We start from the raw sequence: 55,344 nt of genomic DNA on the forward strand, positions 1-55,344 counted from the left end.
CACGAAATGCAGAAGCGCGACGCGAAGAAGGGCCTGGCGTCGCTGTGCATCGGCGGCGGCATGGGTGTCGCGCTGGCGGTGGAGCGTCCGTAACAAGGCAACATTGGGAAGGGCAAGCGGGCGGTGTAGTTCGAGCGCCGCTCGCATAACAAAATGGAGTGAGGAATGACGAAGCGCATAGCGTATGTAACGGGCGGGATGGGCGGCATCGGCACCAGCATCTGCCAGCGCCTGCTCAAGGATGGCTTCACGGTCGTCGCGGGTTGCGGTCCGAACTCCCCGCGCCGGGTGAAATGGCTCGAAGACCAGAAAGCGCTCGGCTTCGACTTCGTCGCCTCGGAAGGCAATGTCGGCGACTGGGAGTCGACCAAGAACGCGTTCGACAAGGTCAAGGCGGAAGTCGGCGAGGTCGACGTGCTGGTCAACAATGCGGGCATCACGCGCGACGTCGTGTTCCGCAAGATGACGCACGAAGACTGGACCGCCGTCATCGACACGAACCTGACGAGCCTCTTCAACGTGACCAAGCAGGTCATCGACGGCATGGTGGAGCGCGGCTTTGGCCGTATCATCAACATTTCGTCGGTGAACGGTCAGAAGGGTCAGTTCGGCCAGACGAACTACTCGACCGCCAAGGCTGGCATCCACGGCTTCACGATGGCGCTCGCACAGGAAGTGGCGACCAAGGGCGTGACGGTCAACACCGTGTCGCCGGGCTATATCGGCACGGACATGGTGAAGGCGATCCGTCCGGAAGTGCTCGAGAAGATTGTCGCGACGATTCCCGTGCGGCGTCTGGGCACGCCCGACGAGATCGGCTCGATCTGCGCGTGGCTGGCGTCCGACGAATCGGGCTTCTCGACCGGTGCTGACTTCTCGCTGAACGGCGGCTTGCACATGGGCTGACGGGCGGCGGCTTCCCGCGACGCGCCCGAGTGCGCGCGGGAAGCCGCCACTCGCCGGTTTAATCAACGATGCGGCGAACACGCAGCAGCGCTTTTTTGCGACAACGCAAGACCTGCTTGCTGCCATCGCAGTAAAGTTTTGCGTTTAAAGGCGTTAAATGACCACTACTACTACAAAGAAAGCCGCCGAACGACTCATCAAAAAATATCCAAACCGTCGGCTATACGATACGGAGACGAGCACTTACATCACGTTGTCCGACGTGAAGCAACTCGTGCTCGATCAGGAAGACTTCAAGGTCCTCGACGCGAAGTCCAACGACGATCTCACGCGCAGTATTCTTTTGCAGATCATTCTCGAAGAGGAAAGCGGCGGGCTGCCGATGTTCTCGTCGGTGATGCTGTCGCAGATCATCCGCTTCTACGGCCATGCGATGCAGGGCATGATGGGCACGTATCTGGAAAAGAACATCCAGGCGTTCATCGACATTCAGCAGAAGCTGACCGAGCAGAGCAAGGGTATGTACGACGGCAACGCGCTCAACCCGGAGGTCTGGTCGCAGTTCATGAACATGCAGGCGCCGATGATGCAGGGCATGATGACGAGCTACATCGAGCAGTCGAAGAACATGTTCGTGCAGATGCAGGAGCAGATGCAGTCGCAGGCGAAATCGATGTTCAACACGTTTCCGTTCCCGACGCCCACGCCTTCGTCGACGGAGAAGAAGTAGCCGGTTTCACGGGCGCGGCCGGCGTCGAGGCTTCTCGTGCCTTGGCGTGAGCGCCCGCATGCCGTCCGCTCACAGTCCGCCCACCGCGCGCGCCGGGTCCTGCGCCCACGCCGCGCTGAAATCGCCGCGATACGTGAACGCGCCGTGATGGGCGAGCTTCGAGCGGGCATCCACATAGACCTTTCCGCCCAGATCGCGCCAGCGCCGGCAGAACGCGTAGTCTTCGGAAAGATAGCGTCCGGTTCCGGGCTCGACCATCACGTCGAAAAAGCGATGGCAGTAGCCGTGCAGCGGCGAGTCCGGCGGCGCGTCGGGCACGTAGCGCAGTTCGGGCATGCGCTCGATCATCGTGTCGAGCACCGCGCGGCGGATGCACATGAAGCCCGTCGGGGCTTCGCTGACTTCCATGAACCCGTCGTCGTCGATTGTCCCGCGCGCGCCGTCGTGCGAATTCACCGGATAGCGCAGGGCGCGGGCGAAAAATTGTTCCTGCGTGAGGCCGGCGGGAATTTCGCCCGCCCAGTCGATGCGCTTCAACGGATACACGCCCGCGACCACATCGCGGTCTGCGAGCAGAAGGCGCAGCGCCTGGTCCGGCGTGAAGGCGATATCCGCATCGATCCAGAAAAGATGCGTGTGCTGCTTCTGCGCCAGGAAATGCGCGACGGCTTCGTTGCGCGCACGGGTGACGAGGCTTTCGCCGGCCCGGATGCGCATCGAGCCCTGCACGCCGAGACGCCACAGTTCGTTCGTCAGCGTGAGCATGCTGGTGGCGTAGCCCGACGTGACCTGGCCGGAATAGCAGGGGGTGATGAAGAGCGGGTTGAAATGGCGGAGCGCGGAGTGGTCGAGCATAGTGCCTACGGATTGCGGAGCGAGGACGTGATAGTAGGGCGCGTCATTGCTGCAAATTGTGGAAAAGTGTGTGTTTTTCCGGTCTGCGCCACGTACATTCGCTAAAATTCGGCCATTGCCTCAGTCCCAATATGGGACTAAAGTGGAGCCGTATGCGAATCGTCGCGAGAAAATCGTTGTCTGCTTTCATCCGAAGGCATGCGCAGGCCGAGCAAGCCTTGTTGGCGTGGTACGCGGAAACATCCAAGGCGGTGTGGAGAACGCCTCAGGACATCAAGGAGCAGTATTCGTCCGCGAGTTTCGTGGGACGTAATCGCGTCGTTTTCAATATCAAAGGCAACGAGTATCGACTGATCGTGGCTGTGGCGTATCGCGTGGGCGTCGCCTATATCAAATTCGTCGGCACGCATGCGCAATACGACAAGGTCGACGCGGCAACCGTCGAGATGGAGTAAGACCATGGAGATTCATCCGATTCGCACCGAAGCCGATTACACCGCATCGCTCGCCGCCGTGGCGGTGCTCGTGGACGCCGATCCCGCTCCCGGCACGCCCGAGGGCGACGCACTCGACATCCTGACGATCCTCATTGAGCGATACGAAGCCGAGCGCTTTCCGCTGGCCGCTCCCAGCCCGATCGAGGCGATCAAATTCCGCATGGAGCAGGCGGGCCTGTCCGTGCCCGATATGCAGCCGTACATCGGGAACCCGAACCGGGTCTACGAGGTCCTCGCAGGCAAACGCGCATTGAGCCTCGCGATGATTCGCCGCCTGCATGAAGGTTTGAACATTCCGGCCGACGTGCTCATCGGCGCGGCATAGCGGTTGTGCGGTCTCCGGCGGCAATCGCAAAATCCGCCGCCCCAGCGCGCCGGGGTAAAATGATGGATTGGCCTCGTGCGACCAGAAACGACATTCTCCCCGTGAAAAACACTTTAGATTCAATCGCCAAGACGAATCCCGCGCCGAAAATCGGCATGGTTTCCCTCGGCTGCCCGAAAGCGCTCGTCGATTCCGAGCAGATCATGACCCAGTTGCGCGCCGAAGGTTACGAAATCTCCGGCACGTATGACGGCGCGGACCTCGTCGTCGTCAACACCTGCGGCTTCATCGACGAAGCCGTGCAGGAAAGCCTCGACGCCATCGGCGAAGCGCTCTCCGAAAACGGCAAGGTCATCGTGACCGGCTGTCTCGGTGCGAAAAAGAGCGCGAGCGGCACGGGTCTCATCGAAGAAGTGCATCCGAAAGTGCTCGCCGTCACCGGCCCGCACGCGACCAACGAAGTGATGAACGCGGTGCACGCGCATTTGCCGAAGCCGCACGATCCGTTCACCGATCTCGTGCCGCCCGCCGGCATCAAGCTCACGCCGCGTCACTACGCGTATCTGAAGATTTCCGAAGGCTGCAACCATCGCTGCACGTTCTGCATCATCCCGTCGATGCGCGGTGATCTCGTGTCGCGTCCCGTCGCCGACGTCATGCTCGAAGCCGAAAACCTCTTCAAGTCCGGCGTGAAGGAACTGCTCGTGATTTCGCAGGACACGAGTGCCTACGGCGTCGATGTGAAATACCGCACCGGCTTCTGGAACGGCAAGCCGCTCAAGACGCGCATGACCGATCTCGTCGGCGCGCTCGGCGAACTCGCCTCACAATACGGCGCGTGGGTGCGCCTGCATTACGTGTATCCGTATCCGAGCGTCGACGAAGTCATCCCGATGATGGCCGAAGGTCCGCTCAGGGGCCACGTGCTGCCGTATCTCGATGTGCCGTTCCAGCACGCGCACCCCGAAGTGCTCAAGCGCATGAAGCGCCCGGCCAACGCCGAAAAGGTGCTCGAACGCGTGAAGACGTGGCGCGAAATCTGTCCGGACCTGACCATCCGCAGCACGTTCATCGCGGGCTTTCCGGGCGAAACGGAAGAGCAGTTCCAGACGCTGCTGGATTTCCTGAAGGAAGCGGACCTGGACCGCGTCGGCTGCTTCGCGTATTCGCCGGTCGAAGGCGCGAGCGCGAACGAGCTCGACGGCGCCTTGCCCGACGATGTGCGCGAGGACCGCCGCGCGCGCTTCATGGAACTGGCTGAAGAGCTGTCGGCCAAGCGCATGAAGAAGAAGGTCGGCAAGACGCTGAAAGTGCTCGTCGACGAAGTGAGCACGGACGGCGGCGTCGGCCGCACGGCGGCGGATGCGCCGGAAATCGACGGCGTCGTCTACATCGCGCCGGCGACCAAGGCATCGAAGCGCTACAAGGCCGGCGACTTCGTTTCGGTGAAGATCACCGGCGCGGACGGCCACGATCTCTGGGGCGAGGTGTAAGCACATGCCAGCGATGCCGCACGTTCTCGCGCTCGGCGAGGCCATGGTCGAGTTCAATCAGTCCACGCGCGATCAGCCGAACTATCTGCAGGGCTTCGGCGGCGATGTCTCCAACTTCCTGATCGCGGCGTCGCGTCAGGGGGCGTCGACCGGTTTCGTGTCCGCCGTCGGCAACGATCATTTCGGGCAATTGCTGCTCGATCTGTGGCGCGCGGAAAACGTCGATACATCGACCGTGCGCGTCGATCATGACGCCCCCACGGGCGTCTATTTCGTGTCGCACGGCGAGAGCGGGCATCGCTTCGACTATCTGCGCGCGGGCTCGGCGGCGAGCCGCTACGCGCCGTCGCATTTGCCGCTCGATGCCATCGCGGCGGCGAAGATCATCCATCTGTCGGGCATCAGCCTCGCGATCGGCGTGGCGGCGTGCGACGCCGCGCTCGCCGCCATCGATCATGCGCGCTCGCACGGCGTGAAGGTCAGCTTCGATACGAACCTGCGCCTGAAGCTGTGGCCGCTCGCGCGCGCCCGCGCGGTGATGACCGAAGCGATCCGCGCGACCGATATCTGCCTGCCGAGCTGGGACGACGTCACCCTGCTCACGGGCCACGAGGACAAAGACGCCATCGTCGACGCATTGCTGGCGCTTGGCCCGACAATCATCGCGCTGAAGCTCGGCCGGGAAGGCGCGTATATCGCGACGCCGGACGAGCGGCGTGTCGTGCCGGGCCGCGTCGTGCAGGCGGTCGATGCAACCGGCGCGGGCGACTGCTTCGGCGGCGCGTTCATCGCGCGCATCGTCGCGGGTGACGACGCGTTCGCGGCCGCGCGCTATGCGAACGCGGCGGCGGCCCTGTCGACGCAAGGCTTTGGCGCCGTCGCGCCGATTCCGCGCAAGGACGAGGTCGAGCGCGCGCTGGCGGAATAATCGAGCGGAATACACGAACACCCAGGCAAAGGAGACGACAACATGCAGCGAGAAGTGGTGGTGGTAAGCGGCGTGCGCACGGCGATCGGCGATTTCGGCGGCGCGCTCAAGGACTTCAGCCCGACCGATCTCGGCGCGCGCGTCGTGCGCGAGGCGCTCTCGCGGGCGAACGTGAAGGGCGATGAAGTCGGTCACGTGGTCTTCGGCAACGTGGTCCATACCGAGCCGCGCGACATGTATCTCGCGCGCGTCGCGGCGCTCGACGGCGGCGTTGCGCAGCACGCGCCCGCGCTCACCGTGAACCGTCTGTGCGGCTCCGGCTTGCAGGCGATCGTCTCGGCGGCGCAAGCCATTTTGCTCGGCGATGCCGATGTCGCCATCGGCGGCGGCGCGGAAAGCATGAGCCGCGCGCCGTACATCATGCCCGCGGCGCGCTTCGGCCAGCGCATGGGCGATGCGCGCGTCATCGACATGATGGTCGGCGCGCTCAACGATCCGTTCGACAAGATTCACATGGGCGTGACGGCGGAGAACGTCGCGCAGAAGTTCGGCATCACGCGCGAGATGCAGGACGCGCTCGCGCTCGAATCGCACCGCCGCGCGGCGCACGCGACCGAAGCCGGTTACTTCAAGGAACAGATTCTGCCGATCACGATCGCGTCGAAGAAGGGCGACATTGTCTTCGACCGCGACGAGCACGTGCGCATGAACGCGACGCCGGACGACTTCACGAAGCTCAAGCCGGTCTTCGCGAAGGAAAACGGCACGGTGACGGCGGGCAACGCGTCGGGCATCAACGACGCGGCCGCGGCCGTCGTGCTGATGGAGCGCGCCGTCGCGGAGAAGCGCGGCCTGAAACCGCTCGCGCGCCTCGTCGCCTACGCGCACGCCGGCGTCGATCCGAAGATCATGGGCATCGGCCCGGTGCCGGCGACGCAGAAAGTGCTGGAGCGCGCGGGCCTTTCCGTCGGCGATCTCGACGTCATCGAGGCGAACGAGGCGTTCGCCGCGCAAGCGTGCGCCGTGTCGCAGGAACTGAAGCTCGATCCCGCGAAGGTCAATCCGAACGGCTCGGGCATTTCGCTCGGCCATCCGATCGGCGCGACCGGCGCGCTCATCACCGTGAAGGCGCTGTACGAGCTGCAGCGCATCGGCGGGCGTTACGCGCTCGTGACGATGTGCATCGGCGGCGGGCAGGGCATCGCGGCGATCTTCGAGCGCATCTGAAGGACGCAAAAGGAAGCAAGGATGACGCACAGCATGAAGGGGCCGCGGATGCTCGCGGCTTTGGCCATCGCGGTGGCGCTCGCCGCCTGCAATTCGCCGATGCCGAAAAGCTCGACCGGCGTGATTCCGCAAAACGAGCGGGAGCCCGCCGGCGCGGATGTGCACGGCGCGCAGGCCGCGATCAAGGAACTCGCGCTGCCGCCGCAAAAGCCGCTGACGCCGAATCCGGAGTTCGCGCGCTTTCCGCGCTATGTCGGCACGCTCGGCGGCAGGCAGATCGAGATGAAGCTCGGCGCGAAAACCGACGACCCTTCCGGCCTGCACGGCGAGTATCGTTTCGCCGGCAGCCCGAACGTGATTCTCGTCGCGGGCGATCGCGACGGCGACACGCTGGAGATCGAGGAATCGAACGACGGCACGCACATCACGGGCAACTGGGTTGGCAAGATCGCGGCGGACGGCAGCCTGTCGGGCGAGCGCATGGACCCGGACGATTCCAACGGGCAGCCGTTCGATCTGCGTCCGGCCGTGGCAGGTGTGAAATTGCCCGCGATGCCGCCAGCGGGTGCGGCGAAGGCGCCACCCGCGCCGCCCGCGCCGTCGCTGGAACCGGCGCCGCCTGCGCCGCCCAAGAATGCCGTGGGCGGCACGAGCAACGTCATCATCGGCGAATAGCCCGACTTGTTTTTACGCCGCCGGCCCGATCCGGCGGCTTTTCTTTTTCGCGATTCACATCGAAGCCATGACCGATTCACGCAAGAACACTAACGACCACGATCTGCAAACCCGCATCGTGCAACCGAAGGATCGCATCACGCCCGGCTTCGAGTCGTTTTCCGTGCCGGTCGCGCGCGCATCGACGGTCGTGTTTCCCGATCTCGCGACGATGCGTTCGCTCGTCTGGAGCGACGATTCGAAATGGCGCTACGGCCTGCACGGCACGCCGACGACGATCGCGCTCGCGCAGCGCCTCGCCGCGATCGAGGGCGGCGAACACGCGCTGCTGCAGCCGTCGGGGCTGGCGGCAATCTCCAACGTGTACTTCGGGCTGGTGAAGGCGGGCGACCACGTTCTCGTGCCCGACAACGCGTATTCGCCGAACCGCGAGCACGCGGACTGGCTCGCCGCGGACTTCGGTCTCGAAGTGACCTACTACGATCCGATGACAGGCGCGGGCATCGCCGATGCGATCCGCCCGAACACGAAGATCATCTGGCTCGAAGCGCCCGGCTCGGTGACGATGGAAGTGCAGGACGTGCCGGCGATCGTCGCGGTCGCGCGGGCGAAGGGCATCGTCACCGCCATCGACAACACGTTTTCGGCGGGCCTCGCGTTCAAGCCGTTCGAGCATGGCGTCGACATTTCCGTGCAGGCGCTGACGAAGTATCAGTCGGGCGGCAGCGACTTGCTGATGGGCGCAACCATCACGCGCGATATCGAGCTGCACAAGAAGCTGAAGCGAGCGCGGATGCGCATGGGCATTGGCGTGTCGGCGGACGATGCGTCGCTCGTGCTGCGCAGCCTGCCGACGATGCAAACGCGCTACGAGGCGCACGACCGCACCGCGTTTGCGCTCGCCCACTGGCTCGAGACGCGCCCGGAAGTCGCCGCGGTGCTGCATCCGGCGCTGGAAGACTGCCCGGGTCACGCCTTCTTCGAGCGCGATTTCAAGGGCGGCGCGGGCGGGCTGTTCTCGATCGTGTTCGATGGCCGCTACAGCGCCGCTCAGGTCGATGCATTCGTCGAAGCGCTCGAACTGTTTTCGATCGGCTGGAGCTGGGGCGGGTCGCACAGCCTCGCGATGCCGTACAACGTGCGCTCGATGCGCACCGCGTCGCAATGGCCGCACGAGGGCGTGCTGGTGCGCTTCTATATCGGGCTGGAAGCGGAAAGTGACTTGCGCGCGGACCTGGAAGCGGCGCTCGCAAAAGCGTTCGCCTGAACGACAAACGGCGCCGCAAGGCGCCGTTTGTCGTCAGAACAGGCGCAGCAATCCGTCCAGGCCGACGAAGTTGAACGCGACGCTCGCCGACTGCCGCACCACCGGCTTCGCGCGAAACGCCACCGACAAGCCGGCTTCGGCCATCATCTTCAGATCGTTCGAGCCGTCGCCCATGGCGATGGCGCGTTTCGGATCGATGCCGATCGCGGCGCACGTCTCGATGAGCGTGCGCGCCTTTTCATCGGCGTTCACGATATCCCCGACGACCTTGCCGGTCAGCTTGCCATCGACGATTTCGAGCGTGTTCGCGCGCGCGTAGTCGAGGCCGAGGCGCGCCTTCAGCCGCTCCGTGAAAAACGTGAAGCCGCCCGACACGAGCAGCGTTTTCAGGCCCGCCGCGCGCGCGCCTTCGAGCATGCGTTCCGCGCCCGGCGACAACTTCAGACGTTCCTCGTAGACGCGTTCCAGCGCGCTCGCCTCCAGGCCCTTGAGCAGCGCGACGCGGCGCGTGAGGCTCTCGTTGAAGTCCTTGATCTCGCCGCGCATCGACGCTTCGGTGATCGCCGCGACTTCCGCTTTCAGGCCGCAGAAATCCGCGATCTCGTCGATGCATTCGATCGTGATGAGCGTCGAATCCATGTCCATCGCGACGAGGCCGAAGTCCGCCAGCTTCGCGCCGGGCGCGACATAGGCGTAATCGAGCGCGTGCGCGCCGCAATAGGCGTCGATATCAGGGCGCTGCAATGGATCGGCGCCGATGAGACGCAGGAGCGTGTCGTCGATGCGATGCGTTTCCCGCGAGCGGGCGAGCGCCGCGAGCGGCCGCAGATGCGAATCGGAAATCGGTGCCAGGGCTTGAATGACGAGATTCATCGAAAAAAGAGCAGAAGAAGGGCGGCGAAACCGACATTGTAAAGAACCTTCAGCGCTGCACGCGCGCCGGATCGACATCCCAGTACGGCGGCTCGCCGAACTGCGCCGCCAGAAAGCCGATGAACGCGAGCGTCTTGGGCGGCACGAACGCGCGGCTCGGATACACCGCCCAGATGGCGACCTCTCGGGCGAGCGGGTAATCGTCGAGCACGGTAACGAGCTCGCCGCTCGCGATGAGCGGCGCCACGCTCCACGTCGATTTCAGGCCGATGCCGATGCCCGCCGCGAGCGCATCGCGGATCACTTCGCCGTTGTCGGTCACGAGCCGTCCCGACACGCGCACATCGAACACGCCGGTCGGCGTCACGAAGCTCCAGTCGCGCTGATCGGCGAGGATCACGCATTCGTGCTGGGCGAGATCGGCCGGATGGCGCGGCGTGCCGTGCGCTGCAAGATAGGCGGGCGAAGCGCACAGCACGCGCCGGTTGCTCGCGAGCTTTTTCGCGACGAGCGTCGAATCCTTCAGTGCGCCGATGCGAATGGCGAGATCGATGCCTTCATCGACGAGATCCACGATCTGATCGGTCATGCGCAGCTCGACCGCGACGCCGGGATACTGGCGCAGGAACGCGGGAATCAGCGGCGAGATGTGCTGGCGGCCGAGCGACGAGGGCATCGTCACGCGCAGGCGTCCGTGCGGCTGCTCGCGCGCTCGCCCGACCGATGCGCGCGCGGTCTCGGCGGCGTCGAGCAACTCGCGCGCGTGCGCCGCGAAGATCTCGCCTTCCTGCGTGACCGACACCCGCCGCGTCGTCCGGTGCAAGAGCCGCGCGCCGAGCATGCGCTCCAGCCCGGCGATGCGCGCGCTCGCGACCGCCGGCGACAGGCCGAACTCGCGCGCCGCCGCCGAGAGATTCGCGAGCGCCGCCGCGCGCATGAAAAGCCCGACGTCGAGCAGATCGAGGCGGTCGCGCGTCGTGGCATCCGCGAGAGCATCGCTCGTCATTTGATGGATTTCCAGAAGAATGTTTCAGCGATTATGACGGTTTTACAGATGGCGGTCGCGTACTAACATCGGAACCAGTTCAATCCAAAAATGGAGCCCGCCCATGAAAGCCATCGGCCTTACGCGTTACCTTCCGATCTCCAACCCCGAATCGCTCGTCGATATCGAACTCGCCAAACCGACGCCCACCGGCCGCGACCTGCTCGTGAAAATCGAGGCGATCGCCGTGAATCCCGTCGATACGAAAGTGCGCGCGCCGAAGGACAAGGTCGAGGACGCGCCGCGCGTGCTCGGCTGGGACGCGGCGGGCGTCGTCGAAGCCGTCGGTCCGGATGTCACGCTCTTCAAGGCCGGCGATCCGGTCTACTATGCCGGCGACATCACGCGGCAGGGCGCGAACAGCGAATTTCACCTGATCGACGAGCGCATCGTCGGCGCTAAACCGAAGTCGCTCGATTTCACCTGCGCCGCCGCGCTGCCGCTCACGACCATCACCGCGTGGGAAGCGCTGTTCGAGCGCCTTGGCGTGTCGGCGGAAGGCAAGGACGCGGGCAAGTCGGTGCTGATCATCGGCGGGGCGGGCGGCGTCGGCTCCATCGGCATTCAGCTTGCCAAGCGCGTCGCGAAGCTGCAGGTGATCGCGACCGCGTCGCGGCCCGAATCGGTGAAATGGGCGGAAGACCTCGGCGCGGATCACATCGTCAATCACTTTGGCGACATTGCGCAGCAGATGAAGGACATCGGTTTCGCGCAAGTCGATTACGTGCTCATCTTCAACGACACCGACCGCCACTTTCCGGCCGCCGCCGAAGTCGTCAAGCCGCAGGGCGGCATCTGCACGATCGTCGAAAACGCGAAGCCGGTCGCGGTCGAATTGCTGAAATCGAAGAGCGCGGCGTTTCACTGGGAGTTCATGTTCACGCGCGCGATGTTCAAGACGCCCGACATGATCGAGCAGCACAAGCTGCTGTCCGAAGTGGCGCGGCTGATCGACGCAGGCACGATCCGCACGACGCTCGGCAGGAATCTCGGCACGATCAACGCGAGCAATCTGCGCGAGGCGCATCGGCTGCTGGAGGAAGGGCGCACGGTCGGCAAGCTGGTTCTGACCGGCTTTTGATCGCGCGTTGACGAACGTCATTGACTTTGCCGCTCACGCGGGTTTTCCACTAGGATGACCCGGCATGCGGGGCGCTAGACTTGATCCGCCCTACAGCATGCCGGCGCGCTTGCGACGCCGGCCTTCCTCAGCGCTCGATACGGAGGTGGCGGCATGAACCGTCTTTCGAACGTTCGTCGCATCGTTTCCGTCGCCGCGCTCGCGATGTTCGCCGCGACGGCCCACGCGACGCCAGGCATCAAGGTTCTCTCCGAAGCGCCGAACGACGGACCGATCAAGTACACCGTGAAAATGGTGTCGAAGAGCTTTGGCAACGAGCAGGAAACGCGCACCATCCGCTCCGGACAGACCGATGACTTCACCTGGCAGGGCACGGCGCCAAGCGGCGCGCAGGCCGTGCCGGACGGCTGCCCGGGAGCGGCGTCCGTGCCCAAGAGCGCGGACGGCCAGGCCGTGCGGCAAGTGCAGATCCGTTTCGCGCCGGTCGTCGGCGACAACGGTTCGGCCAACGTGCAGATCAGCTTTCGCGCCTATGCGCCGAAAGGCACGAACAAGGTCACGGTCGGCGGCAAGAGCCTGCAATGTCCGGTCGATAACCGGTTGAGCCAGATCGTCCGTTTTTCGATGCCGACGTCGACCGGTTCGAAGAAAACCGTCACGCTCGACGACGGCACGCAACTGACCGTCACCGCAAGCCGGAAGTGAGTTTTTGGACGCGCCGATTCTCCCTCGGCGCATTTTTTATCGATCGAATCGCAACTAACCGTCTTTTCTTTCCACGCACGCGACAAGCAACACGGCAGTAAGGCTTACAGACGGCGAGGGCGCGGCGATAGCGTACGTTTACGCCATCGCCCGGGCGCGACGCGCCTATCCGCGTGTGCGCTTCTTGGCACGCTTCGTGCGATTCCTTTCGATGCCGCGCCGCATACGCGCGCGGCGCAAGCCTCGAACCGACAGCGAAGGTGCCGCGATGCCGCATATGATCTGGAAAGGCGCGATCAGCTTCGGGCTGGTCCACGTGCCCGTGCAACTCTATCCGGCGACGCAGTCGGAAAAGGTCGGCTTCAATCTGCTCGACAAGCGCTCGATGGATCCCATCGGCTACAAGCAGATCAACAAGAACACGGGCAAGGAAGTCACGCGCGACAACATCGTGCGCGGCTTCGAATACGAGAAGGGCAAATACGTGGTGATGACCGACGCCGAAATCCGCGCGGCCAATCCCGAATCGACGCAGACGGTCGATATTCTCGCTTTCGTCGATGCGCCCGACATCTCGTTTCTCTCGCTCGATACGCCTTATTACCTCGCGCCCGACCGCAAGGGCGAAAAGGTCTATGCGCTGCTGCGCGACGCGCTGAAGGACACCGGCAAAGTGGGCATCGCGAGCGTCGTGCTGCATAACAAGCAGCATCTCGCCGCGCTGATTCCCGTCGGGCCGGCGCTCGCGCTCAACACGCTGCGCTGGGGCGACGAAGTACGCGACTTCACCGAATTCAAGTTCCCCGACGAAAACACGAAGAAGGCCGGCGTCACGCCAAAGGAACTGGAGATGGCCAAGCGCCTCATCGACGACATGAGCGACACGTGGGACCCGTCCAAGTATCACGACACCTTCAGGGACGACATCATGGCGCTCGTCGACAAGAAGGTGAAGGAAGGCAAGGTCGCCGAAGTCATGACGATCGAGGAAGGCGGGGATAAGCCGTCGGCGGATATTCTGGATCTGTCGGAACTGCTCAAGCGCAGCCTGAAGAAGGGCGGCGCGGCGCCGGCCAAACGCGGCGCGAAGGCCGCGCAAGCCGAGGACGAAGCGGCCGCGGAAACCGCGCGTCCCGCACGCAAGACGACCACGCGCCGCAAACGCGCGTAAGTCTGGAAGCACACGACGATGGCCGAGAAACTCGACACCTATCAGCGGATGCGGCGTTTCGACAAGACGCCGGAACCGTCCGGCGCGGCGAAGCGCAGCGGCGTTGCGCGCGCGAAGAAGACCGCAAAAGCGACGGCGACAAAGGCCATGTCCTTCGTCATCCAGGAACACGACGCGCGCCGTCTGCATTACGACTTCCGGCTTGAGCTCGACGGCACGCTCAAGTCATGGGCGGTGCCCAAAGGGCCGAGCCTCGATCCATCGGTGAAGCGTCTCGCAGTGCATGTCGAGGATCATCCGCTCGATTACGGTTCGTTCGAAGGGGAGATTCCGGAAGGCAATTACGGCGCGGGCAGCGTGATCGTGTGGGATCGCGGGACCTGGGCGCCGCAGTCGGGCAGCGTGGAGGAAGCGGCGCGCGAATACGAGAAGGGCAAGCTCAAGTTCGTGCTCGACGGCGAAAAGCTGCATGGCGGCTGGACGCTCGTGAAAAGCCACATGCGCGGCAGCGGCGACAAGGAGCAGTGGCTGCTCATCAAGGAACGCGACGACGAAGCGCGGCCCGAAGCCGAGTATGACATCCTGCTGAAAAAACCGGGCAGCGTGCTTTCCGAATCGCTCGGCGCGCGCGCGAAGAACGGCGCGCTCATCGACCGTGCCGAACGCAAGGCCGCCGCCAAGAAAGCGCCCGCGCGCAGGACGGCGGCGCGCAAACAATCGGACGGGCACGCGCATCCGGATATCGTCGCGAACCGCAGCGCGGAATCGTTGCGCACCTTGTCGCACGAGCCGGCCATCGAAGGCGCGGTCAAGGCGAAACTGCCCGCGACATTCAAACCGCAGCTCGCGACGCTCGTCGATGCCGCGCCGCCCGGCGAAGACTGGGCCTACGAAATCAAGTTCGATGGTTATCGCATGCTGGCGCGCATCGAAACGACCCGCGGCAAGCGCGACATCCGCATCTATACGCGCAACGGCAACGACTGGAGTGCGAAGTTCTCGAAGCAGGTGAAGGCGCTCGAGAAGCTCGATATCGAAAGCGGCTGGCTCGACGGCGAAGCCGTGGTGCTCGACGAGCGCGGCCTGCCGGATTTTCAGGCGCTGCAAAACGCCTTCGATGCGGGACGGCCGCAGGACATCGTCGTGTATTTCTTCGATGTGCCGTATCTGAACGGCTACGACCTGCGCCACGTCCCGCTCGTGCAGCGCCGCGCGATGCTGAAGGCGCTCATCGAACCGGTCGACGATCCGGTGCTGCGCTATTCGCAGGACTTCGCCTTTCATGCGGACGAGCTGCTCAAGAGCGCTTGCGACATGGCGCTCGAAGGGATCATCGGCAAGCGCATCGACAGCGCGTATGTGCCGGGGCGCGGCAATTCGTGGATCAAGCTCAAGTGCAGACGCCGCCAGGAGTTCGTGATCGGCGGTTATTCGGAGCCGTCGGGCAGCCGCGGGCAATTCGGTGCGCTTCTGCTCGGCGTGTACGACAAAAGCGGCAAGCTGCAATACGCGGGGCGCGTGGGCACCGGTTTCGATCAGAAGATGCTCGTCGCGGTGAAGAAGGAACTCGACAAGCGCGAGACGCCGCGCATGCCGTTTGCGAGCGAGCCGCAGGAACGCAGCCGCACGCCCGTGCATTGGGTGAAGCCCGAACTCGTGGCCGAGTGCAATTTCGCGGAATGGACCAAGGAGCGCATCGTGCGACAAGCATCGTTCGTCAGTCTGCGTGACGATAAACCCGCGCGTCAGATCGTGAAGGAAGAGCCGGTGGCGGCGAAGAAAGTGGCGGCGAAGAAAACCGCTGCCGTGAAAAAGGCCAAGGCAAGCTCGGCCGAAGTCGAAGGCGTGAAGATCAGTCATCCCGATCGTGTGATCGATAAATCCGCCGGCTACACCAAGCTCGATGTCGTCGAATACTACGCATCGGTCGCCAAGTGGATGCTGCCGCATCTCAAGGACCGTCCGGTGTCGCTCGTGCGTGCGCCCGAGGATATCGGCGGCGAGCTCTTCTTTCAGAAGCACAGCGCGAAGCTCGCGATTCCGCATATCACGCAGCATCCCGATATCGATCCGGGACATCCGCCGCTGCTCACGATCGAATCGTCGAAAGCGCTCGTCGGCACCGCGCAGATGGGCACGATCGAACTGCATACGTGGAACGCGGTGGCATCGAACATCGAGAAGCCGGATCGCATGGTGTTCGATCTCGACCCCGGCGAAGGCGTGGGCTGGGAACGCATGATCGAGGCCGCGAAGCTCACGAAGGAACTGCTCGCGGAACTCGGCCTCACGTCGTTTTGCAAGACGAGCGGCGGCAAGGGATTTCATGTGGTCGTGCCGCTCAGGAAGCACGCGGACTGGGACGAGATGAAGGCGTTTTCGCAGGCGGTCGCGCAGCACATGGCGAACGCGCTGCCCAAGTTCTTCTCGGCGAAGATGGGCATGCAGAACCGCAAGGGCAAGATCTTCATCGACTATCTGCGCAACAACCGCGGTTCGAGCACGGTCGCGGCATTCTCGCTGCGCGCGCGCCCTGGGCTCGGCGCGTCGATGCCGCTATCGTGGGACGAGCTCGATGACGTCACGAGCGGCGATCAATGGAACATCGGCAACGCGCGCGAGCGGCTCGACGCATTGAAGCGCGATCCGTGGGCGGATTACGAGAAGGCGCGTCAAAGGCTCACGACGGAGATGAAGAAGCGGCTCGGCATGAACGGCGAGCGCAAGTGAAGTGGCACACACAGGGAGACGATGATGAAACAGTCGAACACAGCGCCGCAAAGCGTGCCCGAGCAGGGCCGCGAGATGGCGAGCAAGGACCGCGATACGCAAGCGCATGACGATGCATCGAATGCGCCGCTGCCGCACGAGACCGATCAGAGCGTCGAGTCGCAGCACGAAGAGGAGGCGCGCGATATCGGCAAGCAGGCGCACGAGGATATCGAGCGCGGACTTGTCGATACGGACCGGCGCGGCGCAAGCGAGTATCAACGCCAAACTCAAGGCAAGCGCTGAAGCGCTGCGGCGAATGGCAGCGCGCGGTGCGCTTGCGTAGAATGATTCGTTGATCGAACGCGGGTTTGAAAAGCAACACTCGCCGCGTTCTTTCTACCGATGCACCCGTTGCGCGAGCCTTCGAACCGGTAAGCCCTTCCGATGCATGCATCACGCCCGCACAGCGCCCAGCAGCCAATCCAACGCAACATGCCACTCGACCTCCTGTCCCGTCTGAAGCACGAAACCGCCGCGTGTCACGCGCGGCTCGAAGATGCACTCGACCTGATGCGGGACGACCTTCAACGCGACGAATACATCGCACTGCTCGAACGTTTCTATGGCTACGTCGCGCCGTGGGAAGAGGCGGTTGCCGCGTGCATGCCCGCATCGCTCGCGGACTTCTTCGATGCGCGTCGCAAGGCGCCGTTGCTCGCCGCTGATCTCGCCGCGCTGACGGGCAAGCAGCCGCAACTCGATCCATGCCATGACTTGCCGCGCATGCATACGCTCGGCGATGCGTTCGGCTCGATGTACGTGATGGAAGGCAGCACGCTCGGCGGGCGCTTCATCGCGCCGCATGTCGCCACACGTCTCCATCTCGAGCCGGGTGTCGGCAACGCCTACTTCGACGGCTACGGGCCGCGCACCGGCAGCATGTGGAATGCGTTTCGCGCGACCGCGGCGGCGTCGGTGCCGGAGCGCGAGTCCGACGACGCGGTGCAGGCCGCCATCGCGACCTTCGAAAGCCTGCGCGTGTGGCTGTGCCCCGAAGCGGTTGAGATCGAAGCAGCGCCGGGAGCGGCGTCATGAGCGACGCTTCGAGCAAACGGCCGTACGGTCCGCCCGATGCCGAAGCGCGCCGCCGCACGCTCAGCTCCGGCGTCGCCTCGAAGGACTGCGACGCCGAGCCGATCCACATTCCGGGCGGCATCCAGCCGCACGGCTTTCTGCTCGTGCTCGCCGACGATCTGCGCATCCTGCAGGCGAGCGAGAACATGTCTTCGCTGACGGGCGCGAGCGTCGATACCTTGCCCGGCAAGCCGCTCGATGCCGTGCTCGGCGTACAGGGCGCGCGACGCATCGAACAGGCGGCCGCGTCGGCTGCGCTCGACGATGCGCCGCTTTATATCGGCGCGATCGAACTCACGCCCGCCGCTTCCTTCGACGTCACGCTGCATCGTCATGACGGCGCGCTCGTCGTCGAAATGGAAGCGGCCTCCGCGACGGGCGATGCGTTCGCCTCCATGTACCCGCTCGTGCGCACGTTCGCGCGCGTGCTGCAGGACGCGCCGACCGTGCAGGCGCTCGCCGAGCTCGCGGTGCGCGAAGTGCGTTCGATCACCGGCTTTGGCCGCGTGATGCTCTACAGCTTCGACGAGGAAGGCCGCAGCCACGTGCTCGCGGAAGACCGCGACGAAAGCTACGTGTCGTTCCTGCATCAGTTCTTTCCCGCGTCGGACATTCCGCGGCAGGCGCGCGCGCTGTATCTGAAAAACCGCATCCGGCTCGTCGCCGACGTGAACTATCGGCCCGCGCGCCTCGTGCCCGCGTTGAATCCCGTCACGGGCCGTCCCACCGATCTCACCTACACCACGCTGCGCAGTTTCTCGCCGGTGCATCTGGAGTACATGCGCAACATGGGCACGCATGCGTCGATGTCGGTGTCGATCGTCGTGCGCGGCCAGCTGTGGGGTCTCATTTCGTGCCACGATCACGACCCGCGCATCGTGCCGTTCAACACACGCGTCGCGGTCGAGCATCTCGGGCACATGGTGTCTTTGCAGATCGAAGCGAAGGAAGAGCGCGCCGAAGGCGAGTATCTCGCCGCGCTGCGCCGCACGATGGGCCGCCTGATCGGTGCGATGGGCGAGCATGACGACTTCGTCGCGGGTTTGCAGGCGGTGCCGCAGGAGGTGCTGAGCTTTGCGGGTTCGGCGGGCGCGGCGATCGTGTTCGACGATCACGTCACGCTGCTCGGCGCCACGCCCGACGAAGACACGGTGCGCGCGCTCACGCACTGGCTCGCGGAGCACACCTCGGGCGTGTGGGCCACCGATTCGCTCGCGCGCCAGTGGCCGCCCGCGAAGGCGCACGAGGACAAGGCGTGCGGCGTGCTCGCGGTGCCGGTCTCGCAGATCTTTCGCAACTATCTGCTGTGGTTCAGGCCCGAGGTCATGCAGACCATCAAATGGGCGGGCGAGCCCGTCAAGATCGAGCAGGCCAATGGCGCGAGCGCGCCGCGCACGAGTTTTTTGCCGTGGCTCGAAACGGTGCGCGGCCATTCCGCGTCGTGGCGTCAGGGCGAGCTGGAGATCGCCGGCGAATTGCGCGGCGCGCTGCTGAATATCGTGCTGCGCCGCGCGGAGAAACGCGCCGAACTCGCGACCGAGCTTGCGCGCGCGAACAAGGAACTCGAAGCGTTCTCGTACTCCGTGTCGCACGACCTGCGCGCGCCGCTGCGCCATATCGCGGGCTACGGTGATCTGCTGCGCGAGCAGGAAGGCGAGCGCATGTCCGACAAAAGCCGGCGCTTTCTGAACAACATGCTCGATTCCGCGCGTTTCGCGGGCACGCTCGTCGACGACCTGCTGACTTTCTCGCAAATGGGACGCGCCGCGCTGCGCCCCGCGCCCGTCGATCTCAATCTGCTCGTGCGCGGCGTGGTGCAGGAGTTCGAGCAGGACAGCGGCGGGCGGCGCATCGAATGGGCGATCGGCGATCTGCCGCGCGTGACCGGCGACGCCGCGTTTCTGCAGCTCGCGCTGCGCAACCTGATTTCGAACGCGGTGAAATATACGAGAACGCGGGAATCGGCGAAAATCGAGATATTCGCGTCCCGAAGCGGCGACGAATACGTGATCGGCGTGCGCGACAACGGTGTCGGCTTCGACATGAAGTATGGCGCGAAGCTGTTCGGCGTGTTCCAGCGCCTGCATCGCGCGGAGGAGTTCGAGGGCACGGGCATCGGACTCGCCAACGTGCGGCGCATCGTCGAGCGGCACGAGGGACGCACGTGGGCCGAAGGACGGCTGGGAGAGGGCGCGATATTCTACTTTTCCCTGCCGGTCGTGTTCCGCAACGCCGGCGGAGCGCAGGGGATGTCAGCAATGAAGCCAAGAAGAGACCATGCTTAAACCGATACTGCTCGTCGAAGACAATCCGAACGATCTCGAGCTCACACTTGTTGCGCTCGACAAAAGCCAGCTTGCGAACGAAGTGATCGTGGCGCGCGACGGTCAGGAAGCCATCGACTATCTCACTTGCGAAGGCGAGTGGAAGGAGCGAGCGCCCGGCAATCCCGCGGTGATTCTGCTGGACCTGAAGCTGCCGAAAATCGACGGTCTCGAAGTGCTCGACATGATCCGCTCGAACGCGTCGTTGAAGAGCGTTCCCGTTGTCATGCTGACGTCGTCGCGCGAAGAGCAGGACCTCATTCGCAGCTACGAGCTGGGCGTCAACGCGTATGTCGTGAAGCCGGTGGAGTTCGCCGAATTCGTCGAGGCGATCAGCGATCTCGGCGTGTTCTGGGCCGTGCTCAACGAACCGCCGCCGGGGTCCACGCGCTTTCGCCGTCCGCCCTCTGCGCCATGATCGCCTTGCCCATGTCCGCGCTCCCGTTCATTGCGTCCTTTTGCGAGGGCGTCTAGATCATGCAGCCGCTGCATCTGCTTCTCGTCGAAGACAACGCACTCGATGCGGAGCTGACGATCGCCCAGCTGGAGCGCGCGGACTATACGGTCGATGCGTCGATCGTGCACGACGCCGCGAGCTTCATCGCCGAACTGGACAAGAAGCGCTTCGACGTGATCCTCGCCGACTTCGTGATGCCGACCTTCTCGGGCATCGAGGCGCTGACCATCGCGAGCGAGCGAACGCCCGACACGCCGTTCATCTTCGTGTCGGGATTGCTCGGCGAGGAGCACGCCGTCGATATGCTGAAGCGCGGCGCGACCGATTACGTGCTGAAGCAGCGTCTGCAGCGCCTGCCCGCGGTCGTGCGCCGCGCGATGCGCGAGAGCGCCGAGCGCGCGCAGCGCATCGCGGTGGAACGGGCGCTGCGCGAGACGGAGACGCATTTCCGTCTGCTCATCGACGCGCTGAAGGATTACGCCGTCATCACGCTCGATCCGGAAGGGCGCATTCGCACGTGGAACGCGGCCTCGGAGCGCATTCTGGGCTTTCCCGCGCAGGACGTGCTCGGCCAGTCCGCGAGCATCTTCTACGCGCAGGAAGACCGCGAAGCGGGCGTGTTCGACAACGAGCTCGACACGGCGCGGCGCGAAGGCAGCGCGAGCGACGACCGCTGGCTCTGGCGCAAGGACGGCCACTCGTTCTTCGCCTCGGGCGTGACGACCGCCATCCGCAGCGAGCACGACGAGCTGATCGGCTTCTCGAAGATCGTGCGCGACGCGACCGACGCCCACATGGCCGCCGACGCGCTGCGGCTCGCAAAGGATCAGGCGGAATCGGCGAATCGCGCGAAGGACCATTTTCTGGCGGTGCTGTCGCATGAATTGCGCACGCCGCTCACGCCGATCCTCGCCGCCGTGCGCCTGCTCGAAATGAAGCACGCGCTGCCGCGCGAGGCGCATCCGACGCTCGATCTGATTCGCCGCAATGTGGAGCTCGAAGCGCGCCTGATCGACGATCTGCTCGATCTCACGAGCATCGCGCGCGGCAAGCTGTCGCTGAATTTCGCGAGCGTCGCGCTCGACACGCTGCTCACGAGCGCGCTCGACATGTCCGAGGCCGATCTGCGCGGGAAGACGCTCACGCTCGAAACCCGTTTCGATGCGGCTTTTGTCGTCGTGCTGGGCGATGCCGCGCGGCTTCAGCAGATCGTCTGGAATCTGATGAAGAACGCGGTGAAGTTCACGCCCGCAGGCGGGCGCATCGAAGTGCGCACGTGGAACCCGGATGCATCGACGATCGCCGTATCGGTGACGGACAGCGGCATCGGCATCAGCGCGGAGGCGCTGCCGCGCATCTTCTCCGCGTTCGAGCAGGCCGACGATTCCATTACGCGCTCGTTCGGCGGCCTGGGGCTGGGCCTTGCGATCGCGAGCACGCTCGCGCAGAAGCACGGCGGCACGCTGTCGGCCTACAGCGAAGGCCGCGACGCCGGCGCGCGCTTCACGCTCACGCTGCCGCTCGCGAAGGTGCAGCCCGCGCGCGCGGATGAGCCGCTCGTCGAGCGGGCGAGCCGCGAGCACGAACGCGCGCTGCGCGTGCTGCTCGTGGAGGACAACGAGCAGACCTCGTCCGCGATGGCCGAAGTGCTCGAAATGCTCGGCCACGAAGTGACGGTTGCGGTGACGGTCGCCGAGGCGCTCGAACGCGCGAAGGCCGCACCGTTCGATCTGCTCGTGAGCGATATCGGCCTGCCGGACGGCAGCGGTCTCGATATCGCGCGCGCGTGGCAGAACCTGCAGCCCGACCGGCCCTCGGTCGCGATCACGGGCTACGGCATGGACGAGGACATTCGCCGCTGCCGAGAAGCAGGATTTCGCGATCATCTGACCAAGCCCGTCAACTTCTCGCGGCTCGAAGCGCTGATTCAATCGCTTGCGGAGCAGCCTTCGAAATAAGCTATAGGCAGCCGCTTCGCGTACGCCGTCGAAAAAATTTCACGTTCGGCGCGCGTCGATGTCGATTCACGGCATGCCCGTTCGTTGTAGGGTATGAGTGCGCCGAACCGCGCGCGTCTCATTCACTCAACGGAGCCGATCCATGTCCAGTCCCGCTGTCGATCCCATTCCTCAAGGCATGCATTCGCTGACCCCGCATCTCGTATGCGCGGGCGCGGCCGATGCGATCGAGTTCTACAAGCGCGCCTTCAACGCCGTCGAGCTGGGCCGCATGCCCGCGCCGGACGGCAAGCTGATGCACGCAATGGTCAAGATCGGCGACTCGATGCTGATGCTCGTCGACGAATTCCCTCAATTCGGATCGGTCGGCCCGAAGGCGCTGAAGGGCTCGCCCGTCACGATCCATCTGTATGTCGAAGATGTCGATGCCACGGTCAAGCAGGCCGAAAGCGCGGGCGCGAAGGTGACGATGCCCGTCGCGGACATGTTCTGGGGCGACCGCTACGGGCGTCTCGAAGACCCGTTCGGCCATCAATGGTCGGTCGCCACGCACAAGCGCGACGTCACGCCGGAAGACATGAAGCAGGCCATGTTGCAGCAGCCGTGCCAGTGAGCACGATTCCAACGAACGGAGACTCGCACATGCAAAAGATTTCGCCCTGTCTTTGGTTCGACGGCAGCGCCGAGGAGGCCGTGAACTTTTACGTCGAGACCTTTAGGAACGCGCGCATCACGGAGATCATGCGCCATACCGAATCGAGCCCGGGCCCGGCCGGCAGCGTGCTCGCGGTGCTGTTCGAGCTGGAAGGCGAGGACTTCATGGCGCTCAACGGCGGTGCCGAATTCAAGTTCACGCCGGCGATCTCGATGTTCATCAAGTGCGATACGCAGGATGAAATCGACCACTACTGGGACAAGCTGCGGGACGGCGGCCAGACGATATCGTGCGGCTGGCTCACGGACCGCTTCGGCGTGACGTGGCAAATCGCGCCGCGGCGTCTGCTCAAGATGCTGCAGGACCCCGACCCGGTGAAGGCCGATCGCACCATGAAAGCGATGATGGGCATGATCAAGCTCGATCTGCCGGCGCTCGACCGCGCTTATAACGGCGAATAAGCGCGCTCAGGCGGCGCGCTTTCTGGCCTTTCGTTCGACGAGTTTCGACGCCATGAACCGGTGATCCGGCGAGAACAGCCGCCGGTAAGTCAGCAAGACCGCGCCGACCACGCCGAGCCCCGAGGCCGCCGCGATCAGAAACATGATGACGATCTGGTATCGCACCGCCTGCAACGGCGATTGCCCGGCGAGCACCTGACCCGTCATCATGCCCGGCAGGCTGACGAGGCCGACCACCGCCATCTGGTTCAAGGTGGGAATCATGCCCGCGCGCACGGCCTGGCGCGCGGGCCCTTGCGCGGCTTCCCAGCGCGACGCGCCGAGCGCGAGCGACATTTCCACCGCCGCGCGGCCGGCGGTCAGTTCCTCCGTCATGCGTTCGATGCCGAGCGACACGCCCGTCAGGCAATTGCCGAGGATCATGCCGAGAATCGGAATCGCGTACTGCGGCTCGTACCACGGCTGAATGCGGATCACGACGAAGAGCCCGAACGCGCCGATGAGCCACGAGCTGCCCCAGATCGAGAGGATGCTGTCCGCGCGCTGGCCGGCGTAGGTGCGCCGCCCACGGTCCGAGGCGGCGAAACCGGCGATGACCGTCATGACCACCATCAGCGGCAGCACCACGTACCAGCGGTTGAACGCGAATACCCAGCCGAGCACGTAGCCGATCAGCAGCAGTTGCACGATGGTGCGCACCGCCGCGACGAGCAGCTTGCGTTCGAGCCCGAGGTTGAGCGCGACCGACAACGCGCCGTTCACGACGATCAACGCCGCTGCAAGGCCGATATCGATGAGAGAGAGGTCTTGATAGCCGTTCATCGCGTGTTGTCTCCGAGCACGCCGGCATTCATCGTCAGATGACGCGTGGCGACGCGGCGCGCCTGGTCCGGGTCGTGTGAAACCCAGATGCAGGCGCGGGCCGCGTCGGCGTCGAACCAGGTCCGCACGAGCGCTTCGATCGCGCGGGCCGACTCCGGATCGAGCGATGCGGTCGGCTCGTCGAGCAGCAGCACGTCCGGCGCGAGTTGCAGCACGCGCACGAGCGCGGCGATCTGCGCCTCGCCGCCCGACAGATCGCTCCCGAGCTTGTCGAGGAAATCGGCGGCGCGCCCGGCCGCGAGCGCGAGGCGCATGGCCGTATCGCGATCGAAATGCGCATCCCGATAGGTCTTAAGCGAAAACGGATAGCGCAGATTGTCTTCGACAGTGCCGTCGAGCATCGCGGGGCGCTGCGCGATATAGGCGACGCGCCGCCGATACGCCGGAATGGCCGATCGCGCGATGCGTTCGCCGCGCCATGCGACGAAACCGTCATCGCTCGCATCGAGCAGCGCGAGCGTGCGCAGAAACACGCTCTTGCCCGAGCCCGACGGCCCGGTGATCGCGGCGCGCTGTCCGGCGTAAAGCGTGAAATTCGTAGGATGCAGAAGCACCGTGGCGCGCCGCGCGTCGCGCCGCGTGACGCCGTGTGTGGAGACGAGCGATGTCGCGTCGGGCATCGTAGGGTGGGTTGTCGTTCTTGGAGCGCACATCTTACGTTGCATTGGCCGCGCCGCAGCACGGCATCGCGCGGGCACACGATGTGCTGCCGCACACATAATCAGAAAAAATGGATGGAGCATCATGGCGCAGGCCCGAACGCCCGGAAAAACCGGAAGGATCGTCGCGTGGTTTTTTGCCGTTCTGGCGGTTCTCATCGCAATACTCGTCGTGATTTTCCTCACTTTCGACTGGAACCGGCTGCGGCCCTGGATCGACGACAAGGTCTCGGAAGCGATTGGCCGGCGCTTCGAAATTACCGGCGATCTGAAAGTCGGCTGGCAGCGCCCGCCCAACGAAACGGGCTGGAAACGCTGGGTGCCGTGGCCGCGCTTCTCCGCTGAGAAAATCACCATCGCGAATCCGGACTGGGCGCGGCAGCAACACTTCGCCACGCTCGACGAAATCGACTTTCAGGTTCAGGTGCTGCCGCTGCTCGCGCACGACATCGTGATCCCGACCATCAACCTCGTGAACCCGTCGATCGATATCGAGCGGCTCAAGGACAATCGCAACAACTGGACGTTCAAGTTCAAGCAATCGACCGAGCCTTCCACCTGGAATCTGAAGCTCGGCGATATTTCGCTCGCGAAGGGCACCATCGGCGTGCGCGATGAAGTCACCAAGGCCGAGATGCAGGTCGTCGTCGATACGCTCGGTCAACCCGTGCCGATCGGCGAAGTGATGAAGCAGCAGGAAGCGGCATCGGCGAAATCGTCGGCGGAGATGGTCGGCAAGAGCGGCGCGGCCAAGCTCAACAAGCAAGCCGATGCGGCCGCGGCATCCGAAGCGTCGGCGGCATCGGCGGCGTCGGCGGCGGCCGCCGCGAATGCGTCGTCGCCCAATCCGGCGAGCACGTCGGCCAATACGAGCATCACCACCAAGGAAGGGCCGAAGCCGCCGATTCCGCCTTATGCGTTCGGCTGGACCGTGAAGGGCACCTACAACGGCGGCAAAGTGTCCGGCGACGGCAAGCTCGGCGGCGTGCTCGCCGTGCGCGACGCGCAGCGCCCGTTCCCCGTGCAGGCCGATGTGCGCCTCGGCGACACGCATATCGCGTTCGTCGGCACCGTGACCGATCCCGCGCATCTCGCCGCGCTCGATCTGCGCCTGTGGATTCAGGCCGTGAGCATGGCGCATCTGTATCCGTTCACCGGCGTGACGCTGCCCGAAACGCCGCCGTTCGCGACCGAAGGACGTCTGACCGGGCAGTTCCGCGAGGACGGCAACGTGTTCCACTACGAGAACTTCACGGGCCGCGTGGGCGGCAGCGACATCAACGGCTCGCTGGTGTACGCGGGCAGGAAGCCGCGGCCGCTCTTGCAGGGCGAGCTCGTGTCGCATCTGCTGCAATTCAAGGATCTCGCGCCGATCATCGGGGCGGATTCGAACGCGAGCAAGGCCAAGCGCGGCGAGACGGAGAAGCAGCCGTCGTCGAAGGCGCTGCCCACCGAGGAGTTCAAGACGGACCGCTGGAAGGCCATCGATGCCGACGTGAAGTTCACCGGCCAGCGCATCGTCAAGGACCCGGACTTGCCGATCACCGATCTGTACACGCACGTCATCATGAAAGACGGCGTGCTGTCGTTCGAGCCGCTCAAGTTCGGCGTGGCGGGCGGCACGATGGCGTCGAACATCCACCTCGACGGCAGCGTCGCGCCGCTCAAGGGCCGCGTATCGGCGCAGGCGCGGCATCTGAAGCTCAAGCAACTGTTCCCGACCGTCAAGACGATGCAGTCCGCGCTCGGCGAAATCAACGGCGACGCCGCGCTGTCCGCGACCGGTAATTCACCGGCGGCGCTCGCGGCTTCGTCGAACGGCGAGGTGAAGGCGCTCATCACCGAGGGCACCGTGAGCCGCCTGTACATGGAGGCGGCGGGGCTGAACGTGGCGAATGTCGTGTACGAGAAGCTCTTCGGCAAGCGCGACGTGAACATCAACTGCGCGGCGGCGGATTTCGTCGTCACGGACGGCGTGCTCGATTCGCGCGTCTTCGCGCTCGATACCGACGATGCCGTCATCAACGTCGATGGCACGATCAATCTGAAGACGGAGGACATGGATCTCGGCGTCCATCCGCATACGAAGGGCCTGCGCATCTTCTCGCTGCGCTCGCCGCTGTATGTGAAGGGCACGTTCAAGGACCCGCACGTCGGCGTGAGCCCGGTGCTCGCGCTGCGCGGCGCCGCGGCGGTGGGATTGGGTCTCATCAATCCGTTCGCGGCGCTGATTCCGCTTATCGCGCCGAGCAACAACAAGCCGCTGCCCTGTCAGCAGATGCTCGCCGACATAAGCCGTGCGCCGACCGCGCCGCCGGCCGGCCAGAAGCAGAAGGCGAAGGCCGCGCCGGCCTATATGTCGTCGGACGCGGCGGCGGGCGGGACGGCCGACAAGGCGACGAAGAAGCCGGCTGCGCCGGCGGCGGCGAGCGGCGCGGCGTACAAGGGAAGCTGAAAAGCCCATCGCGTCTGACAAATGCTTATTCATCAAGCACTTAAGTCGCCTGTTGATGGCCTTCTCAACAAAGCTGTCCACAGAAATTGTGGATAACTCGGGCATCGTGTCACGGCATGGCGTGAGCGCGACAAGTGACGCGATCCGCATCGCACGGGGATTTCGCCGCGAAATCAAGAAACTGCTTGAGTCACTCAGGCGATTTCCACAGGCCTTTCCCCATTGCCTGGGGATAACTTATCCGCATGCAAGCGGGTGATCCGAAACGAAGTTGGGGTGCGTGCCGAACTCGAAAAGGCCAAGCGACGCCGCGCTGCGAGGCAGCGGCGGTTTTCTGTTGCGAATCAGGGGTGTGCGTCAGTTTTCAGCGACTTTTCAACAGAGTGCTCCCCATCCGCTGGGGATAACCCGCCGGCTTCAGATCGATAGCCCCGATGCGCCATTGCTGCCCAGCAACTGCTCGACCGAATCCGCGTCCTGGTAGTCCTGCTCGGGCAACCCGTCGAACAGCGTGATGACGTCGTTGGAGACGCCCGCTGCGCGCGCCGCATCGACGATCGCATCCTTGTTGGCCGGGTACCTGACGGTGCGCAGCACCTGGGCGATCTCGTCGTCGATCGGCTCGTCGTTCAAGGCGTGTTTTGCGTGCGTGTCGGTCATTCGGCGTCCCGTGTCGAAGTGCGAAAGGAGGAGGGCGTCAGGTCTGCACCTGGATCCGCTGGCTCGCCATGCCGTGGTTCGGCGCGCGCGACTTCGGTATCGGCACGTGACGCCAGCGGGCGTGATCGAGATCCTGCGCGGAGATTTCCGGCGCGGGCGGCGCAACGGGCGCGGCGTTCACGCGCAAGGCGGCGCGAATCGCGGCGGCGTTGGCGGTGGGTTCGTCCGTCGAACCCGTGTGCAGCGGCGCGGCGTAACACGACACCGAAACCAGCGCCATCGACAACAACGTTGAGGTCTTCATCGGGCAACCCCTCCTCTGTCAGGCAGCGAGAAGCATCAAGCAAAGCCTATGCCGATGATCTTCTGCACTGCCCGCCGTGCACGCGGCCCGTCAGGGCGATGCATGCACGGGCGCGACGAGCGGGCGTCGCGCGGAAACACTTCGAGTGAAATGTGAAGTCGTCCGAACTCGCCCGAAAGGCGATCGCAGAGCGGCCCGCGCGCCGCGAAATTGCACGGCTGCGCAGATTCAGCGCGAGGTCGGATTCAAACGGAAGTATGCGTCCAGAAGCGAGGTTTTGTACACGACGCCGAGCAGGAGCGGCTGCGTCTTTTTTTCGATCACCGGCAGCCGCTCGCCCTGGAACGCGAGGAAGTGCTGCAATGCTTCGCCGAGCGACATGTCGGGCGTGAGCACGTCGAATTGCGGCTGAAGATAGTCCGCCGCGGTTTTGGTTTTCGTGTCCTGCTCGTCGAGCAGATCGGACGTGATGTCCTTCAGCGCGACGACGCCGCGAAAACGCTCCGCTTCATCGACGACATAGAGATACTTCACCGGATATTCGAGGAACACGCGCGTCATGTCCTTGATGCCCGCCGTGAGCGGCACGACGGTATCGGCGGGTTTGACGAGCTCGCGCATCTGCGTCGCGGCGAGCCGCAGGCGCTCTTTCTCCTCACGATTGCGGCGCAGCGTGACTTCGTACATCGACGTCTGCTCCGAGGTGCGCGCGATGAAATACGCGATCACGCACGAGAGCATCAGCGGCAGCATGACCTGATACGACAGCGTCATCTCGAAGATCATCAGGATCGCCATGAGCGGCGCGTGCGTGGCGGCGGCGAGAAACGCGCCCATGCCGACCATCGCGTAGGCGAAGGGCGCGGACGTGTATTGCGGGAAGATCGCATGCACGCCGATGCCGAAGAGACAGCCGAGCACCGCGCCGACGAAAAGCGTCGGCGTGAAAATACCGCCGACGGCGCCCGAGCCCGCCGTGGCCGCCGTCGCGATGATCTTGAAGACCAGCACGACGAGCAGCGTGGTCCACGCCCACGGCTCGTGCAGCAGCGAGTTCACGACTTCATAGCCGTTGCCCCAGACTTCGGGCCACCAGACCGAGATCACGCCGACGATCAGGCCGCCGAGCGCGAGGCGCACCGGCAAGGGCAGGGGCAGCGTCGAGAAGCGTTTTTTCGATGCCGCGAGCAGCCGCAGGAAATGCGGCGCGAGCACGCCGCACAGCAGGCCGAGCACGACGAAGAGCAGTATTTCGATGCCCGTGACGGCCGGGAAGACGGGCATCTCGTACGGCGGCTTGTAGCCCGCGAATTCGCGCATCGTGATATTGGCGACGACCGACGAGACGACGATGGGGCCGAAGCTTTCCATCGCCATCGAGCCGAGCACCAGTTCGGTGACGAAGAACGCGCCCGCGATCGGCGCGTTGTACGCCGACGTGATCCCCGCCGCCGCGCCGCATGCGACGAGCAGCCGCAGGCGCGGCGGATCGAAGTGCACCCAGCGTCCGATGAGCGACGAAGCGAGCGCGGCGAGCTGGACCATCGAGCCTTCGCGGCCGATCGAGCCGCCGCTCGAAATCGTGATGAGCGAGGACAGGCTGCGCCAGAAGCTCTGCCAGACGGGCACGACGCCATCGCCGATGGTGACGGCTTCCATATAGTCCGTGTTCGCCTGCTTGCTGGCGCGTTTGCGCGCGATCAGCAGGCAGCCGCCCGCGACGAGCCCGCCCACTGCCGGCAATGCGATGCGTGCGGGCCAGGGCAAGGTCTGCGCGAGCGCAACGAGGCCTTCCGAATGATTGCCGAAAAGCCGTTGCAATAACTCGATGCCTTCGCGGAAGAGGGAGGTCGCGAAAGCCCCGGCCACGCCGACGACGACCGCCCAGACGAGCATCGTATGCGAGTCCGACAGACGGAAGAGCCGTTGGGCGCGTGTACGGAGCTTGAGCAGGAATGAAAGCACTTTTGCGAAATCGTGGATAGCTTAGAAGCAAATGGAATAAGTGACTCGCAAGGATAGCATTGCAAGGCGGTTGTGCAGACGAAAAAAAGCCCGGCGCCAGCCGGGCTGTGTGCGATGCAGTGCGCAGCGTTCGTGTCTCACCACCGCGGCGCGAACGGTGGATTCGCGTTGCGTTTGCCTTCGTCGAGCGCGTCGATCTTTGCGATATCGCCGGCGTCGAGCTTGAGCTTTTGCGCGTCCCAGTTGCTTTGCTGATGCGCCGGATTCGTCGATGCCGACAGCACCACGATGTCCCGCGACAACAGCCATGCGAACGTCACCTGCGCGGGCGTCGCGCCATGCTTCTCAGCGATCGCCTTGAGCGTCGGGTCCGTGTGCGCGCGGCCTTCGCCGAGCGGCATGTACGCCGTCACCTTGACGCCGAGCTGCTGCGTCGCTTCGACGAGCTTGCGATTCGCGAGGAACGGGCTCACCTCGATCTGATTCGTGACGATCTCCTTGCCGCCGGGCGCGTTCAACGCTTCTTCGAGCAGCGGCGCGGTGAAATTCGACACGCCGTAATGACGGATCAGGCCGAGCTTTTGCGCTTCCTGCAGCGCTGCGAGCGTTTCGGCGATGGGCACCGCGCGATCGGGCGACGGCCAGTGCACGAGCGCGATATCGAGGGTGCCGATATCGAGCTTCGCGTGGCTGTCCTTGAGACTCGCGATGAGCGCATCGCGCGAAAGCCGCTCCCACCAGACTTTCGTCGTGATCCAGATATCGTCGCGCGGCACGCCCGAGTCGCGCACGCCCTGACCGACGGCCGCCTCGTTGTTGTAGAACTGCGCGGTGTCGATATGCCGATAGCCGATCTGCAATGCGCTCTTCACGGCGTTCGTGGTCTTCGCTGCATCGACGCGGAACGTGCCGAGACCGAAGGAAGGAATCGTTTCTACCATGCTGGCTCCTGGTTTGCGTTGAGGCTTCGAACAGGCGTCAAGCGTCCTGATCGAGTTCGGGATAGTGCCTGAAAATGCCCGATTCGTTGAACGGGATACGCCGTTCCGAATCGACATAAGCCGCGATGTTTGGCCTTTCCAGTACCGCATCGTGCAGCGCGCTCACGTGCGGATACTGCTTGCCGAACTTCTTCGTCGCGCGCGGGAAAGCGTAATGCAAGCCCTCGACGATCTGAAAGATCGAGAGATCGACGTAACTCGCCGCCTCGCCGACCATCTGCGCCGGACCATGCGGATTCTGCTTCAGCACGCGCTCGAAGTAATGCATGAATTTGGGCACGCGCTTGGCGAGAAAATTCTGCGTGCGGATTTTCGCGGCGTCTTTCTGATCCTCGTAATAAAGATCGGTTGCGAGCGGATGATGCGTGTCGTGCACTTCCGCGACGAAATCGGTGATAGTCAACTGCAGGCCGTGCGCAACGTAGCGCAGGCCTTCGTCTTTCGGCGCGAGCTCAAGCTTCGGTCCGAGATACAGCAGAATGTTCGCGACGTGCGGCACGATCAGTTCGCCGTCTTTCAGAAACGGCGGGGCGAAAGGAATGTGCGGCTCGGTCTTGCTGTTCAGGACTTTCATCATCGCGTCCATGCCGTATCCGCTTTTCTTCGATTCGCGCGCGACGTCGATATATTCCGCGCCCGCGTCTTCCAGCGCGAGCCGCACGAATTCGCCGCGGCCCTGCAAGCCATCCCAGTAATAAAGTTCGTAAGCCATGAGAAAGGGGTCTCCGAAAGGGTACGCTCGTTACTGATAGCGCAAATACCGCACGGGCGAGCAACACGCATTCCCGCATCGCGGCGACGCGGGATGGCGCGAATCGGCAAAACTGCGGCAGAAAATCGGGCAAAATCGATGTTTTGCGTATCGACACGTAGCGGAGATGGGATGGAAAAGCTTGGCTTCACCACAGGCATCGTTCACGGCGACAGAACCACGGGCGTGGAGCACGGCGGCGTGCGTCAGGCCATTCACACGTCGGTGCAGTACGGATTCGAGCGCGTCGAAGATCTGATCGGCGTGTTTCAGGGCACGAAAAAGGGCGGTTTCAACTACGCGCGCCAAGGCACGCCCACCACGGCCGCGCTCGAACGCAAGATCACGCGCCTCGAAGAGGGCGTCGGATCGATCTGCTTCAGCACCGGCATGGCGGGTCTGTCGGCGATCTTTCTCACCTTGCTGCGCGCGGGCGATCATCTCGTGTCGAGCCGCTACGTGTTCGGCAACACGAATAGCCTCTTCGGTACGCTGCGCACGCTCGGCATCGACGTGACGATGGTCGATGCCACCTCCGCCGAGAACGTTGCGAACGCGATCCAGCCAAATACGCGCATGGTGTTCGTCGAGACGATCGCGAATCCGGGCACGCAGATTCCCGACCTCGAAGGCATCGGCGAACTGTGCCGCGCGCGCGGCCTCGCGTATGTCGTCGACAACACCATCACGTCGCCTGCGCTCTTCAAGCCGAAAGCGGTCGGCGCGAGTCTCGTGCTCAATTCGCTGACGAAGACCATCGCCGGTCATGGCGCGGCGCTCGGCGGGGCGGTGACGGACACGGGTCTCTTCGACTGGAGCGCGTATCCGAATATCGCCGACGAATATCGCCGCTCGGCATCGAAAGAGCAGGGGCTGTTGCAGATCCGCAAGAAGGGGCTGCGCGACATGGGCGCGGCGCTGTCGTCGGAGCAGGCGCACTCCATCGCGATGGGCGCGGAAACGCTCGCGCTGCGCGTCGCCAAATGCAGCGAGAACGCACTCGCGCTGGCGCAGTATCTGGAAAAGCACGAGGCCATCGGCCATGTGTTCTATCCGGGCCTGAAGAGTCATCCCCAGTACGAGATCGCGCAGGCGCTGTTCAAGGGCGCGTCGTGGCTGCTGTCGTTCGAGCTGCGCAACGCCGAACGCATGATCGAGGTCGTGAACGCGCTGCAATTGCCCGTCAAGGCGACGGGCCTCGGCGACACGCGCACGCTGATCATTCCCGTCGCCCCGACGATCTTCTATGAGGCCGGCCCCGAAGTGCGCAAGTCGATGGGCATTTCCGACGGCATGCTGCGCCTGTCCGCGGGCATCGAAGATATCGACGATCTCATCGCCGACTTCGATCAGGCGTTGAAGCTCGCCGTCTGAGGCGCGCTCTAGCAAACCTCACGAAGCGCGCGCGTAGTAGATATTCTGCGGATGCCGCGCTTCGGCGAAGAAGAACCATCGCTCGGCGACGAGCCCCAAATATTGCGTGACGCACGCAAGGCAGAAGAGCGCGACCGATTGCGCGCCGATCCCGAGCACCATCAGCACGAAGGGCACGCCGAACGCGCCGACGAGAAACGTCCACTTGATGCGCGCGATCGCTTCGGCCGATCGTCCGTGAAAGAACTCGCGCAGATTGAACGCGCCCGCCGTGAAGCCGCGCGATTTCTGCACGACGTTCGGCCCTTTGATGCCCGTCGCGCTCTGCACGGTGGACTTCGGACGCAGACGCGCATTGCGCCGTAGCGACGCCACGCGCGAGATGCAGCCCGCGAGCGTCAGCACGCACGCACAGGCCGCGAGTCCCGCCGCGAGCGATGGCGCAAGCCACGCGGCACAGGCCGTTGCGAGCGTGAATCCGGAGGCGCAGCCGAGCAGCACGAAGTTGACCATCGTGAGCGGCGTCGCCCATTCCTGAAGAAAGCGCAGGCACGCGTAGATCATCGCGGTGCACACGAAAAGCGCCGCCGATGCCAGCACACCCGCCACGCCGACGGCAAGCGACCACGGCGAACCGAGCCAGTGCGCCACGCCATACGCCGCGCCGCATGCGAGAAACACGGGCAGGCACAGGCATTCGCGCGACAGCCACGACGTGCGCCACATCGCGATGGCGCGCCACGCGCGCTCCGGATGCCCGAGATGGAAAAACGAAGCGACGAGCCCAAGGCCGCCCAGCACGACGGACAACGCCGCGCCAGCAACAAAGAACATCTGCGAGGGCGCGGCGACGAGGCCGAGCTTCGCGAGCGCCTCGGCGCCCACGAGCGCGATCAGCAAGCCTTGCGCGGCGCCGCTCAGTGTCGTGAGAAACACGACGGAAAACGCGGGTTTCATGTTCGAGCTCCGATGAAAGTCAGACGCGCACGGCCATCGCCGCGAGATTGAGGTCGCCGTGCGCTGCCGTGTCGTTGTCATGGCAGCCGCACTGGCTGTCGCCACTGCACGCATTCACCGGCCGGCGCGGCAAATAGTGATTCGCGGGCCGCGTCTCCCATTCGGGCATCAACTGATAGCCGCCGCGTTCCTCGATCGCCTTCGACACGACCGACTCCGGATCGTGAATATCGCCGAACAGCCGCGCCGATGTCGGGCACGCGAGCACGCATGCGGGCTTGCGATCGCGCTCGGGCAGCGCCTCGTTGTAAATGCGGTCGGCGCACAGCGTGCACTTGGTCATTTCCTGGCGCGCTTCGTCGAGTTCGCGCGCGCCGTAAGGGCACGCCCACGCGCAGTACTTGCAGCCGATGCACTTGTCGAAATCCACGAGCACGAGCCCGTCTTCCTTGCGCTTGTAGCTCGCGCCGGTCGGACAGACGGGCACGCACGGCGGGTCTTCGCAGTGCAGACACGACTTCGGAAAGTGGATCGTATCGGCGAGCGGAAATTCGCCGGCTTCATACGTCTGCACGCGGTTGAAGAAGGTGCCGGACGGATCGGCGTCGTAAGGGCGCTGGTCCGCGAGACTGCCCGCTTCGCCGGACGTGTTCCACTCCTTGCAGCTCGTCACGCAGGCGTGGCATCCGACGCACACGTTCAAATCGATCACGAGGGCCATCTGGGTCATGTCGGTCTCCTTCAGTCGTTCGTGTTTCGCTTGACGGCGTTGCGCAATCGCGCCGCGAATTCGCCGCGCCCGGCGAAGTAGGTCTGCACGACGCGTTGAATCGAACCCGCCATGCCGGGCGGGGGCGGCATCGGCGCGAATTGCGGCAGCGTGTGGCGCGCATCGCTTTCAGCGGGATAGACGCGCACGCGCACGTCGTACCACGCGGCCTGTCCTGTGATCGGGTCGGAGTTCGAGAAGCGTGCGCCTTCGCGCGAAGCATCCGGAATCTCGTCCGTGATGAGGTGATTGAGCAGAAAGCCGCGCTGCGATTCGTTGGCGTCGGGGCCGAGGCTCCACGCGCCCGCCGCCTTGCCGATCGCGTTCCACGTCCAGACCGTGCCCGGCTCGACGGTCTCGCTGTAACGCGCCATGCAGCGCACCTTGCCCCATTGCGATTCGACGTAGATCCAGCCGCCATCCTCGATGCCGTTCGCCTTCGCCATGCGCGGATTCATGTACAGCAGGTTTTCGCCGTGAATCTGCCGCAACCACGCGTTTTGCGAGTCCCACGAGTGATACATGGCCATCGGGCGCTGCGTGACGGCCGCGAGCGGAAACTGCGCGAGGTCGGTCGTCTCGAGTTCGAGCGGGGCATACCAGAACGGCAGCGGATCGAAATACTGCTCGATGCGTGCGCGCAGATGGTCCGGCGGCTGCCGGCCTTTCGTGCGGCCTTGCGCGGCGAGCCGGAACTTCTGCATGACGTCGGAGTAGAGCTGAATCAGGATCGGCGTATCGAACTTGCGAAAGCCCTTGTCGACGGCGAATTGCAGATACGGCCCGTTCTGGCCGCGCATGTATTGCAGTTCTTCGGGCAGCGTGTAGTGATACACGCAGTCGTGCTTCGCGTACTCTTCCCACTGATTCGGATTCGGCTCGCCGACGAGCGCGTCACGGCCGTCCTTGCCGCGCCAGCCGATCAGAAAGCCGACGCCCGAACCCGGCGCGGTCTGATGATTGACGATGAAATCCGGATAGTCGCGATACTTGCGCGCGCCGTCGGGCGTGGTGAACGCGGGCAGCTTGAGCCGGCTGCCGAGCTCGACCAGCACTTCCTGAAACGGACGGCATTCGCCCGTGCGCGGCACGACCGGCACGCGCACCGAATCAACAGGACCGTCGAACTCGGAGATCGGGCGATCGAGCATCGACATGGCGTCGTGACGTTCGAGATAGGTCGTGTCGGGCAGGATGAGATCGGCGAATGCGGTCATCTCCGACTGGAACGCATCGCACACGACGATAAACGGGATCTTGTACTCGCCGTTGTCGTGGCGGTCGGCGAGCATCTTGCGCACTTCCATCGTGTTCATCGACGAATTCCAGGCCATGTTGGCCATGAAGATCATCAACGTGTCGATGGTGTACGGATCGCCGCGCCACGCGTTCGTGATCACGCTGTGCATCACGCCATGCACCGCGAGCGGATACTCCCACGAGAACGCCTTGTCGATGCGCGCGGGCGTGCCGTCGTCGTGAATGAAGAGATCTTCGGGCGCGGCAGGCCAGCCGAGCGGGCCGCTTGCGAGCGGCGTGTTCGGCTTCACCTGGTCGGGATGATTCGGCGGTTTCGCGGAGGGCGGCGCCGCGCGCGGAAACGGCGACTTGTGCCGGAAGCCGCCGGGCCTGTCGATGGTGCCGAGCAGCGACATCAGCACCGCGAGCGCGCGGATCGACTGGAAGCCGTTCGAGTGCGCGGCGAGTCCACGCATCGCGTGAAAGGCGATGGGGTTGCCCGTGACCGTCGCGTGCTTCTTTCCCCATGCGTCGGTCCATTCGATCGGCAGCGTGATCTTGTGATCGCGGCCCGCCTCGATCATTTCGGCGGCGAGGCGCTGGATCGTCGCGGCGGGGATGCCGGTGATCTCCGCCGCCCATTCGGGCGTGCACGACGCGACCTGCTCGCGCAGCAAAGCGAAGGAAGGCGTGACGGGCGTGCCGTCGGGAAGCGTGTAGCGTCCGTCGAGCGCGGGTTCGGTATCGTCGGCATGATGCGCGACCGCGCGATTCGTCTTCTTGTCCCACCAAAGATGATTCTGCGGAAAGAGCGCGTTCGACTCGGGCGCGTTGCCGTCTTTCACGAAAAGCCCGAACGTGTCGCTCGATTCGTTCATGTCGAGCAATTCGGCCGCGTTCGTGTAGCGCGTGACGAACTCGTGATCGTAGGCGTCGGCGGCGATGAGTTCGTGGATCAGCGCCATGAAAAGCGCGCCGTCGGTGCCGGGGCGGATCGGCACCCATTCGTCCGCAATCGCCGCGTAGCCCGTGCGGATCGGATTGATCGCGATGAAGCGTCCGCCCGCGCGTTTGAACTTCGACAGGGCGATCTTGAGCGGATTCGAATGATGATCCTCCGCCGTGCCGATCATGAAGAAGAGCTTTGCGCGGTCGAGATCCGGGCCGCCGAATTCCCAGAACGATCCGCCGATGGTGTAGATCATGCCCGCGGCCATGTTCGCGGAGCAGAAGCCGCCGTGCGCGGCGTAATTGGGCGTGCCGAAATTCTTCGCGAAGAGACCGGTCAGCGCCTGCATCTGGTCGCGGCCCGTGAAGAGCGCGAACCGCTTCGGGTCGGTCGCGCGCAGATGCGCGAGCCGTTTTTCGAGCATGTCGAGCGCGACGTCCCACGACACCGGCTCGAACTGCGCTTCGCCGCGCAGCGCGTCCTTCTTGCGCATGAGCGGCTGCGTGAGGCGCGCGGGCGAGTACTGCTTCATGATGCCCGACGCGCCCTTCGCGCAGATCACGCCCTGGTTGAGCGGATGGTTCGGATTGCCGTCGATGTAGCGGACTTCGCCGTCGCGCAGATGCACGCGGATGCCGCAGCGGCATGCGCACATGTAGCACGTCGTGGTCTTGACATCGAGCTTCTCGTTCTGGGTGCGAGTGCCGTGTTCCATGAGTGCTCCTTCAAAGCGTTATCGCGCGAATGGGGTATTCGCGCGATGGGTGCTTCAGTGCATCAATCAGCCAATCAGCCGAACAGCTTTTCCACGCCGAGCGTGATGGCAAGACCGCCGCCGACGAGCCACGCATACAGGATCGCGCCGGTGGCAAGGGCACGCGGGCCGGCCTGGCGGATCTGCGCGATGCGCGTTTCCATGCCGAGCGCGGTCATGGCCATCGTGAGGGCAAACGTGTCGAGCGTGTTGATGGTGCTGGTGGCGGTATCGGGAAGGATATGCAGCGAGTTCACGATGACAAGCGCGAGGAAACCGAGCGCGAACCAGGGCACCGCGATCTTTCCTTTGCCTTGCGCCGAGCCTTCCGCCGACGCGTTACGCGAGCGGCTGATCCAGAAACCGACCACGAGCAGCACGGGCACGAGCAGCATCACGCGCGTCATCTTCACGATGGTGGCGATATGCGTGGCTTCCGGGCTCACGTTGCTCGCCGCGCCGACGACCTGCGCCACTTCGTGAATCGTGCCGCCGAAAAAGAGGCCCGCGCCGAGCGTATCGAGATGCAGCCAGCCGGCGTTGAGCGCGAGCGGGTAGAGGAACATCGAGAGCGTGCCGAACAGTACGACGCTGCCGACCGCCATCGCGCTCTTGTGCGGCTTCGACTGCAGGGTCGATTCGAACGCGAGCACGGCCGCCGCGCCGCAGATCGCGCTGCCCGCCGCCGTGAGCAGGGCGGTGTCGCGGTCGAGCTTCATCAGCTTCATGCCGGCCCACGTACCGATCACGAGCGTGCTCACGACGACGAGCACCGACACCGTGAAGCCGGAGACGCCAACTTGGGCGATCTCCTGAAGACTCACGCGCAGCCCGAAGAACGCGACCGCGATGCGCAGCAGCTTGCGCGCCGAAAAGTTGACGCCGGCGGCCCAGCTATCGGGCATGCCGTGACGCAGCGCGTTGCCATAGATCGCGCCCGCCACGATGCCGACGATCAGCGGGCTGATGCCCAGTCCGGCGACGGCGGGCACGGCGGCGAGTCGGGTGACGGCCGCGGCGAACAGCGCGACGAAGAGAATGCCGTTGAGCTGTCCGCGCGTGGAGGACGCGGCGGGCGCCAGAGAATGAGCGGACTGAACCGTAGACATGGATGAACCCGTTGGTAAGTTGGAGGATCGATGGGCTAATCCTATTCTCGATATATGAATATGAAAAATCGTGATTTAGAATGTGAAGTATCGGATAAACTGATATTTGAGATTTATGACCCCGGAACAACTGATAACCTTCGCCACCGTCGCGGCGCACGGCAATATCAGCCGCGCGGCGGTGGCGTTGCATCTGTCGCAGCCGGCCGTGTCGGGCCAGTTGCGGCTTTTGCAGGAAGAATTCGGCGAGCCGCTTTATCAGCGCGATGGCCGCGGCGTGCGTCTGACCGCCGCCGGTGAACAACTGCTCGGCCACGCGGAGCGCCTGCGCGAGAATTTCCGCCAGGCGCATGCGCTGCGCGACGCGCTGCGTGGGCTGGAGCGCGGCACGCTGCGCATCGGCGCGAGCACGACGCCAGCAAGCTATCTGCTGCCGTATCTGATCGCGGCGTTTCACCGGCTTTTTCCGGACGTCGTCGTGACGACCATCGACGGCAATACGGCGGACATCGTCGCCGCGCTCGGCTCGCTGGATATTGCGCTCGTCGAGGGCGCGCCGGGCCATGATCTGCCGCTCGGCACGACGGTCACGTCCTGGCGCGAGGACGAGATCGTCGCGATCCTGCCGAACGGCCATCCGCTTGCCGATGGCCGCGAGGCCGTCACGCTCGACGCGCTCGGCGAACACAAGCTCGTGCTGCGCGAGCCCGGCTCGGGCGTGCGGCAGATCGTCGAGCGCGCATTCGCAGACGTCGATGTGCCGATGCGTGTCGCGCTCGAAATCGCGGGCGTCGAGGGCGTGAAGGAAGCGGTGCGCGCGGGCATGGGCATCGGTTTCGTTTCAGCGATGTCGATCCGCCACGAGGACAGCGCGCTCAGGCGCGTGCGCATCGCGCCGGCGCCGCTTACACGCCGTTTTTCGATCCTGTTGCCGCATGCCGCAACGCCATCGCGCGCTGCGGCGCGCTTTCTCGAACTGTGCGAAGAGCCGGGCGCGCTCGGCTAGGGAATTCCACTATGGCGTGCGGGCGCCGGTCTGACGCACCATTCGTTCTCAACAGGGCGCTGCGGCGTCCTTTTTGAAAATCGTAAATGGAACCGGTTCCATATGTTGTTTGGGGCCGGAACGGCGGCAAAAAGCGAGCAAATCAGATGACAGTCTCTTCGAGCGAAGTACAGCGCGCGGCAGTCGTAATCGTCGCAAGCGCCTTCGGCGCGGATGCGATCCGTCGCGACGGCCACGCGGTCTGGGCGCAAGCCGCCGCGCGCGCCGGCGCCGATGGTTTCGAAGTGCGCCGGGAACTGTTCGCCGACGAAACCGATGCGCAGCCCGAAGCGCTCGCGCAACTCGGCGCGCATATCCGCGCGCAGGGCGCATGGGCCGTCTATTCGACGCCCGCGACCCTGTTTCGCGACGACGGCGCGCTCGATAGCGACGCGCTGCGTCTCGCCATCGACGAGGCGGCGGCGCTGGGCGCGCGCATCGTGAAGCTGCAACTGGGCGGCACCGAAAGCGCGGTCGCGACCGACGCCGTCACGCTCGATCGTCTGATGTCGGGCATTTCCACGTCGAAGGCGCGCGTGGTTGTGGAGAACGGCCAACTGAAGGCGGGCGGCACGATCGGCGCGTTCGAAGCGCTGTTCGGCGCGCTGCCCGAAGCCAGCGGCCTCGCGATGACGTTCGACACCGGCAACTGGCATTGGGCGGAGCAAGACCCGCTCGACGCCGCCAAGCGCCTTTCGCGGCACGTCGCCTATGTGCATTGCAAGGCCGTGATGGGCGAGGGCGCGCGCCGTTTCGCCGCCGCGCCCGCGAACGGCGACGCGCGCTTCGCGACGCTGCTTTCGCAGTTGCCGAACGACGTGCCGCGCGGCATCGAATATCCGTTCATTCCCGGCGTCGACGTCTCGCTCGACGCGGACGCGGCGCGCCAGGTCGCGCGCATCGCGGCATTCTGAATTACGCATTAAGCATTCAGCATTCAATTGCAAGGACTCGACATGCAAGCCAAGCCTCACGCCCTCGATATCGTCACCTACGGCGAAGCGATGACGATGTTCGTCGCCGCCGAAACCGGCGATCTCGCGAAGGCCGCTCAATTCACGAAGCGCGTCGCGGGCGCGGACCTGAACGTCGCGATCGGCCTTTCGCGTCTCGGCTTCAAGGTGGGCTGGATGAGCCGCGTCGGCAACGATTCGTTCGGCCGCTACGTGCTCGACGTGCTCGCCGCCGAAGGCATCGACGCGCGCCGCGTGACGGTCGACGAGCGTTATCCGACCGGCTTCCAGCTAAAGGGCAAATGCGACGACGGCAGCGATCCGGCGGTCGAATATTTCCGCCGTGGCTCGGCCGCGAGCCATCTGTCGCTCGACGATTACGTCGCGGATTACGTGCTCGGCGCGCGTCATCTGCATCTGACGGGCGTCGCGCCCGCGATTTCGGCGAGTTCGCGCGAGCTCGCGTTCCACATGGCGCGCGAAATGCGTGCGGCAGGCAAGACGATTTCGTTCGACCCGAACCTGCGCCCGACGCTCTGGCCGTCGCGCGAGGTCATGGCCGAATCGCTCAACGCGCTTGCCGCGCTGGCCGACTGGGTGCTGCCGGGTGTGTCCGAGGGCCTGACGCTCACCGGCTATGCGAAGCCCGAGGACATCGCCGCGTTCTATCTCGACCATGGCGCGAAGGGCGTGGTCGTGAAGCTGGGTGCGCACGGCGCGTATTTCCGCACCGCCGATGGCGACGCGGGCATCGTGCCGGGCGTGCCGGTCGAGAACGTCGTCGATACGGTCGGCGCGGGCGATGGCTTCGCGGTCGGCGTCGTGAGCGCGCTGCTGGAAGGCCGCGACGTGCGTCATGCGATCGCGCGCGGCAACCGCATCGGCGCGCTGGCGATTCAGGTGATCGGCGACAGCGAAGGGCTGCCGACGCGCGCCGCGCTCGATCTGCTCGAAGCACAGGATTCCAGCGACAAGACGGTCAAAACCGCGTTCGATCTGGCCTGACGAATACATCAATCACAGCCCTTCGAGGGGCGAACCTGAGAGATCAACCGAAATGTCTTCGGAGACAACCATGCAATCTTCCACTCCCAAGCTCGCGGTGCGCCGCTGGTGGGCGATCATGCCGATCGTTTTCATCACGTACAGCCTCGCGTATCTCGACCGCGCCAACTACGGCTTTGCCGCGGCTGCGGGCATCAACCAGGATCTCGGCATCAGCAAGGGCTTGTCGTCGCTGATCGGCGCGCTGTTCTTCCTCGGCTATTTCTTCTTTCAGATTCCGGGCGCGATTTACGCCGAGCGCCGCAGCGTGAAGAAGCTCGTGTTCTGGAGCCTGATTCTGTGGGGTGGCTGCGCCACGCTCACGGGCATGGTGAGCAACATTCCTTCGCTGATGGCGATTCGCTTCGTGCTCGGCGTCGTCGAGGCGGCGGTGATGCCGGCGATGCTCGTGTTCATCGCGAACTGGTTCACCAAGTCCGAGCGTTCACGCGCGAACACGTTCCTGATTCTCGGCAATCCGGTGACGGTGCTGTGGATGTCGGTCGTCTCGGGCTACCTCGTGAATTCGTTCGGCTGGCGTCACATGTTCATCGCGGAGGGCTTGCCCGCGGTCGTGTGGGCGGTGATCTGGTGGTTCATCGTGAAGGACAAGCCTGCGCAGGTGAGCTGGCTGTCGGATCAGGAGAAGCGCGATCTCGATGCGACGCTGCGTGCCGAGCAAGCCGCGATCAAGCCGGTGAAGAACTATCGCGAGGCGTTCAAGTCGCCGGCCGTGATCAAGCTGTGCGCGCAGTACTTTTGCTGGAGCATCGGCGTGTATGGTTTCGTGCTGTGGCTGCCGTCGATTCTGAAGAGCGGCTCGACGCTTGGCATGGTCGAGACGGGCTGGCTTTCGGCGGTGCCGTATCTGGCCGCGACCATCGCGATGCTGCTGGCCTCGTGGGCTTCCGACAAGCTGCAGGCGCGTAAGGTTTTCGTGTGGCCGTTCCTGCTGATCGGCGCGGTGGCGTTCGCGGGATCGTATCTGCTCGGGTCGACGAACTTCTGGGCTTCCTATACGTTGCTCGTGATTGCCGGTGCGGCGATGTATGCGCCGTATGGGCCGTTCTTTGCGATCGTGCCGGAGTTATTGCCGAAGAATGTCGCCGGGGGGGCGATGGCCCTTATCAATAGCATGGGCGCGTTGGGGTCGTTTGTCGGGTCTTATTTCGTTGGATATCTGAATGGGGCGACGGGGTCGCCGGCTGCCTCTTATGTGTTTATGAGTGTGGCGTTGTTGTTGGCTGTGTGGCTTACTTTGGCGGTTAAACCGCAGGGTTCGGTGCGGGCTGGGGTGGCTGTTCGGTCGTGAAGCTTGCTTTGTTGTTGGTTTATTAGCACTGCCCCTCCCCGGGGCGGGGGTAACTTTCTTTGCTGCTGCAAAGAAAGTCACCAAAGAAAGCAGCTTTGTCACCGCCCGCGGTCACACGCACGTTGGCCATTTTTCTCCTCGGGGAACGGCCCTCGCCTAAAGAGTGCCCTCGAAGGACTAATCGGGCTTGGATCGCGCACGGTCTGACTAGCCACTACTTTGAGGGCATTGGTTCAGCACGAAATGGCTTCGGCACAGCGCTACGCGCTGCCGCTGGGTATGCGAGGGAAACCACTGGGCCGCAAATGCACTCGCGTACCCGATTGACCCATCGGCCGCGAAGCGGGCTGGAGCTTGAAATGGCTGTACCAGTTTGTTGAAGGGCGCGATGTGACGGACCGTGCGCGATCCAAGCCCGCTGGGTCTTTCGAGGGCGACACTTAGGCGAGTGTCACTTTGGAGGAGAAAAGTGGTCAAACTACGTGTGACCGCGGGCCTGAAAAGCTGCTTTCTTTGGTGACTTTCTTTGCAGCAGCAAAGAAAGTTACCCCCGCCCCGGGGAGGGGCAGAGCCAATAGACCGACGCGAAATCAGGCTTTCACGAAACCAACGCAAACGCAAACGCAAACCATGAAAAAAATCGTAGCCTACAAAGCCTTACCCAGCGACGTAGAAACCTACCTCCGCGCCCACGCCGAAGTAATAAAAGTCGACCCCAACGACAAACCCGCCTTCGTAGAGGCGCTAAAACACGCCACCGGGGCCATCGGTGCAAGCGTAAAAATCTCCCCCGACATGCTCGAAGGCGCAACGAACCTGAAAGCACTATCGACGATCTCAGTCGGCTTCGACCAGTTCGACGTCGCCGACCTCACGCGCCGCGGCATCGTGCTCACCCACACCCCCGATGTGCTCACCGAATCCACCGCCGACACCGTCTTCGCGCTGATCCTCGCGAGCGCGCGCCGTGTCGTCGAACTCGCCGAATGGGTGAAAGCAGGGAACTGGAAAGCCAGCATCGGCGAAGCGAACTTCGGCGTCGACGTGCAAGGCAAGACGCTCGGCATCGTGGGTCTGGGACGCATCGGCGGAGCGGTCGCGCGCCGCGCCGCGCTCGGCTTTCGCATGAACGTGCTCTACACCAATCGCAGCGCGAACGAGCAGGCGGAAAAGGAATACGGCGCGAAGCGCGTCGAACTCGATGAACTCCTCGCGCAATCCGATTTCGTGTGCCTGCAAGTGCCGCTCACGCCCGAAACGCGCGGTCTCATCGGCGCGAACGAACTCCGGAAAATGAAGCCGGGCGCGATACTCATCAACGCATCGCGCGGGCCGACCGTCGACGAAGCCGCACTCATCGAAGCCCTCAAGAACGGCACGATTCGCGGCGCGGGTCTCGACGTGTTCGAGACCGAACCGCTACCCGCCGATTCGCCGCTGCTCGCGATGAAGAACGTCGTCGCGCTGCCGCATATCGGCTCGGCGACGCACGAAACGCGGCACGCGATGGCGCGCAACGCCGCCGAAAATCTCATCGGCGCACTGAACGGCACGCTCACGCAGAACATCGTCAATCGCGACGTGCGTGCGCGCTAAAAGCAAAAGGTCGGGCGCGCGCATGCGCTAACATGCGATGCGAGGAGAACGATAACGACGGCATCGCGTCACGCTTAACCGCGAGGCGCGCGCCCACGACCACTATGTCCGACGATCCCACATTGACCAACCGCGCGGTCGCATTCGGTGCGCGCCGCGCCACCATCACCGATGTCGCGCGCGAAGCCGGCACCGGCAAGACCAGCATCTCGCGCTATCTGAACGGCGAGATGAGCGTGCTGTCGCCCGATCTGCGCGAGCGTATCGAGGCGGCCATCGCGAAGCTCGACTACCGGCCGAATCAGATGGCGCGCGGCCTGAAGCGCGGCCGCAACCGCCTGATCGGCATGCTGCTCGCCGACCTGACCAATCCGTATTCCGTCGAAGTGCTGCAAGGCGTCGAAGCCGCGTGCCACGCGCTCGGCTACATGCCGCTCATCTGTCACGCGGCCAACGAAATCGACATGGAGCGGCGCTATCTGCAACTGCTCACCACGTATCGCGTCGAAGGCGTCATCGTCAACGCGCTCGGGGTGAAGGAAGAACTGCTGCAAGGCTTCGCGCAAGGCGGCATTCCGGTCGTGCTCGTCGATCGCTCCGTGGAAGGCTTCATCACCGACATGGTCGGACTCGACAATCCCGCCGCCGTGCAGCTCGCGACACGTCATCTCGTCGATGAAGGGTTCGACGAGCTGCTGTTCATCGTGCAGCCCGTCACGCACGTCAGCTCGCGGCGTCTGCGCGAAGCGGCGTTTCGCGAGACCGTCGCGGCGCTCGGCGCAAGCGGCTCGACGCTCGTGATCGATCTCGCCGATGCCTCGCCCGCGCTCGCCGCGCTCGATACGCGCGTGACGGCGGCGCAGGCGGCGGGCCGGCGCGTCGCGCTCTTCGCGGCGAACGGGCCGGTGGCGCTGCGGGTCGCGGTGCATCTGAAGGAGCGGCACGGCCCGGACTGGCAGGCGAGCGTCGCTTTGATGTCGATCGACGATTCCGAATGGGCGCAGCTCGCCGGCATGACAACCGTGCGTCAGCCGACGTACGATATCGGCCGGCGCGCGGTCGAATTTCTCCACGAACGGCTCGGCGGCGCAGCGATGCCCGCGCGCGAATGTCTGCTGCCGGGCGAACTGGTCGTGCGCGCATCGACGGCACGAGACAAGCAACACGCATCACAAGGAATCTGAATGGTCAGTGTTTCGACCTTGCTGTGCCTCGCGGTGGCGACGCTCATCGTCGCCGCCATGCCTGTCGTGCTGTACCGGAAGCTGCGGCCGCGCTTTTCGATCGCGCCGCGCGAGGCGATTCTCGGCATCGCCGTGTTCGCGCTCTTCGCGATGGTCATCGAGCGCGCGCTGCACGGCTTCATGCTGAGCAACCCGGTCACATCCGCGTGGCTGATGAATCCCGCGGTCTTCGTCATTTACGGCGCGGTCGCGGCGGGCCTGTGCGAAGAAGTCGGGCGCTTTCTCGCGATGAAATGGCTCATCTCGCGCGAGCCGGGCGCGCTCGATCGCCACGGTCCCGCGCTCGGATACGGCATCGGGCATGGCGGGGCGGAGGCGTGGATCGTCGGCGTGTTCGTGCAGGCGCAATGGATCGTCTACGCCGTGCTCGCCAATCGCGGCACGCTCGATGCGCAATTCGCGCATGCGCCGCTCGAAGCCATCGCGCGGATCCATCTCGTGCTGCTGAGTCTTTCGCCCCTATCGGCGGGCATTTTTCTCGTCGAGCGCGCGAGCGCCTTCGTGCTGCAACTCGGCTTTTCCGCACTGATGTGGCAGATGCTGCGCGAGCGTTCGCGTCATGCGCTGGCGTTTCTCGTGGCCGCGCATGCGCTCGTCGGCTTGCCTGCCGCGCTCTTTCAGGCGCGGCTCGTGCCGCTTGTCGCCGCCGACGCCGTGTATCTCGTGCTCGGCGTGATCGTTGCGGTTGCGCTCGTGCGCTACTATCGCCGTGCCGCCGCGCGGACGCCCGAAGGGGCCTGAACGCACCTGAGCGGCGATTCAATCGACTATCGACATCGAATGGACGACTATCAATACGACTGTCCGAGCGCGGACATCGACATGCTCGCGCACGTGATCTGCGATCTCTTTCCCGAGCAGACGCAATTCGCCGAACGCCGGGACGAAGCGGGGCGCACGTCGCTCGTGATTCACTATGTGGCGATGCGCTTCGGCGCGACGGCGCGGCGCATCACGATCGACGTGCGCTTCGATCCGGCCGCGCTCGCGCGTTATCGGGCAATGCCGCCGCGCATGCACGCGCGCAGTTACGCGGTGCTGCGCGCGTATGTGGAAGCGACGCTCGGATCGCTCGAAGAGACGTACGCGAACGGCGAGACCGTGCCGCGCGAAGTGGAAATCGAAATGGGCGAGGACTTCGCCTAGGCCTTCCGGTAGACACTGGCGAAGCGCGCCGCCTTGACGACGCCGTAATCGCCGGGCGCGTACTGCATCACCCAGTCGCCTGCGTCGCCGGTGAGGATGTCGCCCGCGGCGGATCGCGCGATCGAGAAGGGCGCCTGCATCTGCTTCGCGAGCACGATGCTCGGCCGGTTGCGATACGTGCCCGAGTCGCCGTGCGCGATGCCGCCTTCGGGCACGTACTTCGCGTCGAAGCGCTCGCGCGATACGACCCAGCGCTCGCCGCCGCTGCCGGTGACGATCGCATCGCCGCTCGCATAGCGGTTCGGGCCTTCGAGGCTCATCAGCTCGCCTGGCGACGCGGCGAATTCGACGGTTACGGCTTCGTCTTTCACGACGCGGCATGCGGCGGGATCGGCGGCGAGATCGAGCTGGGACAGATGGAGCATGGCGCTATCGGGAATGGCGGTGACAGTGACGGTGCGGGATCGTAACGGCATTCGCGCCATTTTGCATCCGGCGAAAGAAAAAAACCCGCATCGCGATGCGGGTTCTCTCTGCGACGTGGGCCCGGCTCAGGGCTTCGTCGTGGACGCGGCGTCGGCGCCTGCTGCATGCGAACGGCGATGCGCGCGATGCTGCCGCGCCTTGCCGTGATCCTCGCGGAAGTTCGTGTCCGCCAGCTTCTTCTGCTCCGGCGAAAGGCTCGCGTAAAGCGGCTCGAAAGCCTCGACGAGACGCTTGGTGCCGTCTGCGTTCGCCTGCGTGATCTGCTCGTACTGCTTCATGTCGTCGAGCGCGGACATGGTGTCGCGCTGCGCGATGCGCTGACGATACAGATCCGCCATCGTGCGGCCGTTGTCGCGCATCACGTCGGCGAATTTCGACCACTGCGCTTCCTGTTGCGGCGTGATCTTGAGGCTCGAATGCAGTTCCGCGATACGCTCTTCGACGCGCGCCTCGCGCTTGTTGGCGGCGGGTGCGGACGCCGCAGCCTGTACCGCGGCCGCCGATGCCGCAGCGGGCGCTTGCGTTTGCGCGAATACCGGGCTCAGTGCGCAGAACGCGGCCAGTGCAACGAGAGTTCTTTTCATTCGGAATTTACCTTCGATCGATAAGGAATAGCGGCAAGGAATAGCGGCGCGCTTCGTAAGCCAGCCTGTAAGGCGACCTGAGCACGCCATCGGCGGATATTAGTATCACGATTGCACGCGGAATCGCCCGCATTGCCACAACTGCTTACATTCGAAACGTCTCTGGAAAATAACGCAGTGGATACCTTGTTGAGCATGCGGGTCTTCGTCGCCATCGTCGAGGCGGGCAGCCTGAGCGCCGCCGCCGAGCGCTTTTCCATCTCCGCGCCGATGGCGGGCAAGCATCTTCAGGCACTGGAGGCGCGGCTCGATGCGCGTCTCATCGTGCGCACGACGCGCCGTCAGAGTCTGACGGAGATCGGGCGCACGTATTACGAGCGATGCCGCCGCATCCTCGCGGAAGTCGACGCCGCCGATTCGCTCGCCGAAGCGATGGGCGCAACGCCGCGCGGTGTGCTGCGCGTGACGGTACCGCTCACGTACGGCGTGCAGTTTGTGACGCCCGCCGTGACCGAGTTTCTCGCAGCGTTCGAGCAGATCAGCGTCGAACTGGATCTCACGAATCGCATGGTCGATATCGTCGAGGAAGGTTTCGATGCAGCCGTGCGCATCGGTCCGCTCGCCGATTCGAGCTTCGTCGCGCGTCCGCTCAAAGCCTACGCGATGACCGTCTGCGCTTCGCCGGGCTATCTCGCGCGCGCGGGCACGCCTTCGACGCCTGCGGATCTTGCCGATCACGAATGCCTCGGCTTCGTGCATCAGGGGCGCGAAGCAGGCTGGCGGCTCGAAGGCGAAGACGACGCCACGCTCGCCCGCCGTGCGCAGTCGTCGCGCTTTCGGGCGAACAACGGCCAGGCGCTCAAGAAGGCCGCGCTCGCGGGCTTCGGTCTGGTGCTCCAGCCGCACGCGCTCGTGGAAGATGAACTGGCGAGCGGCTCGCTCGTCGCGGTGCTGCACGACTTCCTGCCGAAGCCTTCGCCGGTGCATCTCGTTTATCCGCGCGATACGCGCGCGACACCTAAGCTCGCGAGCTTCGTCGATTTCATGGTGGCACGGCTGGGCGTCTGACGCGCGCGCGGGTCGGCGATAATGCAAAACACAAAACGCGGAATGCCCGATGGCATTCAAAACGCATAACTCAAAACGCAAAATGCCAAGGACGACACCCGCATGAGACCGCCGCGCCTCGATCAGCTCGACGACATCGACCGCAATCTCGTTGCGCTTTTGCAGATGAACGCGCGCGAAAGCGTCGCGAACCTCGCGCGGCAACTGGGCGTCGCGCGCACGACGGTGATCGCGCGCATCGCGCGGCTCGAAAAGAACAACGTGATCGCGGGCTATGGCGTGCGGCTCGGGCAGGACGTGCTCGATGCGAGCATTCAGGCGTATGTCGGCATCAAGCTCACGCCGAAGTACGGCCGCGATCTGCAAAAGCGCTTCGCGCGCATGCCGGAGATCCAGTTGCTCTGCGCGGTGAGCGGCGAGTTCGATTACGTCGCATGGCTGCGCGCCGATTCGCCCGACCGCCTGAACGACCTGCTCGACGAAATCGGCGCGCTGGAAGGCGTCGAGCGGACCACGACATCGATCATCCTGGCGCGGAAGATCGATCGCGCGGGTTGAGCGCGCGGGTTGATCGCGGCCGGGCACGACGATTCGTCGTGTTTCATCGTCGAAATGACGAAATTCATCGTCGAAGCGCATCACTTTGTGTCTAGGATCAGTATTCGCCCGCTCCTAAACTGTGTGAGTAAGTGGTTATGGCCCAAACGCACATAAAGGAGATGAATATGAAAGTGGCCCTCGTCGGCGCCGGACTGATCGGTCAGAGCATTGCGCATTTGCTGCGAGAAACGGGGGACTTCGACGTCGTCGCGTTCGATCGTGACGAACACGCGCTCGCGCTCCTCGATGCGCAGGGCATCCCGACGCGCCGTGTCGATTCCGCCGATACGCCCGCGTTGCGCCAGGCGCTTATCGGCTTCGATGCGCTCGTCAACGCGCTGCCTTACTACCTTGCGATCAATGTCGCGTCGGCGGCGAAAGCGGCGGGCGTGCATTACTTCGACCTGACCGAAGACGTGCGCGCGACGCACGCGATCCGCGCGATCGCCGACGATTCGGAACTCGCCTTCATGCCGCAATGCGGTCTCGCGCCGGGCTTCATCGGCATCGTCGCGCACGATCTGGCGAAGCGTCTGGACGACGTGCGCGAAGTGAAGATGCGCGTCGGCGCGCTGCCCGAGTTTCCGACGAATGCGCTGAAGTACAACCTCACGTGGAGCATCGACGGCCTCATCAACGAGTACTGCCAGCCGTGCGAAGCCATTCGCGAAGGCCGTACGCAATGGGTGCAGCCGCTCGAAGGCGTCGAGCATTTCTCGCTCGACGGCATCGAGTACGAGGCGTTCAACACGTCGGGCGGTCTCGGCACGCTGTGCGAAACGCTCGCCGGCAAAGTCGAGACGCTCGATTACAAGTCGGTGCGCTATCCCGGCCATCGCGAGCTGATGAAATTCCTGCTCGACGATCTGCGCATGTCCACCGACCGCGACGGTCTGAAGACGATGTTGAAGCGCGCGGTGCCGTCCACGGCGCAGGATGTCGTGTTGATCTTCGTCACGGTTACCGGCATGCGCCGCGGCCAGCTCGTGCAGGACGTGTTCACGCGCAAGATCTTCGCGAAGGACGTGTGCGGCGTGCCGATGAGCGCGATCCAGATCACGACCGCCGGCGCGATCTGCGCGGAACTCGATCTCTTCCGCGAAGGCGTGCTGCCGCAAAGCGGCTTCGTGCGCCAGGAGCAGGTGCCGCTCGACGCGTTCCTCAACAACCGCTTCGGCAAGCTGTACGAAGGCGCGAACGCGCTGGCGACGGCGCGGCAACTCGCGGCGGCCTAAGGCAGAGTAACCAAGCCGGTAATCAGGCCAGCAGGCGCGCGAGCAATGCCTCGCGCGCGGCATCGTCCGGCGCGGTGTTGTCGAACATGACAAGCGTCTGCGCGAGCGCCGCGTCCGGCACGAAAAGCCGCTGCCGATAGTCTTCCCAATGCGCGAGCTTGTACGCATCGTTCGGATCGCCGCGCGCGACGATGCGCTCGCGCGCCACGTCTTCATCCACCTGCACCCACACCACGCGAATCTTCACATCCTCGCCAATGCCGAGCCACGCGCGATCGAAAAGCCGTGAGCCGCGCACTTCGCGCGTGAGCGGCGCGACCACCACGACGCTCACGCCGAGCGCGAGATTGTCCGCGGCGGTATCGAGGAGACAGCGATACTCCGGATCGCGGAAGTGCTCGATGAAAAGCGGGCTGTCGCGATCGTGCGGATCGCCGGTCAGCGCGCCGATCGCCGCGGCGCTGTAGGCGCCGTAGAGCGTGTCCTTGTCGAGCAGGCAGAAAGGCTCGTGGCTCGCGTGCATGAGCGGCGCGAAGAGCCGCTTCGCGAGCGTCGTCTTGCCCGCGCCCGCGTGCCCGCAGAAGAAAATCAGATGCTTCACGCTTCGTTCCTTGAAATCAGTCGTCGGCTATCGTGCGTCGATATCGCTTCATGAGCGGCGTCGCGGTGATGCCATGCACGACGACCGATGCGGTGATCGTCGCGATGACGAGCGGCACGAGCGGCGCGGCCACGTCGTGCGGCGCGTGCTCGAGCGCATAAAGCAGATAGTAAAACGAGCCGACGCCGCGTATGCCGAACCAGCTCATGAGCCGCCGTTGCGCGCCGGCCGCGTGGGAGCCGATGAGCGATGCCTCCACCGCCGCGGGCCGCAGCACGAGAAAGAGCGCGACGATGAGCGCGGCCGCCTGCCACGTGAAAAGCTCGCGCCATATCGTCGCAAGCACGGCGCCGACGATCAGCATGATCGCCACTTCGGCGATCCGTTCCAGTTCGAGCGTGAAGCCGTGCACGCGCTCAGCCATGAATGCGTGCGCGCGCTCGGGATCGGACGCGGCGGCGCCGACATCGTCCGCATCGATCTTGCCGACCGCCTCACGCGCGGACTTGCCGCCGCTTGCCTTCTGCTCGACGCGGCGCATCGCGAGACCCGCCGCGAAGACCGCGAGAAAGGCATAGGTGTGCAGCAGTTCGGCGACGCCGTAAGACAGCGAGATCAGCCCGAGCGCATAGAAACCCTCCGGTCCGAGCGCCTCGCCGTGGCGCGTGCGCAGCCAGGCCACGAGCCGCACCGAGAGCGCGCCGAGCAGCCAGCCGCTCACGAGCGCGCCCGCGATGCCCCACGCCGCCTGTAATGCGAAGCTCCAGTGCAGCGCTTCGCTGGGCGTCGCCTGCATGCGGCAAACCGCGATGCCGAGCAGCGCGAAGGGCAGCGCGATGCCGTCGTTCAGGCCGCCTTCGCCCGTCAGCGAGAAACGCAGCAAGTCGATGTCGCCGGGCGCTTCGACCTGCACATCGTGGGCGAGCACGGGATCGGTCGGCGCGAGCATCGCCGCGAGCAGGAGCGCCGGGCCCCAGCCGAGTCCGAGCACGTACGCGCAAAAGAGCGTGAGCACGGCGACGGTGAGCACCATCGCGACGAGGCCCAGGCGGATCGGCAGGATCCAGATGCGGTCGGTGGGCGGCACGCGCAGGCGCAGGCCGATCGCGAAGAGCGACACCAGCATCGCGACTTCGGTGATGCGTCGAAGGACCGTCGCATCGCTTGTGAGGTCGAGCGCGAGCAGATTGGACGCGGCGGGACCCATCGCGAAGCCGATCGCGAGATAGCACATCGCGGTGCTGATCGGCAGGCGCTTGAACGTCGAGCTGGCGAGGCCCATGAAGATGAGCACACCGCCGACGACGAGAAACCAGATCGTCTCGGTCATGAATGCCTTCGGGCTTCGGGTGCGGGTTTCGACTGCTTGCCGCGGGTTGTCGAGGGGCCGCGCGCCGCAACGCGCGGCGCGTTTTGAAAAGCGCAGCACGAGCCATGCCCGTGCCCGAAGCGCGCGCCTTAAGCGGTGGTTCGAGCAGCGCGTCTGCCCGCTTATCGACTTGCGCGTAAGATGCATTTCGGTTCGGGCATCTCCATTCGTCATCCGCTTTATTTGCATGGTTTTTTGCATGACGGATGCAAAAGACCAGGGAGAACGCGACATGTCACAGCACTTCGATGCGGTCGTCATCGGCACGGGGCAGGGCGGCTCGCCGCTTGCCGCGCGGCTTGCAAAAAGCGGCAGGCGCACGGCCGTGATCGAGCGGTATCTGTTCGGCGGCACCTGCGTGAACGTCGGCTGCACGCCGACCAAGACTTATGTCGCGAGCGCCCGCGCGGCGCATGTCGCACGCACGGCGGCGCGGTACGGCGTGATGATCGGCGGCGATATCGCCATCGACATGGCGCGCGTGAAGGCGCGCAAGGACGAGGTGATCGGCGGCTCGCGCACGGGCATCGAAAAATGGCTGCGCGGCACGAAGAATCTCACTGTCTTCAAGGGACACGGACGCTTCACGGGCCCGCATGCGCTTTCGATCGAAGCGAGCGATGGCTCGACGCAAGACATCGACGCCGATCTGATCTTCATCAACACGGGCACGCGCGCGACGGTGCCGGAGATCGACGGGCTCGAACAGGTTCCGTACCTGACCAATTCCACGATTCTCGAACTGACCGAGGTGCCGGCGCATCTCGTGATCGTGGGCGCGAGTTATATCGCGCTCGAATTCGGGCAGATGTTCCGGCGCTTCGGCAGCCGCGTGACCTTGCTCGTGCGCGGCGAGCGCATCCTGACGCGCGAGGACGAGGACGTCGCGCGCGCGATGCAGGATGTGTTCGTGCGCGAGGGCGTCGAGTTTCGCTTTGGCGCGCAGATCGGCAAAGTGGAGCGGTCGGCGGGCGGGGTGCGCGTTTTTGTCGGCGATGAGACGATCGACGCATCGCATCTGCTATTCGCGACGGGCCGCACGCCGAACACCGACGATCTCGGTCTTGCGCATGCGGGCATCGAGGTAAACAGGCACGGCATGATCGATGTGGACGGGCAGTTGCGCACGGGCGTCGAGGGCGTGTATGCGCTCGGCGATGTGAACGGGCGTGGCGCGTTCACGCATACGTCGTGGAACGACTACGAGATCATCGCTTCGAATGTGCTCGATGGCGAATCGCGCAGTGTGGATACGCGCATCATGGCTTATGCGGTGTTCGTTGATCCGCCGTTCGCGCGTGTCGGGATGAGTGAGGAGGAGGTGCGCAAGGACGGCCGCGAGGCCCTGATCGCGACGATGCCGATGACACGGGTGGGGCGCGCTCGGGAGCGCGGGGAAACCGATGGATTCATGAAGGCGCTGGTGGATGCGCGTACGCAGCGGTTTTTAGGCGCGGCGATTTATGGCATCGAAGGGGATGAGGTGATTCATACCTTCATCGAGATCATGAATGCGGATGCGCCGTTTGTGACGCTGCAGCGGGCTATGCATGTGCATCCTACTGTGAGTGAGTTGGTTCCTACTTTGCTTGAAGGGTTGGGGCCGTTGAGGTGAATTGCGGGTTTTGGTTTTGGTTTTGGTTTTGGTTTTCGCCGGATCCCGTTTTCGTGGTGGTCTATTAGCACTGCCCCTCCCCGGGGCGGGGGTAACTTTCTTTGCTGCTGCAAAGAAAGTCACCAAAGAAAGCAGCTTT

Annotated in this window: 53 protein-coding genes; 35 read left to right on the plus strand and 18 right to left on the minus strand. The window is 64.4% G+C overall.

Annotated elements, in window-relative coordinates:
* From AWB70_RS35235 to phaR, 3 genes are all read left to right on the plus strand, one after another.
* Positions 1–93 (plus strand): hypothetical protein (locus tag AWB70_RS35235; RefSeq protein WP_143281742.1); only part of this gene is annotated, 93 nt, incomplete at its 5' end.
* Between the two features lie 72 nt (positions 94–165).
* The gene (locus tag AWB70_RS35240; RefSeq protein ID WP_014191586.1) at positions 166–906 is read left to right on the plus strand and encodes a 3-ketoacyl-ACP reductase; all 741 of its coding nucleotides are present in this window, start codon (positions 166–168) and stop codon (positions 904–906) included.
* A 157-nt stretch (positions 907–1,063) separates the two neighbouring features.
* Complete coding sequence (gene phaR, locus AWB70_RS35245; protein ID WP_014191585.1) at positions 1,064–1,636, plus strand: polyhydroxyalkanoate synthesis repressor PhaR; 573 nt, start codon at positions 1,064–1,066, stop codon at positions 1,634–1,636.
* 69 nt (positions 1,637–1,705) lie between these two features.
* Here phaR and AWB70_RS35250 read toward each other — a convergent pair whose 3' ends face one another.
* Positions 1,706–2,491: a hypothetical protein gene (locus AWB70_RS35250; protein ID WP_053568322.1), complete on the minus strand. Its 786-nt coding sequence runs from the start codon at positions 2,489–2,491 to the stop codon at positions 1,706–1,708.
* 152 nt (positions 2,492–2,643) lie between these two features.
* Between AWB70_RS35250 and AWB70_RS35255 the strand changes: the two genes are divergently transcribed.
* The 7 genes from AWB70_RS35255 (at position 2,644) to AWB70_RS35285 (ending at position 8,903) form a co-directional block, all read left to right on the plus strand.
* Positions 2,644–2,946: a type II toxin-antitoxin system HigB family toxin gene (locus AWB70_RS35255; RefSeq protein WP_053568321.1), complete on the plus strand. Its 303-nt coding sequence runs from the start codon at positions 2,644–2,646 to the stop codon at positions 2,944–2,946.
* A gap of 4 nt (positions 2,947–2,950) precedes the next feature.
* A complete protein-coding gene (locus AWB70_RS35260; RefSeq protein ID WP_014191582.1) occupies positions 2,951–3,313 on the plus strand; it encodes a helix-turn-helix domain-containing protein in 363 nt (120 codons plus the stop codon).
* 101 nt (positions 3,314–3,414) lie between these two features.
* Entirely contained in the window at positions 3,415–4,806 is a 1,392-nt protein-coding gene (gene rimO, locus AWB70_RS35265) for a 30S ribosomal protein S12 methylthiotransferase RimO (protein WP_374730272.1), read from the plus strand.
* Between the two features lie 4 nt (positions 4,807–4,810).
* A complete protein-coding gene (locus AWB70_RS35270; protein ID WP_014191580.1) occupies positions 4,811–5,734 on the plus strand; it encodes a sugar kinase in 924 nt (307 codons plus the stop codon).
* A 42-nt stretch (positions 5,735–5,776) separates the two neighbouring features.
* Complete coding sequence (gene bktB, locus AWB70_RS35275; protein WP_045450694.1) at positions 5,777–6,961, plus strand: beta-ketothiolase BktB; 1,185 nt, start codon at positions 5,777–5,779, stop codon at positions 6,959–6,961.
* Positions 6,962–6,982: 21 nt separating this feature from the next.
* A complete protein-coding gene (locus AWB70_RS35280; RefSeq protein WP_053568320.1) occupies positions 6,983–7,636 on the plus strand; it encodes a hypothetical protein in 654 nt (217 codons plus the stop codon).
* Between the two features lie 67 nt (positions 7,637–7,703).
* The gene (locus AWB70_RS35285) at positions 7,704–8,903 is read left to right on the plus strand and encodes a cystathionine beta-lyase (protein ID WP_045450692.1); all 1,200 of its coding nucleotides are present in this window, start codon (positions 7,704–7,706) and stop codon (positions 8,901–8,903) included.
* 33 nt (positions 8,904–8,936) lie between these two features.
* Here AWB70_RS35285 and serB read toward each other — a convergent pair whose 3' ends face one another.
* A complete protein-coding gene (serB, locus tag AWB70_RS35290; protein ID WP_053568319.1) occupies positions 8,937–9,776 on the minus strand; it encodes a phosphoserine phosphatase SerB in 840 nt (279 codons plus the stop codon).
* Positions 9,777–9,825: 49 nt separating this feature from the next.
* Positions 9,826–10,782, minus strand: a complete 957-nt coding sequence (locus AWB70_RS35295) for a LysR family transcriptional regulator (protein WP_053568318.1) — start codon at positions 10,780–10,782, stop codon at positions 9,826–9,828.
* Positions 10,783–10,885: 103 nt separating this feature from the next.
* Between AWB70_RS35295 and AWB70_RS35300 the strand changes: the two genes are divergently transcribed.
* From AWB70_RS35300 to AWB70_RS35350, 11 genes are all read left to right on the plus strand, one after another.
* Positions 10,886–11,902: a zinc-binding alcohol dehydrogenase family protein gene (locus AWB70_RS35300; RefSeq protein WP_014191574.1), complete on the plus strand. Its 1,017-nt coding sequence runs from the start codon at positions 10,886–10,888 to the stop codon at positions 11,900–11,902.
* 153 nt (positions 11,903–12,055) lie between these two features.
* Positions 12,056–12,607, plus strand: coding sequence for a DUF6013 family protein (locus AWB70_RS35305; RefSeq protein ID WP_053568317.1), 552 nt, complete (start codon positions 12,056–12,058; stop codon positions 12,605–12,607).
* A 268-nt stretch (positions 12,608–12,875) separates the two neighbouring features.
* Positions 12,876–13,778: a non-homologous end joining protein Ku gene (ku, locus tag AWB70_RS35310; RefSeq protein ID WP_053568331.1), complete on the plus strand. Its 903-nt coding sequence runs from the start codon at positions 12,876–12,878 to the stop codon at positions 13,776–13,778.
* 18 nt (positions 13,779–13,796) lie between these two features.
* On the plus strand, positions 13,797–16,508 hold the full coding sequence (gene ligD / locus AWB70_RS35315) for a DNA ligase D (protein ID WP_053568316.1): 2,712 nt from the start codon (positions 13,797–13,799) through the stop codon (positions 16,506–16,508).
* A 24-nt stretch (positions 16,509–16,532) separates the two neighbouring features.
* Entirely contained in the window at positions 16,533–16,793 is a 261-nt protein-coding gene (locus AWB70_RS35320; protein ID WP_374730273.1) for a hypothetical protein, read from the plus strand.
* A gap of 189 nt (positions 16,794–16,982) precedes the next feature.
* The gene (locus tag AWB70_RS35325; protein WP_053568314.1) at positions 16,983–17,585 is read left to right on the plus strand and encodes a biliverdin-producing heme oxygenase; all 603 of its coding nucleotides are present in this window, start codon (positions 16,983–16,985) and stop codon (positions 17,583–17,585) included.
* The gene (locus tag AWB70_RS35330) at positions 17,582–19,909 is read left to right on the plus strand and encodes an ATP-binding protein (RefSeq protein ID WP_053568313.1); all 2,328 of its coding nucleotides are present in this window, start codon (positions 17,582–17,584) and stop codon (positions 19,907–19,909) included. Before AWB70_RS35325 ends, AWB70_RS35330 begins: the two co-directional genes overlap by 4 nt.
* The gene (locus AWB70_RS35335; protein WP_014191567.1) at positions 19,902–20,366 is read left to right on the plus strand and encodes a response regulator; all 465 of its coding nucleotides are present in this window, start codon (positions 19,902–19,904) and stop codon (positions 20,364–20,366) included. Before AWB70_RS35330 ends, AWB70_RS35335 begins: the two co-directional genes overlap by 8 nt.
* A 59-nt stretch (positions 20,367–20,425) precedes the next feature.
* Positions 20,426–22,363 carry a hybrid sensor histidine kinase/response regulator gene (locus AWB70_RS35340; protein WP_053568312.1) on the plus strand — a complete coding sequence of 646 codons (1,938 nt, stop codon included), beginning with the start codon at positions 20,426–20,428 and terminating at the stop codon, positions 22,361–22,363.
* A 142-nt stretch (positions 22,364–22,505) separates the two neighbouring features.
* Positions 22,506–22,976: a VOC family protein gene (locus AWB70_RS35345; protein ID WP_014191565.1), complete on the plus strand. Its 471-nt coding sequence runs from the start codon at positions 22,506–22,508 to the stop codon at positions 22,974–22,976.
* 29 nt (positions 22,977–23,005) lie between these two features.
* Positions 23,006–23,479, plus strand: coding sequence for a VOC family protein (locus AWB70_RS35350; protein WP_014191564.1), 474 nt, complete (start codon positions 23,006–23,008; stop codon positions 23,477–23,479).
* Positions 23,480–23,485: 6 nt separating this feature from the next.
* Here AWB70_RS35350 and AWB70_RS35355 read toward each other — a convergent pair whose 3' ends face one another.
* Complete coding sequence (locus tag AWB70_RS35355) at positions 23,486–24,301, minus strand: ABC transporter permease (RefSeq protein ID WP_014191563.1); 816 nt, start codon at positions 24,299–24,301, stop codon at positions 23,486–23,488.
* Entirely contained in the window at positions 24,298–24,981 is a 684-nt protein-coding gene (locus tag AWB70_RS35360; protein ID WP_053568311.1) for an ABC transporter ATP-binding protein, read from the minus strand. The genes AWB70_RS35355 and AWB70_RS35360 overlap by 4 nt, the downstream gene beginning before the upstream one ends.
* Positions 24,982–25,105: 124 nt before the next feature.
* On the opposite strand from AWB70_RS35360, the gene AWB70_RS35365 reads away from it, so the two are divergent.
* Complete coding sequence (locus AWB70_RS35365) at positions 25,106–27,475, plus strand: AsmA family protein (protein ID WP_053568310.1); 2,370 nt, start codon at positions 25,106–25,108, stop codon at positions 27,473–27,475.
* Between the two features lie 417 nt (positions 27,476–27,892).
* On the opposite strand, the gene AWB70_RS35370 is transcribed toward AWB70_RS35365, so the two are convergent.
* The 5 genes from AWB70_RS35370 to AWB70_RS35390 all read right to left on the minus strand — a co-directional run bounded on the left by AWB70_RS35370 (position 27,893) and on the right by AWB70_RS35390 (position 32,117).
* Positions 27,893–28,135, minus strand: a complete 243-nt coding sequence (locus AWB70_RS35370) for a DUF2795 domain-containing protein (RefSeq protein ID WP_045450680.1) — start codon at positions 28,133–28,135, stop codon at positions 27,893–27,895.
* 37 nt (positions 28,136–28,172) lie between these two features.
* Positions 28,173–28,439 (minus strand): hypothetical protein, encoded by a 267-nt coding sequence (locus AWB70_RS35375; protein ID WP_053568309.1) that lies wholly within the window; start codon positions 28,437–28,439, stop codon positions 28,173–28,175.
* 228 nt (positions 28,440–28,667) lie between these two features.
* Positions 28,668–30,404, minus strand: a complete 1,737-nt coding sequence (locus AWB70_RS35380) for a ClcB-like voltage-gated chloride channel protein (RefSeq protein ID WP_053568308.1) — start codon at positions 30,402–30,404, stop codon at positions 28,668–28,670.
* Positions 30,405–30,541: 137 nt separating this feature from the next.
* Positions 30,542–31,345 (minus strand): 2,5-didehydrogluconate reductase DkgB, encoded by an 804-nt coding sequence (gene dkgB / locus AWB70_RS35385; RefSeq protein ID WP_053568307.1) that lies wholly within the window; start codon positions 31,343–31,345, stop codon positions 30,542–30,544.
* Between the two features lie 37 nt (positions 31,346–31,382).
* Positions 31,383–32,117: a glutathione S-transferase gene (locus tag AWB70_RS35390; protein ID WP_053568306.1), complete on the minus strand. Its 735-nt coding sequence runs from the start codon at positions 32,115–32,117 to the stop codon at positions 31,383–31,385.
* A gap of 171 nt (positions 32,118–32,288) precedes the next feature.
* Here AWB70_RS35390 and AWB70_RS35395 point away from each other — a divergent pair, with 171 nt between their 5' ends.
* Positions 32,289–33,530 carry a cystathionine gamma-synthase family protein gene (locus AWB70_RS35395; protein WP_053568305.1) on the plus strand — a complete coding sequence of 414 codons (1,242 nt, stop codon included), beginning with the start codon at positions 32,289–32,291 and terminating at the stop codon, positions 33,528–33,530.
* Positions 33,531–33,548: 18 nt separating this feature from the next.
* Here AWB70_RS35395 and AWB70_RS35400 read toward each other — a convergent pair whose 3' ends face one another.
* The 4 genes from AWB70_RS35400 to AWB70_RS35415 all read right to left on the minus strand — a co-directional run bounded on the left by AWB70_RS35400 (position 33,549) and on the right by AWB70_RS35415 (position 39,307).
* Positions 33,549–34,487, minus strand: a complete 939-nt coding sequence (locus tag AWB70_RS35400; RefSeq protein WP_053568304.1) for a dimethyl sulfoxide reductase anchor subunit family protein — start codon at positions 34,485–34,487, stop codon at positions 33,549–33,551.
* Between the two features lie 19 nt (positions 34,488–34,506).
* The gene (locus tag AWB70_RS35405; RefSeq protein ID WP_014191553.1) at positions 34,507–35,217 is read right to left on the minus strand and encodes a 4Fe-4S dicluster domain-containing protein; all 711 of its coding nucleotides are present in this window, start codon (positions 35,215–35,217) and stop codon (positions 34,507–34,509) included.
* An 11-nt stretch (positions 35,218–35,228) separates the two neighbouring features.
* On the minus strand, positions 35,229–38,159 hold the full coding sequence (locus AWB70_RS35410) for a molybdopterin oxidoreductase family protein (protein WP_053568303.1): 2,931 nt from the start codon (positions 38,157–38,159) through the stop codon (positions 35,229–35,231).
* A 74-nt stretch (positions 38,160–38,233) separates the two neighbouring features.
* Positions 38,234–39,307 carry a YeiH family protein gene (locus tag AWB70_RS35415; protein ID WP_053568302.1) on the minus strand — a complete coding sequence of 358 codons (1,074 nt, stop codon included), beginning with the start codon at positions 39,305–39,307 and terminating at the stop codon, positions 38,234–38,236.
* Between the two features lie 115 nt (positions 39,308–39,422).
* Between AWB70_RS35415 and AWB70_RS35420 the strand changes: the two genes are divergently transcribed.
* The 8 genes from AWB70_RS35420 to AWB70_RS35455 all read left to right on the plus strand — a co-directional run bounded on the left by AWB70_RS35420 (position 39,423) and on the right by AWB70_RS35455 (position 47,647).
* Positions 39,423–40,313, plus strand: a complete 891-nt coding sequence (locus AWB70_RS35420) for a LysR family transcriptional regulator (RefSeq protein WP_053568301.1) — start codon at positions 39,423–39,425, stop codon at positions 40,311–40,313.
* A gap of 146 nt (positions 40,314–40,459) precedes the next feature.
* Entirely contained in the window at positions 40,460–41,266 is an 807-nt protein-coding gene (locus tag AWB70_RS35425; protein ID WP_053568300.1) for a sugar phosphate isomerase/epimerase family protein, read from the plus strand.
* Positions 41,267–41,308: 42 nt separating this feature from the next.
* Positions 41,309–42,310 carry a sugar kinase gene (locus tag AWB70_RS35430; RefSeq protein ID WP_053568299.1) on the plus strand — a complete coding sequence of 334 codons (1,002 nt, stop codon included), beginning with the start codon at positions 41,309–41,311 and terminating at the stop codon, positions 42,308–42,310.
* A gap of 70 nt (positions 42,311–42,380) precedes the next feature.
* The gene (locus tag AWB70_RS35435; protein ID WP_014191547.1) at positions 42,381–43,661 is read left to right on the plus strand and encodes an MFS transporter; all 1,281 of its coding nucleotides are present in this window, start codon (positions 42,381–42,383) and stop codon (positions 43,659–43,661) included.
* Positions 43,662–44,291: 630 nt separating this feature from the next.
* Positions 44,292–45,257 carry a 2-hydroxyacid dehydrogenase gene (locus tag AWB70_RS35440; RefSeq protein ID WP_053568298.1) on the plus strand — a complete coding sequence of 322 codons (966 nt, stop codon included), beginning with the start codon at positions 44,292–44,294 and terminating at the stop codon, positions 45,255–45,257.
* A 104-nt stretch (positions 45,258–45,361) separates the two neighbouring features.
* Complete coding sequence (locus AWB70_RS35445) at positions 45,362–46,441, plus strand: LacI family DNA-binding transcriptional regulator (RefSeq protein ID WP_053568297.1); 1,080 nt, start codon at positions 45,362–45,364, stop codon at positions 46,439–46,441.
* Positions 46,442–47,242, plus strand: a complete 801-nt coding sequence (locus tag AWB70_RS35450) for a YhfC family glutamic-type intramembrane protease (RefSeq protein ID WP_053568296.1) — start codon at positions 46,442–46,444, stop codon at positions 47,240–47,242.
* Positions 47,243–47,281: 39 nt separating this feature from the next.
* Positions 47,282–47,647, plus strand: a complete 366-nt coding sequence (locus AWB70_RS35455; protein WP_014191543.1) for a DUF3022 domain-containing protein — start codon at positions 47,282–47,284, stop codon at positions 47,645–47,647.
* Here AWB70_RS35455 and AWB70_RS35460 read toward each other — a convergent pair.
* Both AWB70_RS35460 and AWB70_RS35465 read right to left on the minus strand, forming a co-directional pair.
* Complete coding sequence (locus AWB70_RS35460; protein WP_053568295.1) at positions 47,644–48,072, minus strand: PGDYG domain-containing protein; 429 nt, start codon at positions 48,070–48,072, stop codon at positions 47,644–47,646. The genes AWB70_RS35455 and AWB70_RS35460 overlap by 4 nt on opposite strands.
* Positions 48,073–48,198: 126 nt before the next feature.
* Positions 48,199–48,717, minus strand: coding sequence for a Spy/CpxP family protein refolding chaperone (locus AWB70_RS35465; RefSeq protein ID WP_014191541.1), 519 nt, complete (start codon positions 48,715–48,717; stop codon positions 48,199–48,201).
* A gap of 177 nt (positions 48,718–48,894) precedes the next feature.
* Here AWB70_RS35465 and AWB70_RS35470 point away from each other — a divergent pair, with 177 nt between their 5' ends.
* The 3 genes from AWB70_RS35470 (at position 48,895) to AWB70_RS35480 (ending at position 51,620) form a co-directional block, all read left to right on the plus strand.
* Complete coding sequence (locus tag AWB70_RS35470; protein WP_053568294.1) at positions 48,895–49,785, plus strand: LysR family transcriptional regulator; 891 nt, start codon at positions 48,895–48,897, stop codon at positions 49,783–49,785.
* A 102-nt stretch (positions 49,786–49,887) separates the two neighbouring features.
* Positions 49,888–50,343, plus strand: a complete 456-nt coding sequence (locus AWB70_RS35475; RefSeq protein WP_053568293.1) for an Lrp/AsnC family transcriptional regulator — start codon at positions 49,888–49,890, stop codon at positions 50,341–50,343.
* 167 nt (positions 50,344–50,510) lie between these two features.
* Positions 50,511–51,620, plus strand: coding sequence for a saccharopine dehydrogenase family protein (locus tag AWB70_RS35480; RefSeq protein ID WP_045452041.1), 1,110 nt, complete (start codon positions 50,511–50,513; stop codon positions 51,618–51,620).
* A gap of 22 nt (positions 51,621–51,642) precedes the next feature.
* Here the strand turns inward: AWB70_RS35480 and AWB70_RS35485 are convergent, their stop codons facing one another.
* Positions 51,643–52,221: a P-loop nucleotide/nucleoside kinase family protein gene (locus AWB70_RS35485; RefSeq protein ID WP_053568292.1), complete on the minus strand. Its 579-nt coding sequence runs from the start codon at positions 52,219–52,221 to the stop codon at positions 51,643–51,645.
* Positions 52,222–52,237: 16 nt separating this feature from the next.
* Positions 52,238–53,551, minus strand: a complete 1,314-nt coding sequence (locus AWB70_RS35490) for a cation:proton antiporter (RefSeq protein ID WP_053568291.1) — start codon at positions 53,549–53,551, stop codon at positions 52,238–52,240.
* A gap of 271 nt (positions 53,552–53,822) precedes the next feature.
* Here AWB70_RS35490 and AWB70_RS35495 point away from each other — a divergent pair, with 271 nt between their 5' ends.
* The gene (locus AWB70_RS35495; RefSeq protein WP_053568290.1) at positions 53,823–55,205 is read left to right on the plus strand and encodes an FAD-containing oxidoreductase; all 1,383 of its coding nucleotides are present in this window, start codon (positions 53,823–53,825) and stop codon (positions 55,203–55,205) included.
* The last annotated feature ends 139 nt before the right edge of the window (positions 55,206–55,344 follow it).

Source organism: Caballeronia cordobensis, assembly GCF_001544575.2.
Taxonomy (GTDB): domain Bacteria; phylum Pseudomonadota; class Gammaproteobacteria; order Burkholderiales; family Burkholderiaceae; genus Caballeronia; species Caballeronia cordobensis.

Excerpts from the sequence above, each read along its gene's own strand:
- ku (WP_053568331.1), top strand. The coding sequence starts at position 12,876 with ATGCCGCATATGATCTGGAAAGGCGCGATCAGCTTCGGGCTGGTCCAC.
- AWB70_RS35490 (WP_053568291.1), bottom strand. The coding sequence starts at position 53,551 with ATGACCGAGACGATCTGGTTTCTCGTCGTCGGCGGTGTGCTCATCTTC.
- AWB70_RS35360 (WP_053568311.1), bottom strand. The coding sequence starts at position 24,981 with ATGCCCGACGCGACATCGCTCGTCTCCACACACGGCGTCACGCGGCGC.
- AWB70_RS35400 (WP_053568304.1), bottom strand. The coding sequence starts at position 34,487 with ATGAAACCCGCGTTTTCCGTCGTGTTTCTCACGACACTGAGCGGCGCC.
- AWB70_RS35260 (WP_014191582.1), top strand. The coding sequence starts at position 2,951 with ATGGAGATTCATCCGATTCGCACCGAAGCCGATTACACCGCATCGCTC.
- AWB70_RS35330 (WP_053568313.1), top strand. The coding sequence starts at position 17,582 with ATGAGCGACGCTTCGAGCAAACGGCCGTACGGTCCGCCCGATGCCGAA.
- AWB70_RS35350 (WP_014191564.1), top strand. The coding sequence starts at position 23,006 with ATGCAAAAGATTTCGCCCTGTCTTTGGTTCGACGGCAGCGCCGAGGAG.
- AWB70_RS35395 (WP_053568305.1), top strand. The coding sequence starts at position 32,289 with ATGGAAAAGCTTGGCTTCACCACAGGCATCGTTCACGGCGACAGAACC.
- AWB70_RS35320 (WP_374730273.1), top strand. The coding sequence starts at position 16,533 with ATGAAACAGTCGAACACAGCGCCGCAAAGCGTGCCCGAGCAGGGCCGC.
- AWB70_RS35450 (WP_053568296.1), top strand. The coding sequence starts at position 46,442 with ATGGTCAGTGTTTCGACCTTGCTGTGCCTCGCGGTGGCGACGCTCATC.
- AWB70_RS35365 (WP_053568310.1), top strand. The coding sequence starts at position 25,106 with ATGGCGCAGGCCCGAACGCCCGGAAAAACCGGAAGGATCGTCGCGTGG.
- AWB70_RS35495 (WP_053568290.1), top strand. The coding sequence starts at position 53,823 with ATGTCACAGCACTTCGATGCGGTCGTCATCGGCACGGGGCAGGGCGGC.
- ligD (WP_053568316.1), top strand. The coding sequence starts at position 13,797 with ATGGCCGAGAAACTCGACACCTATCAGCGGATGCGGCGTTTCGACAAG.
- AWB70_RS35455 (WP_014191543.1), top strand. The coding sequence starts at position 47,282 with ATGGACGACTATCAATACGACTGTCCGAGCGCGGACATCGACATGCTC.
- AWB70_RS35250 (WP_053568322.1), bottom strand. The coding sequence starts at position 2,491 with ATGCTCGACCACTCCGCGCTCCGCCATTTCAACCCGCTCTTCATCACC.
- AWB70_RS35375 (WP_053568309.1), bottom strand. The coding sequence starts at position 28,439 with ATGAAGACCTCAACGTTGTTGTCGATGGCGCTGGTTTCGGTGTCGTGT.
- AWB70_RS35410 (WP_053568303.1), bottom strand. The coding sequence starts at position 38,159 with ATGGAACACGGCACTCGCACCCAGAACGAGAAGCTCGATGTCAAGACC.
- AWB70_RS35355 (WP_014191563.1), bottom strand. The coding sequence starts at position 24,301 with ATGAACGGCTATCAAGACCTCTCTCTCATCGATATCGGCCTTGCAGCG.
- AWB70_RS35240 (WP_014191586.1), top strand. The coding sequence starts at position 166 with ATGACGAAGCGCATAGCGTATGTAACGGGCGGGATGGGCGGCATCGGC.
- bktB (WP_045450694.1), top strand. The coding sequence starts at position 5,777 with ATGCAGCGAGAAGTGGTGGTGGTAAGCGGCGTGCGCACGGCGATCGGC.
- AWB70_RS35270 (WP_014191580.1), top strand. The coding sequence starts at position 4,811 with ATGCCAGCGATGCCGCACGTTCTCGCGCTCGGCGAGGCCATGGTCGAG.
- AWB70_RS35465 (WP_014191541.1), bottom strand. The coding sequence starts at position 48,717 with ATGAAAAGAACTCTCGTTGCACTGGCCGCGTTCTGCGCACTGAGCCCG.
- AWB70_RS35305 (WP_053568317.1), top strand. The coding sequence starts at position 12,056 with ATGAACCGTCTTTCGAACGTTCGTCGCATCGTTTCCGTCGCCGCGCTC.
- AWB70_RS35460 (WP_053568295.1), bottom strand. The coding sequence starts at position 48,072 with ATGCTCCATCTGTCCCAGCTCGATCTCGCCGCCGATCCCGCCGCATGC.
- AWB70_RS35295 (WP_053568318.1), bottom strand. The coding sequence starts at position 10,782 with ATGACGAGCGATGCTCTCGCGGATGCCACGACGCGCGACCGCCTCGAT.
- AWB70_RS35480 (WP_045452041.1), top strand. The coding sequence starts at position 50,511 with ATGAAAGTGGCCCTCGTCGGCGCCGGACTGATCGGTCAGAGCATTGCG.
- AWB70_RS35405 (WP_014191553.1), bottom strand. The coding sequence starts at position 35,217 with ATGACCCAGATGGCCCTCGTGATCGATTTGAACGTGTGCGTCGGATGC.
- AWB70_RS35425 (WP_053568300.1), top strand. The coding sequence starts at position 40,460 with ATGACAGTCTCTTCGAGCGAAGTACAGCGCGCGGCAGTCGTAATCGTC.
- AWB70_RS35335 (WP_014191567.1), top strand. The coding sequence starts at position 19,902 with ATGCTTAAACCGATACTGCTCGTCGAAGACAATCCGAACGATCTCGAG.
- AWB70_RS35280 (WP_053568320.1), top strand. The coding sequence starts at position 6,983 with ATGACGCACAGCATGAAGGGGCCGCGGATGCTCGCGGCTTTGGCCATC.
- AWB70_RS35415 (WP_053568302.1), bottom strand. The coding sequence starts at position 39,307 with ATGTCTACGGTTCAGTCCGCTCATTCTCTGGCGCCCGCCGCGTCCTCC.
- AWB70_RS35340 (WP_053568312.1), top strand. The coding sequence starts at position 20,426 with ATGCAGCCGCTGCATCTGCTTCTCGTCGAAGACAACGCACTCGATGCG.
- AWB70_RS35345 (WP_014191565.1), top strand. The coding sequence starts at position 22,506 with ATGTCCAGTCCCGCTGTCGATCCCATTCCTCAAGGCATGCATTCGCTG.
- AWB70_RS35435 (WP_014191547.1), top strand. The coding sequence starts at position 42,381 with ATGCAATCTTCCACTCCCAAGCTCGCGGTGCGCCGCTGGTGGGCGATC.
- AWB70_RS35475 (WP_053568293.1), top strand. The coding sequence starts at position 49,888 with ATGAGACCGCCGCGCCTCGATCAGCTCGACGACATCGACCGCAATCTC.
- AWB70_RS35390 (WP_053568306.1), bottom strand. The coding sequence starts at position 32,117 with ATGGCTTACGAACTTTATTACTGGGATGGCTTGCAGGGCCGCGGCGAA.
- phaR (WP_014191585.1), top strand. The coding sequence starts at position 1,064 with ATGACCACTACTACTACAAAGAAAGCCGCCGAACGACTCATCAAAAAA.
- AWB70_RS35300 (WP_014191574.1), top strand. The coding sequence starts at position 10,886 with ATGAAAGCCATCGGCCTTACGCGTTACCTTCCGATCTCCAACCCCGAA.
- AWB70_RS35325 (WP_053568314.1), top strand. The coding sequence starts at position 16,983 with ATGCCACTCGACCTCCTGTCCCGTCTGAAGCACGAAACCGCCGCGTGT.
- AWB70_RS35430 (WP_053568299.1), top strand. The coding sequence starts at position 41,309 with ATGCAAGCCAAGCCTCACGCCCTCGATATCGTCACCTACGGCGAAGCG.
- AWB70_RS35370 (WP_045450680.1), bottom strand. The coding sequence starts at position 28,135 with ATGACCGACACGCACGCAAAACACGCCTTGAACGACGAGCCGATCGAC.
- AWB70_RS35285 (WP_045450692.1), top strand. The coding sequence starts at position 7,704 with ATGACCGATTCACGCAAGAACACTAACGACCACGATCTGCAAACCCGC.
- serB (WP_053568319.1), bottom strand. The coding sequence starts at position 9,776 with ATGAATCTCGTCATTCAAGCCCTGGCACCGATTTCCGATTCGCATCTG.
- AWB70_RS35440 (WP_053568298.1), top strand. The coding sequence starts at position 44,292 with ATGAAAAAAATCGTAGCCTACAAAGCCTTACCCAGCGACGTAGAAACC.
- dkgB (WP_053568307.1), bottom strand. The coding sequence starts at position 31,345 with ATGGTAGAAACGATTCCTTCCTTCGGTCTCGGCACGTTCCGCGTCGAT.
- AWB70_RS35255 (WP_053568321.1), top strand. The coding sequence starts at position 2,644 with ATGCGAATCGTCGCGAGAAAATCGTTGTCTGCTTTCATCCGAAGGCAT.
- AWB70_RS35420 (WP_053568301.1), top strand. The coding sequence starts at position 39,423 with ATGACCCCGGAACAACTGATAACCTTCGCCACCGTCGCGGCGCACGGC.
- AWB70_RS35445 (WP_053568297.1), top strand. The coding sequence starts at position 45,362 with ATGTCCGACGATCCCACATTGACCAACCGCGCGGTCGCATTCGGTGCG.